Origin of the sequence: Haliea sp., assembly GCF_040221975.1 — a bacterium.
In the GTDB taxonomy this organism is placed as follows: domain Bacteria; phylum Pseudomonadota; class Gammaproteobacteria; order Pseudomonadales; family Halieaceae; genus Haliea.
This window is the reverse complement of record NZ_JAVJWR010000033.1, coordinates 459,728-517,398: the sequence shown is the minus strand read 5'-3', so window position 1 is coordinate 517,398 and position 57,671 is coordinate 459,728. Positions and strand designations below refer to the sequence as shown.

General features: G+C 61.3%; 51 protein-coding genes and 1 tRNA gene (2 of these 52 running past the window's edge). 33 read left to right on the top strand and 19 right to left on the bottom strand.

The features are described 5' to 3' along the window. The 4 genes from RLO07_RS17380 to RLO07_RS17365 all read right to left on the bottom strand — a co-directional run. Positions 1–153 carry the 5' end (the start) of a 3-hydroxyacyl-CoA dehydrogenase NAD-binding domain-containing protein gene (locus tag RLO07_RS17380; protein ID WP_462293401.1) on the bottom strand. 1,947 nt of this gene lie to the left of the window's left edge, so only the first 153 of its 2,100 coding nucleotides appear in the window; its start codon is at positions 151–153; its stop codon lies beyond the left edge, outside the window. 84 nt (positions 154–237) lie between these two features. Further along, entirely contained in the window at positions 238–2,715 is a 2,478-nt protein-coding gene (locus RLO07_RS17375) for a penicillin acylase family protein (RefSeq protein WP_462293400.1), read from the bottom strand. 204 nt (positions 2,716–2,919) lie between these two features. After that, the gene (locus RLO07_RS17370) at positions 2,920–4,521 is read right to left on the bottom strand and encodes a sodium:solute symporter family transporter (RefSeq protein WP_462293399.1); all 1,602 of its coding nucleotides are present in this window, start codon (positions 4,519–4,521) and stop codon (positions 2,920–2,922) included. A 1-nt stretch (position 4,522) separates the two neighbouring features. After that, entirely contained in the window at positions 4,523–4,783 is a 261-nt protein-coding gene (locus RLO07_RS17365) for a hypothetical protein (RefSeq protein ID WP_462293398.1), read from the bottom strand. Positions 4,784–5,161: 378 nt separating this feature from the next. Between RLO07_RS17365 and RLO07_RS17360 the strand changes: the two genes are divergently transcribed. Then, entirely contained in the window at positions 5,162–7,441 is a 2,280-nt protein-coding gene (locus tag RLO07_RS17360; protein WP_462293397.1) for a TonB-dependent receptor, read from the top strand. Between the two features lie 146 nt (positions 7,442–7,587). Here the strand turns inward: RLO07_RS17360 and iaaH are convergent, their stop codons facing one another. After that, positions 7,588–9,045: an indoleacetamide hydrolase gene (gene iaaH / locus RLO07_RS17355; protein WP_462293396.1), complete on the bottom strand. Its 1,458-nt coding sequence runs from the start codon at positions 9,043–9,045 to the stop codon at positions 7,588–7,590. Between the two features lie 249 nt (positions 9,046–9,294). Here iaaH and paaZ point away from each other — a divergent pair, with 249 nt between their 5' ends. From paaZ to paaE, 9 genes are read left to right on the top strand one after another with little or no spacing between them, the layout of a single operon-like run. Further along, positions 9,295–11,337 carry a phenylacetic acid degradation bifunctional protein PaaZ gene (gene paaZ, locus RLO07_RS17350; RefSeq protein WP_462293395.1) on the top strand — a complete coding sequence of 681 codons (2,043 nt, stop codon included), beginning with the start codon at positions 9,295–9,297 and terminating at the stop codon, positions 11,335–11,337. A 15-nt stretch (positions 11,338–11,352) separates the two neighbouring features. Continuing rightward, the gene (gene paaG / locus RLO07_RS17345; protein WP_462293394.1) at positions 11,353–12,144 is read left to right on the top strand and encodes a 2-(1,2-epoxy-1,2-dihydrophenyl)acetyl-CoA isomerase PaaG; all 792 of its coding nucleotides are present in this window, start codon (positions 11,353–11,355) and stop codon (positions 12,142–12,144) included. After that, the gene (paaI, locus tag RLO07_RS17340; protein WP_462293393.1) at positions 12,144–12,590 is read left to right on the top strand and encodes a hydroxyphenylacetyl-CoA thioesterase PaaI; all 447 of its coding nucleotides are present in this window, start codon (positions 12,144–12,146) and stop codon (positions 12,588–12,590) included. Before paaG ends, paaI begins: the two co-directional genes overlap by 1 nt. Then, the gene (gene pcaF, locus RLO07_RS17335; RefSeq protein ID WP_462293392.1) at positions 12,590–13,792 is read left to right on the top strand and encodes a 3-oxoadipyl-CoA thiolase; all 1,203 of its coding nucleotides are present in this window, start codon (positions 12,590–12,592) and stop codon (positions 13,790–13,792) included. The genes paaI and pcaF overlap by 1 nt, the downstream gene beginning before the upstream one ends. Positions 13,793–13,816: 24 nt before the next feature. Beyond that, positions 13,817–14,785, top strand: a complete 969-nt coding sequence (gene paaA, locus RLO07_RS17330; RefSeq protein ID WP_462293391.1) for a 1,2-phenylacetyl-CoA epoxidase subunit PaaA — start codon at positions 13,817–13,819, stop codon at positions 14,783–14,785. Between the two features lie 11 nt (positions 14,786–14,796). Further along, a complete protein-coding gene (gene paaB / locus RLO07_RS17325; RefSeq protein ID WP_304705345.1) occupies positions 14,797–15,081 on the top strand; it encodes a 1,2-phenylacetyl-CoA epoxidase subunit PaaB in 285 nt (94 codons plus the stop codon). A gap of 9 nt (positions 15,082–15,090) precedes the next feature. Beyond that, on the top strand, positions 15,091–15,858 hold the full coding sequence (paaC, locus tag RLO07_RS17320) for a 1,2-phenylacetyl-CoA epoxidase subunit PaaC (RefSeq protein ID WP_462293390.1): 768 nt from the start codon (positions 15,091–15,093) through the stop codon (positions 15,856–15,858). A 7-nt stretch (positions 15,859–15,865) separates the two neighbouring features. Then, positions 15,866–16,402, top strand: a complete 537-nt coding sequence (paaD, locus tag RLO07_RS17315) for a 1,2-phenylacetyl-CoA epoxidase subunit PaaD (protein WP_462293389.1) — start codon at positions 15,866–15,868, stop codon at positions 16,400–16,402. Between the two features lie 9 nt (positions 16,403–16,411). Next, entirely contained in the window at positions 16,412–17,503 is a 1,092-nt protein-coding gene (gene paaE / locus RLO07_RS17310) for a 1,2-phenylacetyl-CoA epoxidase subunit PaaE (protein WP_462293388.1), read from the top strand. 4 nt (positions 17,504–17,507) lie between these two features. Here paaE and RLO07_RS17305 read toward each other — a convergent pair whose 3' ends face one another. Then, the gene (locus tag RLO07_RS17305; protein ID WP_462293387.1) at positions 17,508–19,472 is read right to left on the bottom strand and encodes a pyrroloquinoline quinone-dependent dehydrogenase; all 1,965 of its coding nucleotides are present in this window, start codon (positions 19,470–19,472) and stop codon (positions 17,508–17,510) included. A 157-nt stretch (positions 19,473–19,629) separates the two neighbouring features. Here RLO07_RS17305 and RLO07_RS17300 point away from each other — a divergent pair, with 157 nt between their 5' ends. Beyond that, positions 19,630–21,408 carry an N-acyl-D-amino-acid deacylase family protein gene (locus RLO07_RS17300; protein WP_462293386.1) on the top strand — a complete coding sequence of 593 codons (1,779 nt, stop codon included), beginning with the start codon at positions 19,630–19,632 and terminating at the stop codon, positions 21,406–21,408. Beyond that, positions 21,405–21,824 (top strand): SRPBCC family protein, encoded by a 420-nt coding sequence (locus RLO07_RS17295; protein ID WP_462293385.1) that lies wholly within the window; start codon positions 21,405–21,407, stop codon positions 21,822–21,824. Before RLO07_RS17300 ends, RLO07_RS17295 begins: the two co-directional genes overlap by 4 nt. A gap of 24 nt (positions 21,825–21,848) precedes the next feature. On the opposite strand, the gene RLO07_RS17290 is transcribed toward RLO07_RS17295, so the two are convergent. The 9 genes from RLO07_RS17290 to RLO07_RS17250 all read right to left on the bottom strand — a co-directional run bounded on the left by RLO07_RS17290 (position 21,849) and on the right by RLO07_RS17250 (position 35,719). Then, a complete protein-coding gene (locus RLO07_RS17290) occupies positions 21,849–23,216 on the bottom strand; it encodes a phosphotransferase (RefSeq protein WP_462293384.1) in 1,368 nt (455 codons plus the stop codon). Positions 23,217–23,221: 5 nt separating this feature from the next. Next, positions 23,222–25,123, bottom strand: a complete 1,902-nt coding sequence (locus RLO07_RS17285; protein WP_462293383.1) for a DUF3604 domain-containing protein — start codon at positions 25,121–25,123, stop codon at positions 23,222–23,224. A gap of 36 nt (positions 25,124–25,159) precedes the next feature. Beyond that, a complete protein-coding gene (locus tag RLO07_RS17280) occupies positions 25,160–26,005 on the bottom strand; it encodes an oxidoreductase (RefSeq protein WP_462293382.1) in 846 nt (281 codons plus the stop codon). A gap of 1 nt (position 26,006) precedes the next feature. After that, complete coding sequence (locus RLO07_RS17275) at positions 26,007–27,254, bottom strand: hypothetical protein (protein WP_462293381.1); 1,248 nt, start codon at positions 27,252–27,254, stop codon at positions 26,007–26,009. 23 nt (positions 27,255–27,277) lie between these two features. Continuing rightward, positions 27,278–29,671: a TonB-dependent receptor gene (locus tag RLO07_RS17270; protein WP_462293380.1), complete on the bottom strand. Its 2,394-nt coding sequence runs from the start codon at positions 29,669–29,671 to the stop codon at positions 27,278–27,280. Between the two features lie 160 nt (positions 29,672–29,831). Continuing rightward, entirely contained in the window at positions 29,832–32,153 is a 2,322-nt protein-coding gene (locus tag RLO07_RS17265; protein ID WP_462293379.1) for an arylsulfatase, read from the bottom strand. A gap of 144 nt (positions 32,154–32,297) precedes the next feature. Beyond that, positions 32,298–33,287, bottom strand: a complete 990-nt coding sequence (locus tag RLO07_RS17260; RefSeq protein ID WP_462293378.1) for a MarR family transcriptional regulator — start codon at positions 33,285–33,287, stop codon at positions 32,298–32,300. Positions 33,288–33,347: 60 nt separating this feature from the next. Next, positions 33,348–34,649 carry a spinster family MFS transporter gene (locus RLO07_RS17255; RefSeq protein WP_462293377.1) on the bottom strand — a complete coding sequence of 434 codons (1,302 nt, stop codon included), beginning with the start codon at positions 34,647–34,649 and terminating at the stop codon, positions 33,348–33,350. A 56-nt stretch (positions 34,650–34,705) separates the two neighbouring features. Then, on the bottom strand, positions 34,706–35,719 hold the full coding sequence (locus RLO07_RS17250; RefSeq protein WP_462293376.1) for an LLM class F420-dependent oxidoreductase: 1,014 nt from the start codon (positions 35,717–35,719) through the stop codon (positions 34,706–34,708). Positions 35,720–35,901: 182 nt separating this feature from the next. On the opposite strand from RLO07_RS17250, the gene moaC reads away from it, so the two are divergent. The 8 genes from moaC to RLO07_RS17210 are packed head-to-tail and all read left to right on the top strand — an operon-like array spanning position 35,902 to position 41,392. Then, positions 35,902–36,390: a cyclic pyranopterin monophosphate synthase MoaC gene (moaC, locus tag RLO07_RS17245; protein WP_462293375.1), complete on the top strand. Its 489-nt coding sequence runs from the start codon at positions 35,902–35,904 to the stop codon at positions 36,388–36,390. Beyond that, on the top strand, positions 36,390–36,641 hold the full coding sequence (gene moaD / locus RLO07_RS17240) for a molybdopterin converting factor subunit 1 (protein ID WP_462293374.1): 252 nt from the start codon (positions 36,390–36,392) through the stop codon (positions 36,639–36,641). Before moaC ends, moaD begins: the two co-directional genes overlap by 1 nt. Before the next feature lie 3 nt (positions 36,642–36,644). Then, the gene (locus RLO07_RS17235; protein ID WP_462293373.1) at positions 36,645–37,124 is read left to right on the top strand and encodes a molybdenum cofactor biosynthesis protein MoaE; all 480 of its coding nucleotides are present in this window, start codon (positions 36,645–36,647) and stop codon (positions 37,122–37,124) included. Between the two features lie 41 nt (positions 37,125–37,165). Then, positions 37,166–37,645 (top strand): flavin reductase family protein, encoded by a 480-nt coding sequence (locus tag RLO07_RS17230; RefSeq protein WP_462293372.1) that lies wholly within the window; start codon positions 37,166–37,168, stop codon positions 37,643–37,645. Between the two features lie 27 nt (positions 37,646–37,672). Further along, a complete protein-coding gene (locus RLO07_RS17225) occupies positions 37,673–38,218 on the top strand; it encodes an NUDIX hydrolase (RefSeq protein ID WP_462293506.1) in 546 nt (181 codons plus the stop codon). Between the two features lie 46 nt (positions 38,219–38,264). Beyond that, positions 38,265–38,741 (top strand): thioredoxin-dependent thiol peroxidase, encoded by a 477-nt coding sequence (bcp, locus tag RLO07_RS17220; RefSeq protein WP_462293371.1) that lies wholly within the window; start codon positions 38,265–38,267, stop codon positions 38,739–38,741. A gap of 6 nt (positions 38,742–38,747) precedes the next feature. Next, a complete protein-coding gene (locus RLO07_RS17215) occupies positions 38,748–39,224 on the top strand; it encodes a (2Fe-2S)-binding protein (RefSeq protein WP_462293370.1) in 477 nt (158 codons plus the stop codon). Next, positions 39,221–41,392, top strand: a complete 2,172-nt coding sequence (locus RLO07_RS17210) for a xanthine dehydrogenase family protein molybdopterin-binding subunit (protein ID WP_462293369.1) — start codon at positions 39,221–39,223, stop codon at positions 41,390–41,392. The genes RLO07_RS17215 and RLO07_RS17210 overlap by 4 nt, the downstream gene beginning before the upstream one ends. Positions 41,393–41,423: 31 nt before the next feature. Here the strand turns inward: RLO07_RS17210 and RLO07_RS17205 are convergent. After that, positions 41,424–41,500, bottom strand: a tRNA-Arg gene (locus tag RLO07_RS17205). 43 nt (positions 41,501–41,543) lie between these two features. Continuing rightward, positions 41,544–42,110: a hypothetical protein gene (locus RLO07_RS17200; RefSeq protein ID WP_462293368.1), complete on the bottom strand. Its 567-nt coding sequence runs from the start codon at positions 42,108–42,110 to the stop codon at positions 41,544–41,546. A gap of 147 nt (positions 42,111–42,257) precedes the next feature. On the opposite strand from RLO07_RS17200, the gene RLO07_RS17195 reads away from it, so the two are divergent. The 5 genes from RLO07_RS17195 to RLO07_RS17175 all read left to right on the top strand — a co-directional run bounded on the left by RLO07_RS17195 (position 42,258) and on the right by RLO07_RS17175 (position 46,512). Then, on the top strand, positions 42,258–43,484 hold the full coding sequence (locus RLO07_RS17195) for a cytochrome P450 (protein WP_462293367.1): 1,227 nt from the start codon (positions 42,258–42,260) through the stop codon (positions 43,482–43,484). Positions 43,485–43,626: 142 nt separating this feature from the next. Then, positions 43,627–44,499, top strand: coding sequence for an amidohydrolase family protein (locus RLO07_RS17190; protein ID WP_462293366.1), 873 nt, complete (start codon positions 43,627–43,629; stop codon positions 44,497–44,499). 14 nt (positions 44,500–44,513) lie between these two features. Further along, a complete protein-coding gene (locus RLO07_RS17185) occupies positions 44,514–45,278 on the top strand; it encodes a glutathione S-transferase family protein (RefSeq protein WP_462293365.1) in 765 nt (254 codons plus the stop codon). A gap of 69 nt (positions 45,279–45,347) precedes the next feature. After that, positions 45,348–45,797 (top strand): nuclear transport factor 2 family protein, encoded by a 450-nt coding sequence (locus RLO07_RS17180; protein WP_462293364.1) that lies wholly within the window; start codon positions 45,348–45,350, stop codon positions 45,795–45,797. A gap of 10 nt (positions 45,798–45,807) precedes the next feature. Beyond that, positions 45,808–46,512, top strand: a complete 705-nt coding sequence (locus tag RLO07_RS17175) for a glutathione S-transferase family protein (protein WP_462293363.1) — start codon at positions 45,808–45,810, stop codon at positions 46,510–46,512. Positions 46,513–46,565: 53 nt separating this feature from the next. On the opposite strand, the gene RLO07_RS17170 is transcribed toward RLO07_RS17175, so the two are convergent. Beyond that, positions 46,566–48,272: a class I adenylate-forming enzyme family protein gene (locus RLO07_RS17170; RefSeq protein WP_462293362.1), complete on the bottom strand. Its 1,707-nt coding sequence runs from the start codon at positions 48,270–48,272 to the stop codon at positions 46,566–46,568. A 184-nt stretch (positions 48,273–48,456) separates the two neighbouring features. Between RLO07_RS17170 and RLO07_RS17165 the strand changes: the two genes are divergently transcribed. From RLO07_RS17165 to thrH, 8 genes are all read left to right on the top strand, one after another. Further along, positions 48,457–49,239 (top strand): exodeoxyribonuclease III, encoded by a 783-nt coding sequence (locus RLO07_RS17165; RefSeq protein ID WP_462293361.1) that lies wholly within the window; start codon positions 48,457–48,459, stop codon positions 49,237–49,239. A gap of 112 nt (positions 49,240–49,351) precedes the next feature. Further along, complete coding sequence (gene yajC, locus RLO07_RS17160; RefSeq protein WP_462293360.1) at positions 49,352–49,687, top strand: preprotein translocase subunit YajC; 336 nt, start codon at positions 49,352–49,354, stop codon at positions 49,685–49,687. Beyond that, on the top strand, positions 49,687–50,703 hold the full coding sequence (locus RLO07_RS17155) for a 1-aminocyclopropane-1-carboxylate deaminase/D-cysteine desulfhydrase (protein ID WP_462293359.1): 1,017 nt from the start codon (positions 49,687–49,689) through the stop codon (positions 50,701–50,703). The genes yajC and RLO07_RS17155 overlap by 1 nt, the downstream gene beginning before the upstream one ends. Before the next feature lie 17 nt (positions 50,704–50,720). Next, positions 50,721–52,049: an alanine/glycine:cation symporter family protein gene (locus RLO07_RS17150; protein WP_462293358.1), complete on the top strand. Its 1,329-nt coding sequence runs from the start codon at positions 50,721–50,723 to the stop codon at positions 52,047–52,049. Next, the gene (locus RLO07_RS17145) at positions 52,049–53,668 is read left to right on the top strand and encodes a BCCT family transporter (protein WP_462293357.1); all 1,620 of its coding nucleotides are present in this window, start codon (positions 52,049–52,051) and stop codon (positions 53,666–53,668) included. Before RLO07_RS17150 ends, RLO07_RS17145 begins: the two co-directional genes overlap by 1 nt. 66 nt (positions 53,669–53,734) lie before the next feature. Then, positions 53,735–54,634 (top strand): 5'-nucleotidase, encoded by a 900-nt coding sequence (locus tag RLO07_RS17140; protein WP_462293356.1) that lies wholly within the window; start codon positions 53,735–53,737, stop codon positions 54,632–54,634. A gap of 119 nt (positions 54,635–54,753) precedes the next feature. After that, positions 54,754–55,728 (top strand): HTH-type transcriptional regulator CysB, encoded by a 975-nt coding sequence (gene cysB, locus RLO07_RS17135; protein ID WP_462293355.1) that lies wholly within the window; start codon positions 54,754–54,756, stop codon positions 55,726–55,728. Positions 55,729–55,811: 83 nt separating this feature from the next. Next, the gene (gene thrH / locus RLO07_RS17130; protein WP_462293354.1) at positions 55,812–56,429 is read left to right on the top strand and encodes a bifunctional phosphoserine phosphatase/homoserine phosphotransferase ThrH; all 618 of its coding nucleotides are present in this window, start codon (positions 55,812–55,814) and stop codon (positions 56,427–56,429) included. A gap of 107 nt (positions 56,430–56,536) precedes the next feature. Here thrH and pabB read toward each other — a convergent pair whose 3' ends face one another. Beyond that, positions 56,537–57,671, bottom strand: the 3' portion of a protein-coding gene (gene pabB / locus RLO07_RS17125; RefSeq protein WP_462293353.1) for an aminodeoxychorismate synthase component I. Its footprint extends 230 nt past the window's final position; 1,135 of the gene's 1,365 nt are visible here — the last part of the coding sequence; its start codon lies off the right edge, out of view — the gene reads right to left on this strand; its stop codon occupies positions 56,537–56,539.

Genomic DNA, 57,671 nt, shown 5'->3' with positions numbered 1-57,671 from the left:
CAGCAGCAGTTGACTGTCGTCGGTGCGGGCCTGCTCCAGTGATTGCATGATGCCCGCGCGCACCTTGTGTGACAATGCATTCACCGGCGGGTTATCGATGCGGATGATGCCCAGGCTGCGACTAAGCTCGTACTTTACTGCGGTATCGTTCATGTGTTCTCCCACGAATTCAATGTACTGTTGCAACAGATGGGTTGATCCTAAACTCCAGCTTTTCGCACTTCGAATGACTGGGGGCTACTTCAGTTGCAGTTGGATGCGGGACCGGGCCGCCTGTTCGATATCACTGCGGTTCAACCAGGTGCGTTTCTTGTCGAGCTTCCCAAAAAGCTCCAGCTGATCGTCATAATGTGGAGAGCGGGTTCCATCCGCTGCAATGAAGCCGGATTGGCCGGGGCCCGCCACCTCGTAACCGATGACTCCATCCGCTGAGAAAACGGTCATGTTGTTTTCCGTGCCACGATTCATCGCAAGATGATTGAGCATTGTTTCATCCTCGCCTGCCTGAGGTATCTGGAGGAAGTTCTTGTAGGAATAAATGGTATGGGAAACTGGGTGATGCCAGCTTGCCATATCGGTACCTTGATCTTCGCTCAGCTGTGCAAGTGTACGCGCCATTGCCTCACGCATCAGATCATCCGGATCACGTCCCTGCAAAAGGTCAAAGTCAAGAACTTCTCCCTTGTCATGCTTTGCCAGCATCCGATGGATTACTTTCCCGGCCACCGAGAGATTATGGCTGGACGACCCTTCTCCGGGTTGTGGATGACCGGTACTGATGAACCAGGATACAAATTCTTCAGGGAGGTAGTCCTTCAGTATCAACTCGATCAACTGATATTGCCAGTGACGGAAAATGGCTGTCGCAGGGTGATCATAATACCCATTCCTGTCGTCATCGAGATCCAGATAATTCCAGCTGGCCAGAATGTCTCGAGCTTGTCTCATGGGCGATTGTTCGGTGGTCTCGAGCGCCCGAATCAGGCGTGGCACATAGAAACGTGCATTGGGATCTTCGAAGGATACCTCCATCATCAGATCCCACGCCTCTTCCGCTGTCATTTTTTCTCGAGCTTCCAGGCGCGAAGATAGGGAAGAGATCCGGTCAGCCTCGTGCCAGGCATACCACCACATATCCGGATTGGGAACCCCTTCGGCCGGGCGCTGGTTCCAGTTGGCGATGTAGCCTGTAGATGGGTTGAAAATCTGTGGATTGGTGTCAAAAGGCATGAATCCCTGCCAGTCATACTCACCTGTTCCCGGTACAGGAGTGCGCCCATCATGACCGGCTGCCCGTTGCGGATAGCGGCCACCCATCACGTAGCCGATATTTCCTTTAGCGTCGGCATAGTACCAGTTCACGTTGATGGCGGATGGTTGTACACGATCCAGCCATTGCTGGTGGTTGCGGGCTTTGCCAAGCTTGTTCCAGGCCATCAGGGTATTGATTTCCTCGCCCTCCCAGCCACGGGTCTTGGCATAGGCAACATGTTCTTCAGGACGGTAGTCCACAATGGCGCCATAGTGTGAACGATAGATCACAAGATCGTGGCTATCTGCTCCTTTGACATGGATGGTTTCCAGCTTGCGCTGCAAGGGGTGGTATCTCCCCTGATGCAGGTACTCGGCTGGATTGTCCGGATTGAGCTGCAGCTGGAAAATGTCAACATTGTCGGTCGCGGCCCAGGTGCTTCCCCAGGTGATATGTTCATTGTAACCAAACTGAACCATCGGGTAACCGAACGGGCTGTTTCCCACGGCATTGAATCCCGCGCCGTGCAGACCAACCGAGTAGGTATAGGCGGGTTGGTAGAAGCCGAACTGAGGCCCGTTGACCAGGATTGCTTGCGCATCGCGACTCTTCGCGGCACCCAGCAAGAACACGTTGCTGAACGGGTGCTCCTGTACATTCGGCAGCTGTAATGTACCTTCCAGTCCCGCCAACAGCTTCGCTGAGCTTTTGCTGATGGGGCTCTTGTCAGTGCTCAGTTTGGAAAAGGCGTCACTGCGCAGGCGTGTATCCCACGCACCTTTGGGTATGGTGGTAGGAGCATCGGCATCATAGAAGTTGACCAAGGTGTTAAACAGGGACAGCCCAGCTTCCTTGCCATGTCGCTCTGTGAGTTGCTCGAGTAGCTGCTGGTTTTGCAGTTCAGTGTTGTAATCGCCGAAGCGATTGATCATGGAGCCGATAAATACCATGGCAACATCGAACGAGCTCCAGGGCTGGGGAGTGATTTGATAATCAATAAACTGCTTTGGCATCCGCTGGCCTGGATCGTTCTTTATGCACTGTAGCCAGTGATTGATACCGTCGGCATAGCCCTTGAGAATATCCAGATCCTCCTGCGGCAGTCTAGCCATTTGCATCCGAATGTTGTCGGGGGAATAGTGCTGACGGATACCTATATCAAAGTCCAGGTAGGCTTCGCCCAACACCTCCGCGACCCGTCCCTGAGTGCTGCGCCGGGTCATCTCCAGTTGGAATAGACGGTCCTGAGCGATGGCATATCCATAGCCGAAAAACAGTGAATAGGTTGTATCGGCAAAAATATGGGGAACTCCATAGGTGTCGCGAATAATCTCGACTATTTGACCGGAATCCGCATGTGCCGAATTCATGCTGGCGATCTGACCTGTCAGCAAGGCGCCAATCAATGGCAGCGATACTGTCAATACAGCTTTTCCGGGATTGAAGCGGTATTTTTTCAGCATGGCATTCCTCTCGTTTCGGGGTTCTGGCCAGGTTGAGTGAGTGACGAGGCATCAGCAACCGCATTGAACCGATAAAGTTGTGCGCACGAGGCTTCAGGGGCAAATAAAGACTACCTTCATGACCTGGAAAGCACCATAAAGCGATTCAAGCGAGATGCATCAAACATGCCTCCGCCTGAGCGGTGTGGTAGTCAGGTGTCGCCATCAGTGTGGTGCGACCTGCACAGGCTGGTCTCGTTCACCAAACTCTGAACGCACCAGTAGATCGTGGAACTTCTGTCGATCTATTTTCCCTCTTTCAGAGGCATCCAGGTAAGACACCACGGCCATGGTGACGACCGCAAGTGGCAGGGTGAACAATGCCGGATAATCGTATGGAAACAATGCTTCTTTGAAGCCCAGTACTGATACCCATACCTGGGGACCCACCACAATCAGCGATACTGAAGAAAATAAGCCGACCAACGCACCTGCAATTGCCCCCCGGGTTGTAAGTTGAGACCAGTAGAGCGACAGAAACAGGATCGGAAAATTCACCGAAGCGGCAACTACCATGGGCATGGTGGCGATGAACGCGACATTTTCATTTTGGAAAAGAATGCCCAGAACAATTGCTATGACGCCGATCACAATCGTAGTAAACCGGGTTAGCATCAGCTCTCTGCGCGGTTCAGGCGCGCCTTTGCAGATCACCTGTGCATAGAGATCATGGGAAATGGCCGCGGCCCCCGAGACTGTCAGGCCAGCTACCACGGCGAGAATTGTGGCAAATGTCACAGCCGACATGAAGCCGGTTAACAACTTGCCACCCACCGCAGTGGAAAGGTGAATCGCTGCCATATTACTGCCGCCGATCAAGCCACCTTCTTCGGTGAAAAATTCCGGGTCCCCATACAGATAAGCGACTGCGCCAAAACCTATGATCACCAGCGCCAGATAAAAGTAGCCCATGAACAACGATGCGTAAAATGCCGACTTTTTCGCCTCATGCATGTCTGGCACAGTAAACAGGCGCATCAGAATATGAGGTAAGCCAAGGGTGCCAAACAGCATGGAGACGAGAATCGTCGTGACCTGTACTGGGTCGTCGAACAATACCCCCGGCGCCAGAATTCCTTCGCCCCGGGGATGGTTGCTCACCGCCGTCGCCAGCAGCGTTTCAAAACTGAAACCGCTCATGGCCATGACTAGAACCGCAGTTATGGTTACACCTGTCATTAGTAGTATAGCTTTGATAATCTGTACCCATGTGGTAGCCAACATGCCGCCAAAAGTGACATATGCCAACACCAAGCCACTGATCACGACAACCGCGACTTCGTACGGCAGGCCAAAAAGCAGCTCAATCAGCTTTCCTGCGCCCACCATTTGGGCGATCAGATAAAGAACAACCACGACGATGGTTGCGCTGGCAGCAACCACGCGGATTCTGGTCCGATCAAGACGCTGTGACACGACATCGACAAACGTGAAGCTACCAAGGTTCCGCACACGGCGTGCCAGTAGAAACAGCAGCAGCGGCCAGGCGGCAAAAGCACCCAGGGCCAGAACCAGGCCATCAAAGCCACCCAGGAACACCAGTCCGGTAATACCCAGGAACGAGGCAGCCGACATGAAGTCGCCGGCGATGGCGGTTCCATTCTGTAGCCCCGTCAACTGGCCACCTGCCGTATAGAAGTCGGAACTACTCTTGGTGCGACGGGATGCCCAGTAACTAACCAGCAAGGTAGCCCCGACAAATACCAGGAACATGCTGATGGCCAGGGGGTCCAGCGGTTGCAGGGCAATGCTTCCAGAAGGAATCATTCTAAAGGTTCTCGCCAGAGCGGGTGGTCGCCCGGTTCAGCAACAGGAAAAGAAGTTCCAGCAGGATAAACAACACGATAAGGCAGCAGAACATCAGTAGAGACCCGGTGATATGTGATCCCCCCAAGCGCTGGGCCAACATGCTGCCAAAACCAGTCCAGTTCAAAATGAACGCGAAATAGAGCAAAAGTGTTACGAAAGTGAATAGCATCCGGCGCCGTGTACGGGCCTTGATTACTGCCAGTTTCTGATCGTGATTCATCGAACATCCCTTGATTATTATCATCTGGCTGTAATCTTTGAGCTTATAACTATATCAATTCAGCCCGAGCGCCTGTCAATAACTTTAAACCTGAAATGTCTGCGCAGTGCTGTTGCCGACATTGCAGCGACGAATGCCGTTTGTGAATGGGTGTGTCGGCGTGTCGCCCCTGAGCAAGGTGGCGAGCGTCAAATATACCCAAGTCCCATTTTATATCTACCCCCTCTGCACTAAACATTACTTATTATTTCCAGAGGTATTGATTTCTGTATCATATTAAGCCTTAATTATTGTGTGGGAATTGTGGTTGTCGAGTACAGTTGCTCATCCCAACGGGAAATCGACCTGTCATTTTAATAATTTAAAGGAAAAGGTGTCATGCAGAAATCGATCCTCTCCAGGGCCATATGCGGCCTTGCACTGTCTGGTATTGCCGGTAGCATCACTACGGCCACTGCCGGCGTACTTGAAGAAGTCACGGTTACCGCCCAGCACCGGGAACAGGATATCCAGGACGTCCCTATCTCGATAACAGCCATGGGGTCAGAGCAACTGAAAAAGGCCGACATCTTTGATGCCAATGGCATCGCCAAGAATGTACCGGGCATGGCTTACGCCGAGTTTTCTCCGGGCCAGGCCATCATCTCGGTACGTGGCATCAGTTCAGTGGACGATGGTGCGGGCCTTGACAATTCAACCGCTATCTTCCTAGACGGTGTCTATATCGGGCGACTCGCCGCCGTGAACTTCGACATGTTCGATATGGAACGCATCGAGGTGCTGAGGGGTCCACAGGGAACGCTGTTTGGCCGCAACTCCATCGGTGGTGCAATCAATGTCGTTTCCAGCAAGCCCACAGATGAACTGAGTGCCAAATTGGGAGTTACTGTGGGTAACGAAGGAATCCAACGCTACCAGGGCTACCTCAGCGGCGGATTGACGGATAGTCTCGCCGGTAAAATCGTCTTGAACCACAGGCAGCACGATGGTTTTGGAAGAAACGTGTTGCTTGGTAACGAAACTCAGGATCAGGATCAGACCTCTGTTCGCGCTCAATTGCTGTTATCGCTGGCGTCGTCGGAATGGCTGCTTTCAGCAGATGCCATGCAGGACGAACGGAAGGATATGGGGCGCACCCCAATTGCCAATGGCAATTTCGATTATCTCAGCGTGTTGGACCAGCTGGGCGGGGGCGTTCACAAGTCGGCGGCACCGATAGAGGGCTTCTCGGACAGGGAAGCAAGCGGAATCAGCCTGCAGGGTGACATCGGAATCGGAAACGGCACCCTCACCACGATTACGGCTTTTCGCACCGCGGAAGCGGACTGGGAGATGCCTTCGATCGGGGCGCCTGCGGGAGGTGGTTTTGATTTTGGTGACCCAGACGATCCTTTCGATGACGTCTTTGGAGTTGATGTCAATGATGACATCGTTGAGGACATAGAAACGTTTTCCCAGGAGTTGCGCTGGACCTCAAGTCTCTCCGATACTTTCGACTACACGATAGGCGGTTACTTCTTCCTTGAAGATACCGATCGGGTGGAGGAGTTCAAGCTGGACCGCAACAGTGTTGCCACAGGCCAGACGACGGTCGGGAACGAATACACCCGGACGGAAAATGAAACCACGAGTTATGCTGTTTACGGGCAGGCAAACTGGCGCTTTGCCGAGCGCTGGAACCTGACTTTTGGCGGCCGCTATACGCTTGATGACAAGGATTATGCGGCGACTGCGGTCAACTGCGACCTGGTAGCCGATGGCAGTACAGAGGGCACGCCATTCGAGGGCTTCCCCGCATGTCAGGGAGTGGCTGGCAGCCTGAACATTATTGCGGAGGCATTTCGGGTAGAAACCGATAACGACTGGAGCGATTTTTCACCGATGCTGTCGCTGCAGTACTTCCCCAATGATGATCTCATGGCATTTGCCACCATCTCCAAGGGCTTTAAAAGTGGAGGTTTCGCCGGCTCTCAGGGCATAGAGGCCGACGCCACTCAGCCGGTAGAGCCGGAAGAGGCGCTCAACTATGAGCTCGGTTTCAAAGGCGAGTTTCTCGACCGGTCATTGCGCCTGAATGCCACCGGTTTCTACACCGATTACGAAGATTTGCAGATCGTCCGCTTTGGTCCTTCTTCAGTCAACCCGGATTTCGGCACCTTCCAGACAACCAACATTGGCACTGCAGAAATTCTTGGCCTGGAGTTGGAGTGGACCTGGTTTGTGACGGAAAAACTGCGCTTTTCCGGAAACTACGCTTACCTGGATACCGAAGTCAAAGATCTCGTATTGACACTGACCAGCGGCCCCTTCGATGCCTCCGGCTCCGAACTGCGCCAGGCACCCGAAACATCTTACAACCTCGTTGCAGAATACGTTCAACCTGTGCAATCGGGTGAGCTGGAGTTTCGACTGGCATTTTCCCACACGGACGAACAGATCAATGACTATATCGACCAGCGAACCCGCATTGATCAGCAGGATCTGCTCGACGCTCGAATTGCCTGGATTTCCAACGATGCTGAGTGGGAGGTGGCCCTGTGGGGTCAGAACCTGACCGATGAGGAATATGTTTCTCACTCTTATGTTATCGGGCCTGGAGTGATCGGTGTCTGGGGAGCTCCGCGTACCTATGGCGTCAGCGTCAACTGGAATCTCTGACAGGCTTTCCCTGAGCAACCCGCCAGCGACAGCCGTTTAGCAGTCGTTGGTGGGGTTTATTCCCGCTGGAACAGGCGAGAAGGGATCCCCATGCAGTTTGGTCACGCAATGATCCAGGTGTGCGTGCACCCGCATCCCCCCGGCAACTACATGTTGGCCAGAAACCGTTCCAGAGCCAGCCCGATAGCCAGCAGGCGTTCATCGCTGCGCTCGGGGCCATCGAGTTCGATGCCCAGCGGCAGTCCCTGTTCAGAGGTTCCCGCCGGAAGCGTCAACCCGGGAATGCCCGCATTACTGGCGGGGTCGGTATTGCGAATATAGGTGGGGAAGGTGGGAACCTGTGTCCCGTTCAAGGTCACTGATTCCATGCTTCCGGCTATCGGCCTCGCAGGCAAGGGGACGGTGGGAAACAGTATGGCATCTACTCCCGTTTGCAGAAAGTAGTCACGATATACCTGTTGCAGAGCGGGTCGATAAATGTCCCGGGCGGCACGATAGGTGGCTTCCGAAATCGTCCCGGACACCACCATATCCATGACGGCCTGTACGTCGGGACTGCGGATTTCCGCCACCAGTTCAGAGAGCGACAGCTCTGGCAGATTTTCGGCCAGATAGTCCACCAATAGCTTCTTGGTCTCGTGGATAACCAGCGGGAAACCGATTTTTTCATTGAGGTCGGCCAGCATTGGCAGTGGTTCTTCAACAAGCGTGACACCGGCATCGGCAAGTGCCTGCAGGATCCGGGCCATACGCCGCGCAACAGCAGGGTCGAGATCGGTGTAGAAGTAGTCGCGCGGCACACCGATGCGCAAGGTGTCAATGGTTACGGGTGACCGGGTGTAGGATTTTTCTGCCAATACCTGATCGAGGACGATGATATCCTCCACTGATTTCGCCATGGGTCCGACTGTATCCCGTGTCCGGGAAATCATGACGAGCCCGGCATTGGGGTAGCGTCCCGTTGTCGGCCTGAACCCGACAATACCATTGAGAGCCGCGGGAATACGGCTGGAGCCCCCGGTATCGGTACCTAGCCCGGCCGCAGCAAGATCAAGGGCTACGGCCACGGCGGTTCCACCGCTGGAACCGCCTGCAAAATATTTCGGGTCGACAGCATTGCCGACCGCACCATAGGCCCGATTGTCGCTGGTTATTCCATAGGCCAGCTCATGCATGTTCGTCTTGCCGAGAATAATCGCGCCCGCGGCACGTAGTCGCGCTACCACATCGGCGTCCTGTTCCGGCACAAATGCCCGCAACGCCTCCGTCCCGGCGGTATTCGGCATGCCTGCGACATGAATATTGTCTTTTACCACCAGAGGGATGCCATGCAATGGTCCGCGCAATCGACCCTGTGTACGCTCCCGGTCCCTTTCTCTGGCCTCTTGCAAGACTGCCTGCTGAGGCAGATTGATGAAAATATTATGCTCCCGGTAGCGCTCATGCAGGGTGAAGCTGCGCATCACCAGCTCTTCACTGGACAGGGTTCCGGCTCGTAATGCTCCAAGTTGCCTGGCGATATCCCCCCCATAAGCCGGGAGGGTGTGACTCGTCATCGCCAAGGGCAAAATGAGGGATGCCAAAAACTGAAGTGGTCTACGCATGGGGAAAGCTCCACCGGAGTAATTATTGTTTGCCATGGGCCGTGGGTGCGGATGCCTTTGGCGCCACATTATGGCAAACAAGGCTGGGTTGTGCAGTAGTTTGCGACAGGATTCGAAGCGAGCGATAGTGGCTCCAAAGTATTACATAAAGCTTTACAGAAGGTAATCATTGTGTATCATAATTGGCGGCCTCGGGCGCTGGCCCGGGGCGGGTAAATCCCACAACGCATAATACAGGAGACGCGCTTCATGAAGTTGCAAAGTTATGTCAGCGGCCAGTGGCAGGAAGGCACGGGTAGCGGTGTTACCGTGTGCGACGCGGTTACCGGTGAACCGGTCTGCGACGTCAGCAGCGAGGGCGTGGACTTTGCGGCAATGGTGCGCCACGGTCGCGACGTCGGCGGGCCCGCCCTGCGCGCGATGACTTTCCATGAGCGCGCAGCAGCCCTCAAGGCCATGGCAAAGCACCTGATGGAGCGCAAGGAAGATTTCTACGCCCTGTCGGCGCGTACCGGCGCGACCCGCGCCGACGGCTGGGTCGACATCGAGGGCGGCATTGGCACGGTCTTCACCTATGCCAGCCTGGTCAGCCGGGAAATGCCCAACGATGTCATCATGGCGGAAGGTGATGTCGAGCGCCTGTCAAAGGGCGGCAGCTTTCTCGGTCGCCATGTCCTCACCTCCAAGCCCGGCGTGTCGGTACACATCAATGCCTTCAATTTTCCCTGCTGGGGCATGCTGGAGAAGATTGCACCCAGCCTCGCCGCCGGGGTGCCGGTAATCGTCAAGCCGGCGACGCCAACGGCCTATCTCACCGAGGCCATGGTACGGGAAATGATTGCGGGCGGCTTCTTCCCCGAAGGTTCGATCCAGCTCATCTGTGGTTCTGTCGGGGATCTGCTGCAGCATCTGTCCGAGCAGGATGTGGTCACCTTCACCGGCTCCGCGAGCACCGGGGGCAAGCTGCGTACCCACCCCAACCTGGTGGCCAATTCGGTGCCCTTCACCATGGAGGCCGACTCACTGAATTGCGCCATCCTCGGTGCCACGGTTGGGGTTGACGATCCGGAATTCGAATTGTTCATCAAGGAAGTGGTGCGGGAGATGACGGTCAAGGCGGGGCAGAAGTGCACCGCCATCCGCCGTATCATCGTGCCCGCCGCGCAACTGGACGCCGTTGCCGGGGCGCTGCAGGCGCGGCTGGAAAAGACCACAGTCGGCGATCCCGGCGCCGAAGGCGTGCGCATGGGGCCGCTGGTGGGCCGCGATCAGGCCCGGGATGTGCGCGCCAGCGTCGAGCAGCTGGCGCGCGAATGCGAAGTGATCTATGGGGGCGGGGAAACATTTCCGCTCACCGGTACCGACAACAGCAGCGGCGCGTTCTTTCCGCCTACCCTGTTGCGCTGTGACGATCCGCATGGCAAGACGCTGGTCCATGAAGTGGAGGCTTTTGGCCCGGTCAGCACGCTCATCCCTTACCGGGACATCGACGATGCGATTGCCATCACCCGTCTCGGCAAGGGCAGTCTGGTTGGCTCCCTGTTCACCTTCGACGATGCCGAGGCACGGCAGGTGATACTGGGTACAGCGCCATGGCACGGTCGCATGTTGATCATCAATCGCGATTGCGCCGGTGAGTCAACCGGCCACGGCTCGCCGCTGGCGCCGCTGGTACACGGTGGTCCCGGGCGCGCCGGTGGTGGCGAAGAGCTCGGCGGCTTGCGTGCCGTCAAACACTACATGCAACGCACCGCGCTGCAGGGCTCACCGACCACGTTGATGGCCATTACCTCCGAGTACCATGCCGGGGCCCGATCCTACTCCGATGACGTGCATCCCTTCAAAAAGTATTTCGAGGACCTGCAGGTGGGTGAGTCGCTGCTGACGCACCGGCGCACGGTGACGGAAGCGGACATTGTCAACTTCGGCTGCATCAGCGGCGACCATTTCTACGCCCACTTTGACGAAATTGCCGCCAAGGACTCCTTCTTTGGCAAGCGCGTCGCCCACGGCTATTTCGTGATATCCGCCGCGGCGGGGATGTTTGTGCATCCCGCTCCCGGTCCGGTCATTGCCAACTACGGTCTCGAGAATCTGCGCTTTGTTGAACCGGTGGCGCCGGGCGACACCATCCGTACCCGGCTGACGGTGAAGAAGAAAATCAAGAAGGCCCAGCGCGGTGATGAAAAACCCAATGGTGTTGTAGTGTGGGCCATCGAGGTGACCAACCAGGCCGACGAGCCAGTGGCCATCTACGACATCCTGACGTTGGTAGAACGCCGCGAAGACTGAGGAGGGCAGCTGCTCATGGCCTGGGAACATATCGAGTTCACTATTGACAAGGGCGTGGCACGGCTGGTGTTGAACCGGCCCGCAGCGCTCAACAGCTTTACCGCGGCGATGCACGCGGAGGTGCGGGAAGTACTGACCCGTGCCGCCGGGGATCCCCAGGTGCGGGCGGTATTGCTGACCGGCGCTGGCCGCGGCTTCTGCGCCGGCCAGGATCTCAACGACCGCGCCGTGTCCGCGGGCGATGCGCCGCCGGACCTGGGTGACTCGGTGGAAAAGTACTACAATCCGCTGATCCGCCTGCTCGCCGGCATGGAGAAGCCGGTGATCTGTGCCGTAAACGGGGTGGCGGCCGGAGCTGGCGCCAATATCGCCCTGGCCTGCGACATCGTCATTGCGGGGCAGTCTGCCAGTTTCATCGAGTCCTTCGCCAAATTGGGCCTGATTCCGGACTCAGGCGGTACCTGGACCCTGCCCCGCCTGGTCGGCATGGCCCGGGCCAAGGGGCTCGCCATGCTGGGGCCCAAGGTATCCGCGGAGCAGGCCCTGGCCTGGGGCATGATCTGGCAGGTGGTCGAGGATGATGAATTGCAGGCGACCGCACTGGCACTGGCTGAGACCATGGCCACCCAGCCCACACGCGGGTTCGCCTTTACCAAGCAGGCGTTCGCGGCCTCGGCAGCCAACACGCTTGACCAGCAGCTCGAACTGGAAAAGGAATTGATGCGGGCCGCGGGCCAGACCGCGGATTACCGTGAAGGTGTCGCCGCGTTCCTGGAAAAACGTCCGCCACAGTATCGGGGTGAATAGTGAGTAGCCCGGAACAACTGGCCCGTGACTGTGGTGAGGCCCTCTGGGTGGGTGACCACGCCTGCAGGGCGCTGGGGGTGACCCTGGTGGCGATTGCACCGGGCACCGCTACCATGACCATGCGCGTGCGGGCCGACATGGTCAACGGTCACGATCTCTGCCACGGCGGCCTTATCTTTACCCTGGCGGACAGCTGCTTTGCCTATGCCTGCAACAGCGAAAACTTCAACACCGTAGCCGCGGGTGCTCGCATCGAATTCCTGGCCCCGGCCCGGCTGGGCGAGGAACTGACCGCAAGTGCGAGCCAGGTGCAGCAGGGCAGGCGCAGTGGCGTCTACGATGTTACCGTGACCAACCAGGCGCAACAGACCATTGCCTTGTTTCGGGGTAACTCCCACCGCATTGGCGGTCACCTTGTCGAGACTGGAACCGGAGAAATTGACTAATGCAAGACGCTTTTATCTGTGATGCCCTGCGCACTCCCATAGGCCGCTACGCTGGTGCCCTGGCGGCTGTGCGTGCCGATGACCTGGGTGCTATTCCCCTGCGCGCATTGATGGCGCGCAACCCGGGAGTGGACTGGGCGCAGGTCGACGACGTCTGGTTTGGTTGCGCCAATCAGGCCGGCGAAGACAACCGCAACGTGGCGCGGATGAGCGCTTTGCTGGCCGGCCTGCCGGTGACGGTACCCGGGGTCACTGTAAACCGGCTCTGTGGTTCCGGCATGGATGCCATCGGCAGCGCTGCCCGGGCCATCAAGTGTGGAGAGGCCCAGTTGGCCATTGCCGGCGGTGTCGAATCCATGTCCCGGGCACCTTTTGTCATGGGCAAGGCGACCGCTGCCTACGGCCGCGACCCACAGATGTATGACACCACCATAGGCTGGCGTTTCGTCAATCGCCTCATGCAGAAACAATACGGCATCGATTCCATGCCCGAGACCGCCGAAAACGTTGCCGAGCAATTCGCTATCGAGCGTGCGGCCCAGGATGCTTTTGCCCTGCGCAGCCAGCAGCGCACCGCTGCGGCCCAGACGGCGGGGGTCTTCGATACCGAGATCACTCCGGTCAGCATTCCCCAGCGCAAGGGTGATCCTGTACAGGTGACTCAGGACGAGCATCCGCGCGACACCACGCTGGACGCGCTGGCCAAACTCCCGACACCGTTCCGCGAAGGCGGTACCGTGACCGCAGGTAATGCCTCAGGGGTCAACGATGGTGCCTGTGCGCTGCTTATCGCCTCTGCGGAGGCGGCGCGCAGCCATGGTCTGGAGCCGCGCGCGCGGGTGGTGGCCATGGCCAGCAGCGGCCTGGAGCCCCGGATCATGGGTTACGGCCCGGTGGAGGCTTCGCGCAAGGTACTGCGGCTGGCGGGCCTCGAGCTCGCCGCCATGGATGTAATCGAGCTCAACGAGGCCTTTGCGGCACAGGGGCTCGCGGTTCTGCGCGGCCTGGGGCTCGCGGACGACGCGCCCCATGTCAATCCGAATGGTGGGGCCATCGCCCTGGGGCACCCCCTGGGTATGAGTGGCGCGCGCCTGGTAACTACCGCGATGTACGAACTGCATCGTCGTGGTGGTCGCTATGCGCTGTGCACCATGTGCATCGGGGTTGGCCAGGGTATCGCAATGGTAATCGAACGAGTTTGACGGCAGGTTTACAGGAGAGCGGTTATGACAGCAGAGCATACAGAGCAGAATCCGATGTCAGTGGAAGAGCGCTTTCAGGCGCGCATTGACGCCGAGGAGAAAATTGAGCCGAAGGACTGGATGCCGGAGAAATACCGCCAGAATCTGATTCGCCAGATATCCCAGCACGCACACTCGGAAGTCATTGGCATGCAGCCCGAGGGCAACTGGATCACGCGGGCGCCGAGCCTGCATCGCAAGTGCATCTTGCTGGCCAAGGTTCAGGACGAGGGCGGTCACGGCCTCTACCTGTACAGTGCAGCGGAGACCCTGGGCGCCAGTCGGGAAGAAATGATTGACGCCCTGCACACCGGGCGCGCCAAGTACGCTTCCATCTTCAATTATCCGGCCCTGACCTGGGCCGATATCGGTGCCATTGGCTGGCTGGTGGATGGTGCGGCCATTGTCAACCAGGTGTCCCTGCAGCGTACGTCCTATGGACCCTATGCCCGCGGCATGGTGCGGATCTGCAAGGAGGAAAGTTTCCACCAGCGCCAGGGCTACCACATCATGATGACCCTGGCCCGTGGCACTGAAGAGCAGAAAGCCATGGCACAGGATTCGCTGAACCGGTTCTGGTGGCCCTCGTTGATGATGTTCGGGCCCCACGATGCCGAGTCCGCACACTCTGCGCAGTCCATGAAATGGAAAATCAAGCGTCAGAGCAACGATGAGCTGCGGCAGAAGTTTGTCGACCAGACGGTAAAGCAGGCCGAGGTCATCGGCCTCACCATGCCCGACCCGGAGCTGAAATGGAACGAGGAGCGGGGCCACTACGATTTCGGTGAAATCGACTGGGAGGAGTTCAATCGCGTGATCAGCGGCGACGGCCCCTGCAACCGACAGCGTCTCGCCCACCATGTCAGGGCCCACGAAGAGGGCCAGTGGGTGCGCGACGCGATCACCGCCTACGAGGCCAAAAAACGTCAACGCTCGGATCGCCAGGCGGCATAGGAGACACAATAATGTCAGAGCACATGAAACTGTATGAAGTCTTTATCCGGTCCCGTCGCGGGCTTGATCACAAGCACGTTGGCAGCCTGCACGCGGAAGATCCCGCCCAGGCACTGGAATATGCCCGCGACGTCTATACTCGACGCAGCGAGGGCGTCAGCATCTGGGTGGTCAACTCCTCGGATATCGTTGCCTCCCAGGAAGGCGATTGCGAGAGCTTCTACGATCCCCTGGACGACAAACCCTATCGTCATGCAACGCACTACCAGTTGCCCGACGAAGTCAACAACATGTGAGGTGGTGACATGACTGCTGCCAATACGCAAGACGCCGTCCTGCAATATGCGGTGCGGCTGGGCGATGACGCCCTGGTGCTGGGCCACCGCCTGTCGGAGTGGTGCAGCAATGCGCCGTTCCTGGAAGAGGATCTGGCGCTGACCAACGTTGCGCTGGACTATATCGGTCGTGCGCGCATGTTCTACAGCTATGCCGCCGAACTCAGCGGAGACGGCCGCAGCGAGGACAGTTTTGCCTACCTGCGTGACTGCCGCGAATTCACCAACCTGCTGCTGCACGAGCTGCCCCGGGGTGACTTCGCCTTCACCATGGCGCGACAGTACCTGGTCGACGAGTACGCCCTGGCTTTCATGCAGGCGCTGCTGGAATCAGCGGACCAGCAGCTGGCGGACATTGCCGCCAAGGCCGTAAAAGAGTGTAAATACCATTTGCGCCGCAGTCGCGACTGGATGCTGCGCCTCGGTGATGGCACGGAGGAAAGCCAGCGTCGCCTGCAGACCGCGGTGGACGATCTCTGGGGCTACACCGATGAACTGTTCGAGCTCGACGCCCTGGAGACCTCTCTGGTCGCGGCAGGTATTGCCGTCGACAGCCCTGCGCTCAGGCCCGCCTGGGACGCCGCGGTGCGTGACACCCTCGCGGAGGCCTCCATCGATCTGCCGGCGGGAGACTGGTCGGTTCGCGGCGGGCGCCAGGGGATCCATACGGAATCCCTGGGCCATCTGCTCAGCGAGCTGCAGTTCATGCAGCGCGCCTACCCCGGCCTGGAATGGTGAGGCTGAGATGGTGACGGCTGCGGACCGCATACCCGTATTACCGGCCGAGGAGCATGAACGCCGGCAACGGCGCTCGCGCTCGACGCTGCCAGCGCTCTGGGACCTGCTGGACGAGGTCAAGGACCCGGAAATCCCCGTCATCAGCCTGTGGGAACTCGGGGTGCTGCAGGATATTGAACAGCGTGGCGAGACGGTGGTGGTCACCATTACCCCGACCTACTCCGGCTGTCCCGCCATGACGGTAATGGAGGAGGACATCGTTGCCGCATTGCAGGCCGCTGGCCACGACCAGGTGGTGGTGGAAACCCGGCTGTCCCCCGCCTGGTCCACCAGCTGGATGACTGCCGCTGCCCAGGAGAAGCTGCGGGACTGGGGTATCGCCCCGCCGGGCTGCGGCAGCGCCGAGGTGGCCGGGTCCATCAGCTGCCCGCGCTGCGGCTCGGAAGATGTGCGCAAACTCAGCGAATTCGGCTCCACGGCCTGCAAAGCGCTATACCAGTGCAACAGTTGCGCCGAACCTTTTGACTACTTCAAGCCCATTTAGGAACAGCCCATGGCAGACATGCAATTTTTCCCCCTGGAAGTCGCCAGTGTCGAACCCGAGACCGATCTCGCCATCAAGGTGAGCTTTGCGGTACCCGAGGAACTGCGCGAGCGTTTTCGGTTCCAGCCCGGCCAGTACCTGACCCTGCAGCAGAGCCTCGACGGCGTCCCGGTGCGGCGCTCCTACTCGATCTGTGCCGGCATCCACGATGACGCGCCACAGGTGGCGATCAAGCGCGTGGAAGGCGGCCTGTTTTCCAATTACGCCAACGACACCCTGCAGGCCGGAGACACGCTCGAGGTGATGCCGCCCCAGGGCAACTTCTTCGTGCCACTGGACGCCGGACGCGCACGCAATTACCTGTTCATTGCCTCCGGTAGTGGCATCACCCCGGTCATCTCCAATATTCGTTCCATCCTGGCGGAGGAGCCCGAGAGTCGGGTGACTCTGCTGTACGGCAACCAGCGCGCCAACACCATCATGTTCCGGGAGACACTGAGCTTTCTCAAGAACCGGTATCTCGACCGCCTGCAGTGGGTGAATATTCTCAGCCGGGAGGACCAGGGCGCGGACATCCTCAACGGCCGCCTGGACAATCGCAAGGGTGGGGAACTGAATCGGCGCCTGATCGACCTGAAGCGCTATGACGAATACTTCATCTGCGGCCCCGAGTCGATGATTTCAGAAGTTTCCCGCGGCTTGCGCAGTGTCGGCGTGAGTGAGGAAAATATTCACTATGAGCTTTTTGCCTCGTCGGCGGAGGATGCCGAGGCTGTCATCGCCAAGCATCACGCCCGGGCGCGCGACTACGCCGGCAAGGCCAGTGACGTCACCATCGTCATGGACGGCCGATCCAGCCAGTTCAGCCTGGCCACTGACGGCGAGAATGTGCTCGATGCCGGCATCAACCAGGGCCTGGATCTGCCGTTTTCCTGCAAGGGTGGTGTCTGCTCGACCTGCAAGGCAAAACTGGTGGAAGGTGAAGTCGACATGGATATCACCCATGGCCTGGAGCCCGGCGAGATCGAGCAGGGTTTCATCCTGACCTGCCAGGCGCACCCGATCAGCGACCGCATCGTGGTGGACTTCGACCAGAAGTAGCGCGCTACCGCGACGGCAGTCGAAACGCCACCAGGGCGTCACCCATCTTCGAGCCCAGCATGCGATTGCCGCCGGCCGCAATCACGACGTACTGGGTGCCATCGGCGACCGTGTAGGTCATGGGAGTGGCGTGACCGCCTGCGGGCAGCCGGGCTTTCCACAGTTCCGTACCGGTCTCGGTGGCAAAGGCGCGCAGATAGCTGTCGGTGGCAGCACCGATAAAGGTCAGGCCGCTGGCGGTGACCAGGGAGCCGCCGCTGTTGGGTACCCCCAGGTCCAGCCACAGGGGGAACGGCGCCAGGTCGCGGGTGCTGCCCAGGGGGACCTCCCACGCTTTCTTGCCGCTGGTCATGTCGATTGCCGTCAGGACGCCCCAGGGTGGCCGGTTGCAGGGCGCGCCCAGCGGCGACAGGAACGGGCGCCGCTTCACCGCATAGGGTGTGTCCAGTTGCAACTCCACGCGCTCGGCAAAGTCCGGCGATTCGACCACCTCCCGGGGTACCAGCTCTATGATCGCGGGTACCCGGCTGGTATTGGCCAGCAGCAGCTTGCGCACCGGGTCCCAGCTGACGCTGCCCCAGTTGCTGCCACCCATGAAGCCAGGGTACACCAGGGTCGGCTGGGTGCTGATCGGGGTGTACAGACCCTCGTAATTCAACTCCCGGAACTGTTTGATGCAGGCTCGCTTGTCAAACCAGGCAAAGCCGAACATGTCCTCCTCCGTCAGTTCGGTCGGGTGCAGGGGCTCGGGCAGCTGCGGCCAGGGCTGGGTCGGGGACACGGCCCCGGGCGCTGGTCCGCCCTGGGGTGCGGCGCGCTCCTCAACGGGAAACAGGGGCTCGCCGGTTTCGCGGTTGAGCACGAACAGGAAGCCCATCTTGGTAGCCTGCACCAGTGCGGGAATCGGACCGTCCGGTCCAGGGAAGTCGAACAGTACCGGCTGTGACGGCACATCGTAGTCCCAGATATCATTGTGCACAGTCTGGTAGTGCCACACCCGTTCACCGGTATTGCTGTCCAGCGCCACCACCGAACTGCCAAAGGCGTCGAGTCCGTCCCGCCCACCGCCATAATAGTCACCCGCCGGGTTGCCGGTGGGGATGAAGACCAGTCCTCTTTCTGCGTCTGCAGAGAGCGGCGCCCAGGCGTTGGGGCTGCCCGGTGTATAGGCTTCGGCCAGGCGTTTTTCCGGCAGCACCGCTTCCCAGTCCCAAAGCAGGGCGCCTGTGCGCACGTCGAAAGCGCGAATCACGCCGCTGGGGACCCCGCCACGGCGCAGGTCGGCCACGTGGGCGCCGGTGACGATCCGGTCATTGACCAGCAACGGCGGTGAGGTCATCGCGTATTCCGCGGGCCCTACGTCGCCCAGCGCCGCTTTCAAGTCCACTTCGCCATCGACACCGAACTCCTCGCAGGGCTTGCCGGTACCGGCATCCAGGGCCAGCAGGCGCCCGTCCAGGGTGCCGGCGACAACGCGGGCCGCACAGGCCTGGCCGGGGTCTGCGTCTGCATCGGCATGGTAGGCGACGCCGCGGCAGGTGACGCTGTACAGGCCACGCAGTTCGGGGTCGGCAGTGTAATGCCAGCGCTCGGCGCCAGTGGCCGGGTCCAGGGCGATGATGCGGTTGCGCGGCGAGCAGAGGTACAACGTGTCCTGGGCGAGGATGGGTGTTACCTGCATGGCAGGACTGTTGAAGCTGTCCGGGAAGGTCTCGGGGGCCAGGTCGCCGCTGTTGTAGGTCCAGGCAATTTCCAGTTGGTCGACGTTGGCAGGCGTGATCTGCTGCTGTGCCGAGAAGCGGGTACCGCCGGTATCACCGCCATAGTGCGGCCAGCCGCCGTGGCTTTCCAGCAGGGTTGCGGGCAGCGTCGGCGTAGGTGTGGCGGGCGTGTCATTGCCACAGGCGCTGAGCAGGGTGGCGCAGGTCAGGGCCAGGAGGCGGGCGCCTGGGGGTGGCAGCGGGTGCATGTTCGGATGGTCCTCCGTGGCAAGGCTAACTGGCTGGACCAGTGGCTGATTCCGCAGCCTCTGAGGTGATTCCCGGAGCGGGAAACTTTCCAGCGGGGATTGATTGCTCTAGTCTGGTGAGTACAAGAATGATAAGCAAATTCCGGAGGATAGCCCTTTGTACGATCTGCTGATTTGTAACGGGAAAATTGTTGACGGTACTGGTCGACCGGTCTATGCGGGCAATGTGGCCATCGTTGATGGCCGTATTGCTGCTGTCGGCGAGGTGTCCGGGGACGCCCGCCGCGTGATTGATGCCGAGGGCCTGCTGGTAGCGCCAGGCTGGGTCGATACCCATTCGCACATGGACGGCCAGGCCACCTGGGACCCGTATTGCAGCCCGGCTTCCAACCACGGCATTACCACCCTGGTGATGGGCAACTGCGGTGTCGGCTTCGCGCCCTGCAAAGCGGATGATGCCGAGCGCCGGCGCATGATCGAGGTGATGGAGGATGTGGAAGATATCCCCGGCGCCGCCCTGGCGGAGGGTATTACCTGGGAGTGGGAGAGTTTTCCCGAATATCTGGATGCGCTGGATCGCATGCCCCGAGCCATCGATGTCGGCGCCCAGGTGCCACACTGCGCGGTGCGCACCTACGTGATGGGCGAGCGGGGTGTGAACAACGAGCCCGCCACCGAGGAAGACATCGCGCAGATGGCAGCGATCGTCCGCGATGGTCTTGTTGCCGGAGCGGTGGGCTTTACCACCTCACGCACCCAGCTGCACACCACGCGTAACGGCGAAGTGATGCCCGGTACCTATGCCGACGCCGGTGAACTGCTGGGCATAGGCAAGGTGATCGGCGAGACCGGCCAGGGCATCTACGGGCTGGTGTCGGATTTCAGCAACTGGGAGGAGGAGATGGCGTGGATGAAGCGCCTCTCCATCGACAACAACTGCCAGGTGAATTTTGTCCTGTTCTACCGTACCGAGGCCGACTGGCCGCGGGTGCTCAAGCAGCTGCAGTTTGTGCAGGACGCCCGCGCCGAGGGCGCGCGCCTGATTCCCCATGTCGGTGCGCGCCCGGTCAATATCCTCATGGGCTGGGAGGGCACGGTCAATCCCTTCATGTTCCACCAGGCCTGGGCGCCCCTGGCCGGGCTGGATCCGGAGGCGCGCCTGCAGCAGCTGCGCGATCCGGCGGTGCGTCGGGCCATCGTGACGGAGTCACCGCCGCACCTGGGCCACGACATCATGGACAAGATCGCCACCGGTTTCGACAACCTCTACGTGCTGGGCGATCACCCCGACTATGAGCCCACCCTGGAGGACAGCATTGCCTTCCGGGCGCAGCAGGCCGGCGTTACCCCCGCCGAGTTTGCCTACGACGCGCTGCTGGAAAACGACGGCAAGCGCATGCTGTACTGTCCGTTGTTCGGCTACGACAACCGCAACCTGGACCGACAGATGCAGATGCTGGCGGACGAGAACGCGGTGATCAGCCTGGCGGATACCGGCGCCCACTGCGGTGTTCTGTCCGACGCCAGTATTCCCACCTGGCTGCTCAGTTACCTGGTGCGGGACCGCAAGCGCGGCGCCTGTTTCGGGCTTGAGGAGGCCGTCAGCATGCATACCCGGGATACCGCGCGCTGCATGGGCTTCGCCGACCGTGGCACCCTGGAGCCGGGCATGAAGGCCGATATCAATATCATCGACCTGGAGCACCTGGCGATCGAGACTCCCAGGGTGATTTACGATTTGCCGGCCGGGGGCCGCCGGGTGTTCCAGGGTGCCAGCGGCTACCGCTACACGATCGTTTCCGGAGAGGTCATCATGGCAGATGGCGTCCCCACCGGGGCGCTGCCGGGGCGACTGATCCGCGCCGGGCAGGAAGCGAGTCGCGCCAAAGCAGATAACCTGAAAACCAACCATCCAAGCGAGGAAACTGTCCGATGATCAAGGTCAACATTGAAAAGGAGCTGGACGCTCCCGTGAGCAAGGTTTGGGAATTGCTGGAAAATTTTGGCAACCTGGACTGGTATCCCGGCTGGGAGAGGATCGAGGTTATCGGCAGCGGCATTGGCATGACCCGGCGCATCCACATGACCGGCATGGACCCGATCGACGAGATTCTGGAAACCATGGACCCTGCAAGCCGGTCGTTCAGCTACACCATTCCGAAGATGCCGATGCCGGTCAGCGAATACCGCGCCTCGGTTGAACTCAAGTCACTGGACAACGGCGACAGGACCCTGGCCCACTGGCGCTGTGAGGCCAAGCCCGAGGGTATTCCGGAAGCCGATGGCCAGGCCATGCTGGAGGGTATTTACGCCGATATGCTGGCCAAGCTCGAGGCCGCTGCCAAAAGCTGAGCAGGTACCGGGGCGCAGCGCGGCTCAGTCCAGTGCCGACCAGTTGCGCTCCGGGTACAGGGACGCCGCTGGCTGATACAGCCATTCGTCCCGCCAGGCCTTGCGCGCCAGGTATTGCAGCAGTGGTTCATCGGCAATGCGCCGTTCCTTCATGGCATCCAGTAGCCGGGTCTTTGCGCGGGCGTAGTCAGTGGGCTGCTGCCCGAGCAGTCGGGCAATGTCCGCCGCATTGGCGGCGCGGATGGCCTCGCCAAAGCGGTGCTCCCGCTCTGCGCAATCGACCAGCACCCGGGCGTCATCCAGCCGCGAGCGTGCGAACGGGGTTTGCACATCCGGCAATACATCCCGCTGCAGGCTGGTGGCGGCCGCGCGCAGCAGCGTCGATGAGGGGCCGCTTTCAGTGTCCGGGAATTGCGGCCGTTCCAGCGCGATCCCCATCGCATCAGCCAACGCCTCGCAGGTGGAGCGATCGCCGACGTAGCGATAGCACAGGTACCAGGCCATCGATTCGCGCAGGCCGGGCTGGGCGCAGGCGGCATGAATCGGAATCATGCCGCGCACGTTTTGCTGGATCCGGTAATACCGGGCCGAGGCGCGAGTATAGGGGATCCCGGATTCCGTCTCGTAGCGACGGAACAGGCCCTGCAGGCCGCCGCTGGGGTTCCAGAACTCGCGCACGCAGATGTTACCCAGATCCTCCATGGGATCGCCCCAGTGGCCCCATTCCCAGTCCACCACCGCGGTGACGCGATCGTCCTCGAACATGAAATTGACCGGCCCGGTATCGCCCTGGACGAGTGAGACCCGGGCCACTGATTGCGGCACGAAACGGCGCAGCCAGTCCACGCCGTAGCTGAGCAGCGGGTCCTCATAATCTGCAAGAAAGCCGGCAAACTGCTGTAATTGCGCGTCGAGATCGCCGAGCGCAGCCTCGGCCGCATTGCCGGGGCGGGGTCCCAGCAAGTCGTCCAGGGCAAGATCGTCGGGGTCAAGGCGGTGGAGTCGCGCGATAATGTCGATGAAATCCTCCATGACCTTGCGCTGCTGCGCCTCGTCGGCGACACCGGGCAGATCGGCGCTGCCCGGTACCCGGCTGAAGAGGGCGGCATGGTGCGCCTCGTTCCAGCCCAGCAAGGCGGGAACCGGAATGGCGGTCTGCATCAGCGCCCGGCAGACCCCCGCTTCGCGCCGCAGGGATACATTGCTGCCGGCGACTGGCTGTCGATCAAGGCGCAGAAAACCTTCGAGGACGCTTCCGTCCGCCGCTGTTACGTCCACCACCCACGCTTCGCGCCGTGCCACATGGCGCTCCAGCCGGCTGAGCTGTCCCTTGCCGAGGGTTTCAAGCCAGTTCAGGAGACCCGCTGGCAAGTCGTGGTTGCTAATGGACACGGTATTCACTCCGGTTCGAGCGGGGTTTTTCCAGGTGCGGGCCGATACCAGATCGGTGAGGTATAGGCGCGTTCCTGGTGTACCAGCGCGGTATCAGGTGGTATGTCGGCATCCATCCTCACCTGGTCGTGCAGCGTCCAGCGCGGGGTCGGAATCTCAAGTACCCGGGCGTAGTACACGGCCGGCTGCGTGGGATCAAAGTCGGGATCAGTCCAGACCGTCGCCAGTTCCGCATCGCCAATGCTGTTGCTGTAGCTGGCGCTGGATCGATCGACGGTGTCGCCGACCGCCTCGAGTTTGCCCGCCTCATTCCTGTTGCGCTCACCGGACCAGGCCACATCGTATACCCTTTCCCGGAGCTCGCCCCAGCGATCCACCCAGCCCTTGACCACCTGGATCCGGTCGAGATTGGCGCCGTCCGGCTCCTTGAGCGCGGAGAGCATGAATACAGGTGCCTTGCCGTCGGCGCCGGGCGGCAGCTCGCCGCCCATGGGTACGCCTTTCCGGTAACCGCGCAGGGCAGGGTGGGGGCCGGCGAGATCGTCCGCCGAGTAGTCCCAGCCGCCGAAGAAACGTACCCGGATGCGCGGCCCTGTGGTGGCATAGGCCTCGCGTCGGCGCATGGCGTCGAACAGGGCTTCCCGCGTGTTTTCCGTCGCCCAGACCGCGGCATAGCCCGATGCCAGCTGCATGGCACTGTTCATCTCCGCTTCCGGGATGCCCCAGAGTTTGCTGGCGCGATCCGGTGACGGTTCATGGGTCACCATCTTGCCCCAGTAATTGTCTTCCTCGACCGCAGCCAGCGCCGTGTGGGAGTCACTGCTGCCGATCATCCCGAACTGGAAGGGATTGATGCCCAACTGCTGCTCCAGTTTCAGCCCCAGCTGCAGGGCCGGGCGCGCGTACTGGTAGTGCTGCATGCTCTCCTGCTGGGCCTCGCTCATGTCGATATTGAACTGGTCCCAGGTGCCGTAGTCCGCGAATTCGTCGGTGGGTGAGAGCAGCGGGTGGGCCTCGCTGTCGCCCTTGATCTGGGTCACTTCAATCAGCGGCTCCCAGCGGATGCGTTCGCGGGCATAGTCGGCGTTTATCGCTGCGCCGCTGGAGTCGGTCGGTGCGAACATCAGTCCGCCGCTCAGGTTGCTGTTGTGGGGGATGGCCAGGGCCTGGCCGCCAGTGTTCATTTCATAGTCCGACAAATAACGCCAGAGGGCCTCTGGATCATCGCTGTCGAAGGCGGAAAAAGGCGTAACCTGGTTGGCGCGGTCGGCACCATCGCGCAGCACCACCACCCGGTGCAGGTTGTCCCCGCCGGGCATTGCCGACCACTCGAAACCGACAAAAGCAGTAAACACGCCGGGCGTGTTGGCCTCGTCGGCAATGCGGTTGTTTTCCTCCCAGGGGGAGGGCAGTGACTCGGGCAGCGTGACCAGGGGTTCGCCCGCGGCGTAGGAGGCGCCGATGTCCAGCATCATGCGCCCGAAGCCGATCGCATCACCGGCCGCGAGTACCTTGAGCCAGTTGCGTGCGGTCTCGTTCTCGAGAATGGCCGGCTCGCCGGCACGGATCAGGGGCATGATGCCCAAATACTCCGCGTGGTCCGACACCACCAGGAAATCCAGCGGCCGGTTGATTTTCGCCTGCATGCCGTTGTTGGCGGTTACCGTTTCGCCGCGGGCGAATCGGTAGGCGTGCTCCGGCCCCAGGTCCCTGGCACCAAACAGGTTGGCATCCAGAGAGACGGAGGTGTGCAGGTGGGTGTCGCCCCAGAATACCTGGTTGGGATAGTCCTGATCCTGCCAGGGAGAATAGCTGGCCTTGTCGGCGGGTGTCTCTGCAGCCGCGCCTGTGGTGGCGAGCGCGGTCGCGGCAACAAGGGCACCCAGGCGCTGTCTGATCGATTGCATCGTGACTCCTCTTGTTGTTATCGGTCAGCCTGGGGCTCAAGCGACGGGGTAGTCGGCCGCGGTGCTGAGTGTTTCCAGTCGATCCAGCCCGGCGTTCACCTGCGCCAGCTTGTCGCGGTAGGTGGCCAGTGCCCCGGCGCCCAGTACCAGCTGCGCCGGTGGTTCGGGCATAGTGTACAGATCGACAAAAATGCGCGCTGCCCGCACCGGGTCACCCGGCTGCTTGCCATCAATGGCGGCAATCATGTCCAGACGCTCGTGTACCTGCCGGTAGTCGTCGATGACTGTGCCCGAGCGCTGCATGGACCGGCCGGACCAGTCGGTACGGAAGGCGCCGGGTTGCACCGAGGTCACCCGGATGCCCAGAGGAGCCACTTCTTTCTGCAGGGCCTCCATCAAGCCTTCGAGCGCGTACTTGGAGGCGCTGTAATAGCCTGTGCCAGGATTCGCCATGATGCCGGCCTGGGAGGAATTGTTGATGATGTGGCCACTGCCCTGCCGCCGCATAACCGGCAGCACCGCACGGGTCAACGCCAGGGCGCCAAAAAAATTGACATCGAACAGGTCCCGTACCGCATCTTCCTCGCCTTCTTCGATGGCTGCCACATAGCCGTAGCCTGCATTGTTGACCAGTGCATCGATGCGGCCAAACCGGGCAAGCGTGGCGGCGACACAGGCTGCAATATCCTCCGCAGACCCGACATCGAGTTGCAGCGCAATTGCCTGCTCGGGAAAGCGCTCGCAGATATCCGCGACCGAGGCCGGGTTGCGTGCGGTCACCGCGACCAGGGCGCCTTCCTCCAGCGCGGCAAGCGCGATCTCCCGGCCAAAACCGGTGGAGCAGCCAGAGATCAGCCAGACAGAACTTTCTAAAGCAGGCATGTTATTCCTCCAGACGCCAGGCGTAACTCTGCGCCCTGGCGGTCAGCTGCTGGTAGCGTTCCGCGGGTGTCAGCCAATGATGGTCTCCGCTCAGTTCCTGTTGCAACTGCTCGTGGGCTACCAGGCGCTGGCGCACGCCAAGGTCTGGGCCGGGGATGCCGCCGGCAAACTCTGCCCAGCGCAGGGTGAGGATACCCTCGTCGAGATCGGAAGGATCCAGCCAGTTGTGCACACCCGGGTCCCGCAGGCTGAGGACAAAGGTGTAGGTCCCGTCCGGATTGGCGCGGGACTGGTGCCGGTTCAGGCAGCCAGTACGATCGGTGATCTGGTTGGTGGTGCCCCAGATGTTGGTGATGGGCGCGATGAAGTAGTCGGCGCCACCGAGATTGACGTCCAGCACCATGGCGGTATCTGCATCAGGCAGGCGGAAATAGCCCATGATGTAGATCTGGTTGCGCAGGGCGCCGTCGCTGTCGCGGTCAATGGTGAACTCGAAGGCATTGACCGGCCCGTCCATCGCCTGCCGGTTCCAGCGCGCGGTGGATTCCGCCCAGCGCTGCATGTAGGTCTTGATCCGGTCCAGATTCTCCGCTTCGCTGAAAGGCTGACGCGACGGCGCGGGCTCCAGCACTTCAATCGACAGCTCGTTGGCCCGATCCGAGCCCCAATTGGCAATCACGTCGCGAATATAGAATTCGTGGCTGCCGGGGGGCGTTTGCACATGGTTGCGACGCCCATCCGCGGCGCTCGCATCCACAGTGATCTCGAAGCGCCCCTCGGCATCGACTGCCAGATCCTTGCCATCGAGCAGGCCGAGGGTTTGCATTTCCGGCCCCCATAGGGTGAAGTAGTTTTCCACCAGGCGTTGCTCTGCGACCCTGCCCCGGATCAGATAACGATATTCATGGTGCACGGGTATCACCCGGTAGATCGAGTCGGGGTTGTCGATACCCCAGCGGCTGCCGGGAATGTCACGGCCCGCGAGGTGATGGGGTAGCCGGCTGATGGTAATGACCTTCGGATACAGCGGGTCCTGGTTGAGAGCCCAGACAGTGGCGCCGAACATCACTTCCTCGAAGGCCCAGTCGAAGCAGCTGCGCATGGTCGCACCGGGAGCTGCGTGCTCGAGCCAGAACTCGCGCACCCGCTGGCGGGCGGCGACAACCTCCGGGTGTTGATAGTAGCTCAGCGCCAGCAATTCATGCTGGCGCTGTTCTTCGGTGTTGATGGGGTTGTTGCTTACCCGCATGTCTGCACTCCGTGGTTGTGTAGTTAAAACTCGTAGACGACATCCAGCCCGTACATGCGCGGCAGAATGAACGAGTCGGTGGCGAAGCCAAGTGCTCCGAAATCAATCCCCCATTCGCGGTAGCCCTTGTCCGCCAGGTTCTTGCCCCAGGCGGAAACGCGCAGCGAACCGGCTCCGACCTCAATATTTGTCAGGCTGGCGCGGGCATTGATCAGCGTCTGCTTGCCAGCCGAGTCGTACAGGTTGTTGATGGGATGAAAGTAGCGTTCACTGTTGTAGGACGCATTCGCCTGCACTACCAGCTGACCGAAAGAGAAAGGCTCGAAGGTATATTCGGCGATCAGGCTGGCGTTGTGCCGCGGCGTATGAATTGTTTCTGCAATGTCGGAAATGTCGACGTTTTCCGTGCCACTCCCGACACCGGTAACCGGGTTGCTGGGCGTGGTTTCGAACTCCTTGATATCATTGTCTATGAAGCCGTAACTGGCCTTGAGCAGCAGCCCGGTGACGGGAATCAGGGTCGCCTCAATCTCCACTCCCAGAGCCTCTGTCTTGCCGGCATTGGCAATGATGGAAGAGGCGCCGCCAGAGCCCGCCTCGAACTGGGTGACCTGCTTGTCCTCATAGACATAGTGGAACAGGGCTGCGTTGAGGCGCAGCTTTTGCTGCCACAGGTCGGACTTCACCCCCAATTCGTAGGAGGTTACGTTCTCCTCATCAAAAGGCGTGGCGAAGGCGCTGGAGCTTGCGGCACGGGCGTTGAAGCCGCCCGAGCGGAAGCCGCGGGAGAGGGTGAAATAGGTATTCAGGGTGTCACTCGGCGCGTAGCGGACGGTGACCGCCGGGGTTACATTGGACCATGAGTCATCGCCAATGACCTCCTCTATGCCCTCATTGCGCTGAATGTTCGAATTGCGCAGAAAGGAGGTCTTGTTGTCGCGGGTATAACGGAGTCCCACCGTGACATCCACCTGTTCGTTGACCGCGTAGGTCAGCTGGCTGTAGGCCGCTACCGAGTCGTTGTCCGAGCCGTAGACAAATACTGGCGTTCCGAGCAAGGTATCCTTGCCAAAACAGGCCAGTGGGTTGGCGAAGGTCGGGTCCTGGCAGAGGAAGGACTGGGTTCCCTGATCCAGTCCACCGTAGGCGAAAATGGCGGGCAAAACGAAGGACTGCGGGTTGTCCTCGTAGGTTTCTTCCTCGAAGTAGTAGAGCCCCAGAGTGTACTGCAGGCGGTCACTCAGGGCCGTGCCCAGCATCTGGAATTCCTGAGTGAACTGGTCCTGTCTGCTGTCGCGGCTGGCGATGAACAGGGGGACGAAGTCTCCTGCTGGAATGACGCCGCCCCTCCCGTCCAGCACATTGACCCCGTCGGAAGGAAAGCTGCCGTATTCGTTTTCGGTTGTTCCCGAATCCCAGTCGCGATGGGCGGTGATGGATTTCAGGGTAAAGCTGTCACTGGCCCATTCCACTGTGAGTGCGTGGCCCTTGATGGTGGACCAGTTGGCCGCTGAGTCCGAGAACGGCATGGGCAGGCTATCCTGGCGCCGGGGCGACGCCACCGCCGCGGCCTGGGCATAGATCGGGCCGCCGAGGCCCGCCTGGAAAGGCCTGATATGGACCAGCTGGACAATGGCCCCGTTGCTGTCGCGGTCCGAGTAGTCGAACACGTAGTCCGCGGTCAGAGTATCGTTGGGCTGCCACCGTAGCGCGAACCGCGCCGCTTCGGACTTTTGGGTCTCCCCCAGTTTGTTGTCTGCCTCGGAGTTGTCGAGCCAGCCTTCCCGGCTCCAATGGGTGTATGAGACGGTTGCGGCAAAGTCCCCGTGCTTGCCCGTGTCCAGCGAAGTCTCGCTGCGGAGGTAGTCGTAATTGCCCGCGGAAAGCTTCTGCCTGAAACCGAATTCTTCGCCGGGTTTGCGGGTTATGAGGTTTATTGCGCCACCAATGGCGTTGCGGCCGTACAGGGTTCCCTGGGGGCCGCGCAAGACTTCTATGCGCTCGAGGTTGACCGTGTCGAAAGAGGCCCCGGAAATGCGTGCGATGTAGACGCCGTCGGCGTATAGACCCACGGTGGGTTCGGTCAACAGCGAAGGATCGGTAGAGGACATGCCGCGCATGCTGTAGCCATAGTTGTCGGAGCTGCCCGGCGGTTTGCGGATTTCCAGGTTGGGCGTGTACAGGGCGACATCGCCGGGCTCCCCGACGCCTATCTGTTGCAACGCCCCTATGTCGAAGGCCGAGACTGCTATCGGGGTCTCCTGCAGACTCTCCTGGCGCTTTTGTGCGGTAACAACGACTTCCTCCAGCATCTGGGTACGTGCAGTCGCGTCTTGTTGGGCCAGGCTCGGGGCCGCAGCGAGGCAGCAGCTGGCCAGGGTCAGGGAATGCTTGAGCTTGTTATATCTCTTATTCATCGCATCAGTCTCCGGTCGATCAGGTCAAACAGGAATCGTCGTGAGACATCCCGGCAATCACCAAAGCGGACATCGCACACACCTGTAAATAGTAAACCAGGTACCGTATATTGCAAGTGCAGCGAGCAGACCGCCAAGGATGGTTCAGATGTTCAGCCCGTTATCGCAGCTCGATCTCAACGCGACCGATTCGCGCGCCTGTGAGCGGGAAGCCAACGGCAGCGTCCGGGGGATAGTTTCCCGCCGGCGAGCCAGTGTCTACGCCTATATCGAAGGTCTCGTCAATGGAATAGAATCCGGGTGGCGTGGCGGGTGTCCGCTGCTGGCCCAGGATCCCGTCAGCCAGCTTCAGGGTAAATTGCCCGCCCCGGCCGTAACCGCCTCCGTCATAGTCGAACACGAGCGTCAGCTGGTGCTCACCCGGTGGCAACGGTTCTTGCCCGGCGATGCTGAACTTCGCGACTTCGAATACCCGGTACTCGAACACCGGCCGACTGTCTGCGTCCAGGTAAAGCGACCAGCCGCTGCCGGTGGCGCCCAGGGTGGCAATCACACCCTCTGCAAACTCGTTGCCTTCCGCGGAAACAACTACTTGGGCCCGGAGGATCCAGGAACGATTGGCCATGCCCGGCGCACCACTTTCGGGAATTGCGATCGCGCCCTCGTAGAAAGTAAAGTGCTCGCGATTGCCCCGCAGGCTGGGCAGGGGCGCGTTACCGCGAACCGCCAGTGCGTTGCGAAGCGGCAGGATTCCGACGCGTTTTGCTTCATTGTGGAACTGCTCTTGCAGCGTGCGTAACTTGTCGGGATGTGCCTGTGCGAGATCCCTGCTTTGGCTGAAATCCTGTTCCAGATGGTAGAGCTCCCAGACATCGTCTTCGAAGGGCGTGGGAGACACCGGCAAGCCGACCTCCCAGGGCAGCATGCTGTGGCGCGCCGACGCCAGCCAGCCTTGGTGATAGATCGATCGATGGCCGTGGACTTCGAAATACTGGGTCTGCTTGTGCTCCGGCGCTTCGGGGTCGGCAAAGCTCGGCAGAAGGCTGGCACCATCCATGGGAATTTGCCGGACGCCATTGACCATCTCAGGCAGAGACAGGCCCGCAGCGTCGAGAACGGTGGGAGCAATATCATTGACATGCGAGAACTGGCTGCGCAGCCCGCCCTGGTCGTGTATACGCTGTGGCCAACTGACAACCATCGGCGTCCGGGTTCCGCCCAGATGGGAGGCAACCTGCTTGACCCAGGGGAAAGGGGTATTGGTCGCCCAGGCCCAACCCGCCGGGTACAGGGCAAAACTGTTGGGCCCGCCGATGTCGTCGAGTTGCCTGAGCTGTCGCGCGATCGGTTCCTGCATGCCTTGCAGCGCGCCCAGATAATTGGTGCTCCCCTCGTTGCCGGCGGCACCCTCGCCGCCGTTGTCGCCGACCAGGTAGATGAACAGGGTATTGTCAAACAGGTTGAGGGCTTGCAGGGCATCCACTATCCGGCCCACCTGGGTATCGGTGTGACTCAGGAAACCGGAGAAGACTTCCATCATGCGGGAGGCGACGATCTGTTCCTCACTGCCAAGGTCATCCCAGGCTTTTATGCCCTCGTGCCGCGCCGTCAGGCGAGCATCGGCGGGAATGACCCCGAGTGCTTTCTGGCGTCGAAAAGTCTCCTCCCGCAGCCTGTCCCACCCCTGAGTGAACTGGCCACGATAGCGGCTGATCCAGGGTTCAGGTACCTGCAGCGGCGCGTGTGTGGCGCCGGGCGCGAAATAGAGGAAAAACGGCCTTTCGGGTGCCAGGGAGTTTTGCAACTTCATCCAGCGCACGGCCTGTTCCGCCAGATCCTCGGTCAGGTGGTAGCTTTCTCCCGACGGGCGACGCACCGCGGTAGTGCCTTCATACAGCGTGGGCTCAAACTGATCGGTCTCGCCGCCGAGGAAGCCATAGAACTTTTCGAAGCCCTGGCCTACGGGCCAACGCTCGAATGGCCCGATTGGCGAAGCTTCCCAGTCTGGTACCAGATGCCATTTGCCGAACAAGGCCGTGCTGTAGCCGTTATTGCGCAAGATTTCGGCAATGGTTGCGGTTTCGGGTTGCAATACACCCTGGTAGCCGGGATAGGCATTGGAAGAGTTGATCACTGCGCCGACGTTGGCGACATGGGAGTCGCGGCCGGTGAGCAGGGAGGCTCGCGTGGGTGAGCACAGCGCTGTTGTATGAAAACGGTTGTAACGGAGACCAGAGCGGGCAAGTCGCTCAAGTGTGGGAGTGTGGGCGGGGCCACCAAAGGTACTTGCGGCCCCAAAACCGGCGTCGTCCAGCAGTATTACCACGATGTTTGGTGCGTCTGCCGGTGCTTGCTGGACGGCAACCACCGGAGCCGGATCTGCCGCCATGCTGGTGCCTGTGGTGGACGCAAGAAGGCTTGCCAGCAGCAGACATAAGGCACTTTGGCGCTTGCGACCGAGGCCGGGAGTGGTCACGTTCATTGTTATTGTCTCCGCCTTGCTGAACTGTCGGCCCGCGATCGAACCATTGGCATGCAGCTGAAATTAATAGTAAGCAAGGTATCGGATATTGCAAGTCGTGTGTTCTGTGGTGGCTTGTTTCCATGCAGATGGCCGTCGTATGCCTCAAAGCCTTGCCGGGCTGGACAGCGGGACGCTGAGATCGAGAGCATGGGCGGCATGCGCGAGGCTTTCCTGCAAGTCCTGAAGCGTACGCCGACCGACAATACTGCGGTAGTCTGTTTCAATATTGGCGAAAGCGGCCAGCAAGGCGGCAATGAAGGCGTGGCCTTGAACGCTGAAAGCGACCTGACGCACCCGCTTGTCCCGAGGGTCTACCGTGACAGTGACATACCCCAGGCGTTGCAGTGAGGTGACCTGTTTTCCCGTTGCCTGCAGTGAAATACCCGCTGATTCAGATAGTTGCGACAGGGTCATGCCGGTCAGACTCAAGTGGCTGACCACGGCGAGATGGTCGATGCGAACGCCGGTGTGTCCCGTCGTCTCCATGATATGGGCACATCGGCGGTGGTAATCATCCCCCAGCAGCTGTAGATAACGGCCGATGTTGTGGGAGACATAAGTCTTTCTGTTGTTGCGAGGCTTCTCCGGACGTACGGAGTGCAGGGCCTGCTGGCCACTGATAGCAATCTCAATATCGAGCGCTGTCAGGAATTCGTAGAGCCTCAGCTCAAGGGCTTGCAATGCCTCGGCGCCCACAATCCTGGAATACACCCGGTAGATGCCTTCAATGATTGCGCTTGACTGCTGCAGCAACTGCAGACCTTCTGGGGTATAGCTGATCAGTCGCGCCCGCGCATCCTTGGGGTCGCGTCGCTGCTGGATAAGCCCCATGGCCTCCACATTCGCAACCAGTTTGGCCATGGCTCTGTGAGTGATGCCAGCGCGAGCAGCGAGAACGGTAAGCCGGGTGCCACTGAGTTCGAGATTGCGCAAGACCGACCCATGGACGGGCCTGATGTCGGTATAGCCGTGCCGGTGGTAGGCAGCCAGCATCCTGCCGGAAAAATCATCGGCGAGTGCCACCAGCCTGTGGCCGAGATTGTCTCGACGGGCCTGGTCCAGGGCTGCCTGTGAAACGGCTGCCCTGGTCACGATGGATGGCTCCTATAGGCTTTCGTCCGCCATGCAGTTTTCTGCGCCCGTGGCGCAGGTTCACACCACCGCCAGGCCATCGCGGTCACTCTTGCGTTTGGCCAGGTCAGCCGGCAGCTTGCGCGCTCCGACATAGAACAGCGCAATTGCCACCAGCCCGGTCATGGATGCCAGCACCATCGCGTAGCGCAGGCTCTGGTCGCCAAAGCGCGGTGCCAGCAGGTCACTGGTCAGACCGGTCAGAAAGGGGCCGAGGCCGAGGCCGATCATGTTCAGGACAAAGAACAGGATGGCGGAGGTCAGGGCGCGCATGGACGGCGGTACCAGGGCGTGAGACATGGCGATACTCGGGCCGAGGTACAGCGCGGTAAGAATGTTGGTGAAGATCAGAATGATCAGCAGGTGCGTAGTGTTGTCTGTCAGCAGCACATACAAATAGGGGCCGAAAGCGATGAGGCCACCGTACATGGGAACCCAGAGGTACCAGCGCGCATCGCGGGCACCAAAACGATCGCCGAGATAGCCTCCGAGGTAGGTGCCCGCGGCGCCGCCAATGCCGGATACCAGCGCCAGCACCACCCCGACCTGGGCAATGCTGAGGCCGTGGTTGCGGATCAGGAAGGAAGGAAAAAAGTTGCCGACTCCGTAGCCGACAAAAGCCATCAGTGAACAGCCAAAAGCGATATACCAGAACGATGGCAGCTGCTTCAGCACCGACATGGTTTCGGCGAAGCTTGGCCTGTGTGCGGTCTCTGCCGCCGTGTCCCAGCGCCCCCGTATGGGTTCCTGTACCGTGAATCGGAGTACCACGGCAAAGAGCACGCCGGGGATGCCCACCACCAGGAACGCCATGCGCCAGCCAAAGGCTTCGGCAATCATGCCGCCGAAGGCGAAGCCAAACAGGATGCCGACGTAGATACCCATGGAGTAGAACGACAGGGCACGTCCGCGCTGCTCCGGGGGAAAATAGTCGCTGATCATGGAGTGCGCGGGCGGGCTGCCACCCGCCTCGCCGAGGCCGACACCGATGCGCGCCGCCAGCAGCTGGCCGTAATTCTGCACAAAGCCCGAGAGCGCGGTCATGCCGCTCCACACTGCCAGCGCCAGGGAGACGATATTGCGGCGGTTGCCGCGATCAGCCCAGTAGGCGATAGGAATACCTGCACAGACATAGATCAGGGCAAAACTGAAGCCACTCAGCAACCCCAACTGGGCGTCCGACAGTCCCATGTCGGCCTTGATCGGTTCCTGCAGGATCACCAGAATCTGCCGGTCGATGAAGTTGAAGGCGTAGACAATGGTCAACATGACCAGGACAAAACGCTTGTAACCGGCCGAGTAATCCTGTGCCGTCTGGCTCACGCTGGCTCTTCCCTGTGTTTTTATGTCCCGCCAATATACCCGCTGTTCGATTCAGGTCAAAGAACGAGCTCCGCCATGTCCCGCAGCAGTGTGCTGTCGCCGTTGATCAGCAGGCTGGTGACCGGCGAATTTTCCCAGTCGCGGATTTTTTCCCGGATACGGTCCCTGGGGCCACAGAGGGAAATCTCGTCGGCAAACTGGTCCGGCACCAGGGCGATGGCCTCGTCGCGTTTGCCGGCAAAGAACAGCTCCTGGATCTGCTCGGCCTCATCGGCGAAGCCCATCCGCGCCATCAGTTCCTTGTGGAAGTTGCGCGCCTTCGAGCCCATGCCGCCGATATAGAACCCCAGCATGGCCTTGACCGGATACAACGCCTCTTCCAGGTTGTCATTGATGTTGCACAGTACCAGGGCGGGAATCTCGAAGCCGGGTTTGGCGTTGCGCAGCTGGTCGGCGTAGACCTCCTGCCGGTAGGGGGAGTAGTAGAGGGGCAGCCAGCCATCGGCGATTTCCGCGGTCTGCTCGACGTTTTTCGGGCCCTCGGCGCCTATGAAGATCGGCAGGTCGGCCCGCAGCGGATGGACGATGGATTTCAGCGGTTTACCCATGCCCCAGGCGCCGGGACCGTGATAGGGCAGGGGATAGAACTCGCTGTCGCTGGTCACCGGTGCCTGCCGCGCCAGCACCTGGCGGATAATGTCGACGTAGTCGCGGGTTCGGGTCACCGGCTTGCTGTAGGGCGCGCCGTACCAGCCCTCCACCACCTGCGGCCCGGAGACTCCCAGCCCCAGGATCATGCGCCCACCGGACAGGTGATCCAGTGCCAGGGCGGCCATCGCGCAGGCGGCAGGGGTGCGGGCGGAAAGTTGGGCCACGGCGGTGCCCAGGCGGATGCGTGTGGTCTGGCTGCCGATCCAGGCCAGCGGAGTGAAGCAGTCGTTGCCCCAGGACTCCGCGACCCACACCGAGTCAAAGTCCAGCCGCTCCGCTTCCTGGGCCAGTGCCACCAGGTTCGGCGGTGGCTGCGCGCCCCAGTAGCCGAGTTGCAGTCCCAGAGAAAGTTTGCTCATGCCTTGTGTCCTTTGAGTAGATATTATGGTGCACTTTGCGCCTACTCTAACCGATTCAGGGGATGCGGCAAGGCGCCAAAGCGGCCACGCTGGCTGGCACAAGCGCTCAGCGCAGGTGTTAATCCGGCAGCTGATTGGATACACTCTCGCGGCTGTAACCGGCGACAGGGGAATGACAGGCAATGGCTGAACTGACACATCTGGACGCCTCGGGCACCGCCCGCATGGTGGATGTGGGGGGCAAGCCCGAAACGCAGCGCGAGGCAGTGGCGACAGCACGGGTATGCATGCAGCCCGAGACCATGCGTCTGCTGCAAGCGGGGGCGCATGCCAAGGGTGATGTGCTGACCGTGGCCCGTATCGCCGGCATCCAGGCCGCCAAGAAGTGCTCGGAACTGATCCCCCTGTGCCATCCCCTGATGCTGAGCAGTGTCGACGTGGATTTTGCACTCGACGCCGACACCAGCACGGTGCACATCTCCGCACGCTGCCGACTGGAAGGCAGGACCGGGGTGGAAATGGAGGCCCTGACGGCAGCGTCGGTCGCGGCCCTGACGATCTACGACATGTGCAAGGCCGTCGACCGCGGCATGGTGATCAGCGACATCGGCCTGGCGGAGAAACGCGGCGGCAAGTCGGGAGACTGGCAGCGCGAGGGTGGCGCGGCCTGATGCTGCGGATTCTGTTTTTTGCGCGGGTGCGTGAGGAGCTCGATTGCGGCAGCATTGAGCTGCCCTGGTCAAGAGCCTGTGACAGTGTGGAGGCACTGCTGGCGACACTGCAGCAGCGTGGGCCGCAGTGGCAATCCGCCCTCGGGCAGCCCAACCTGGTGGTCGCGGTGAACCAGCAGGTTGCGGAGCCGGCAACCGCCCTGCAGTCGGGCGATGAGGTGGCGTTTTTTCCACCCGTGACCGGCGGTTGAGCGATGGCTCCGGGGACGCTGCGGGCGCAGATACAGGAACAGGTCTTCGATCCCGGGGCGTTGCAACAGTCGCTGGTGAGTGTCCACAGCGGGGCCGTGGTGACTTTTACGGGCCATGTTCGCGGCGGCGAGGGCGAAGCGGCCGTGACTTGTCTTGAGCTGGAACACTACCCGGGCATGACCGAACGCAGCCTGTTGGCGATTCTGGAGGATGCGGCGGCGCGCTGGCCTCTGCTGGCTGCCGCGATTGTACATCGGGTGGGGCGCCTGTCGCCGGGTGAGCCGATTGTCTGGGTCGGCGTCAGTGCCGTGCACCGGTCCGAGGCCTTTGTTGCCTGCGACTTTGTTATGGATTTTCTCAAAACCAGGGCGCCGTTCTGGAAAAAGGAGCATGGGCCGATGGGTGCGGCCTGGGTCGAAGCCCGCGACAGTGATGCTGAGCGCGCTGCTCGCTGGCAGCCGTCCGCGGGTGGTGGCCGGTGAACCGATTTCGTTCGACAACAGTATTACAAGGGGATTAAGGCATGGAACTGGATGGACGTGAGCTGCGCAATGCCCTGGGTCGCTTTGCGACCGGCGTGTGCCTGATTACCACGGTAACGGAGGAAGGGGAGCCCCTGGCGCTGACAGCGAATTCGTTCAGCTCCGTGTCGCTGGATCCGCCGCTGGTGCTGTGGAGCCTGCAGAGCAACTCGGATGTCTTTGCAGTTTATTCCGGGGCCAAAAACTTTGCGATCAATGTGCTCGCGGGCAATCAGCAGGAACTGTCCTCGCGCTACGCGCGCAAGGGCGATCACCTGCTGGATCCCGAGCATTTTACTCCGGGCGAGCATGGCGGAGCACCCATTATCAACGACGCGCTGGTCAGCTTCGAGTGTAGCCTGGACACCGTCCACCCGGGCGGTGACCACGTGATTATCGTGGCCCGTGTCGACGCCATGCACGTTCGCCCCGAGGGCGAGCCGCTGCTTTTCTACAGCGGCGCCTACCGCGCGCTGGCTTGACGAGGTCGAAGTCGAACAGTGGATGTGATCAATTTCTGTACCAGTTGTGGCGCCGAGGTCAACCTGCGCATCCCGGAGGGGGATGACCGCCAGCGCTTTGTCTGTGTTTCCTGTGAGGCTATCCACTACATCAATCCCCGAGTGATTGTAGGTTGCCTGCCGGTCTACGAAGGTAAAGTGTTGTTGTGCAAGCGCGCGATTGAGCCCCGCCGCGATTATTGGACTCTGCCCGCGGGTTTTATGGAAAATGGCGAGACCACGGTACAGGGCGCGGCCCGTGAAACCTGGGAGGAAGCCAGGGCGCGGGTCAGTGACCTCGAGTTGTATCGCATCTTTGACGTTCCCCATATCAGTCAGGTCTACATGTTCTACCGCTGCGCACTGGTGGAGGGTGCCTATGGCGTGGGCCCGGAAAGCACCGAGACTGGCTTGTTTCGCGAGGATGAGATTCCCTGGGACGAAATTGCGTTTCCGGTCATCCGCGAAACCCTGAAAGAGTACTTTGCCGATGTCGTCACCGGTCAGTTCCCGGTACGGGTATCGGCGATAGAGCGCAGGCGACCCCGGGGGTAGCGAGCCCGGACGATCAGCACAGATACAGGCACAAGGAGAACAGGCAATGGCATTTCCCAAGATTGGTAATCTGGCACCGGCGTTTTCCCTGCCAGACCAGGACGGCAAGACCGTCACCCTGAAGCAGTTCCGTGACAAGAAGAACGTGGTGTTGTACTTCTATCCGAAGGCCATGACTCCGGGTTGCACGGTGCAGGCCTGTGGTATTCGCGACAGTCAGAAAGCGCTGGCGAAGGCGGACACGGTGGTGCTGGGCGTAAGTCCGGATCCGGTGGCACGCCTGGGCAAGTTTATCGACAAGCAGGACCTCAACTTTACCTTGCTGTCGGATGAGGATCATGCTGTTGCAGAAAAGTATGGCGCCTGGGGCCTGAAGAAATTCATGGGCCGGGAGTTCATGGGCATCCTCCGCACCAGCTTCATCATTGGCAAGGATGGGCGTCTCAAACATGTGATGGACAAGGTCGCCACCAAGACTCACCATGAAGACATTCTGCAACTGATCAAGGAGCTGAAACTCTAGTAATTTATGATTGCATTTATTCTCAACGGCAGCGATGTCAGCCTCGATACCGATCCGCAGACGCCATTGCTGTGGGCTCTGCGCGACAATCTGCGCCTCACCGGCACCAAGTTTGGCTGTGGCATGGGCCTCTGTGGTGCCTGCACTGTACACCTGGACGGGGAGGCGGTGCGCAGTTGCTCCCTGCCGCTGTCAGCGGTGGCGGGCAAGTCGGTAACAACCATCGAGGGGCTGGGCGGCAGGCATCCACTGCAACGGGCGTGGGTCGAGCATAACGTCCCCCAGTGCGGCTATTGCCAGAGTGGGCAGATCATGTCGGCGGCGGCACTGCTGACCAGCAATCCGGCCCCGGACGAGGCAGCCATCCGCCAGGCCATGGCGGGTAACCTGTGCCGTTGCGGCACCTACCACAAGGTGCAGCGGGCCATCCTCAGCGTTGCGGCAGTCGCGCACTGGGAGCCGGTGGTGGAGGACGATTCGTGAAGCAGACCCGGCGTCAGTTCATTCGCAATGTTTCGCTGGCCGGGGGAGGGCTCGCGCTGGGGTTCCAGCTCACGGGCTGCTCGGACAAACCGCTACAGCTTGGCAGTGAGGCCGACTTCCGCCCCAACGCCTTCCTGCGCATTGATCCTGATGGCGCCGTGACACTGCAGATCCCCAAAGCGGAAATGGGCCAGGGTGTCGTCACCGGCATGGTGACCCTGGTGGCCGAGGAACTGGAAGTGGATCCAGCCACGGTCCGCTATGAGATGGCGCCGGTGCACAGCGCCTTCGCCGACCCCGAGATGCGCCTGCAGATCACCGGCGGCAGCGCCTCCATCCGGGTGTACTACGACATTCTCCGGCAGGTCGGTGCCAGTGGCCGGGAAACGCTGGTTGCCGCGGCCATGAACCAGACCGGGCTGGCACGGGATGCACTGCAGGTGAACAATGGCAGTGTTCGCAGTACTGACGGCCGTGTGGTCCTGTCCTACGGTGAGCTGGTGGCGACGGCACGGACACTGCCCGCGGTCACCGCGGTGCCCCTGAAAGCTGCAGCGGATTTTCGCCTCATCGGTCATTATGAGCAGCGCGTGGATGCCGAAGCCAAAAGCAATGGTACGGCGCAGTTTGGTATTGATGTCGCTCCCGAGGGTTGCCTGACTGCAGTATTGTTGCGTTGCCCCTGGTTCGATGGCGCCGTGGAATCCTTCGACGCCGCCGAGGCTCGCGGCATGCCCGGCGTGGTGGCGGTATTCGCCACCGAGCACGGGGTGGCCGTAGTGGCCGAGGGCTACTGGCCGGCGCGGCAGGCTGCCGCCAAAGTCGATGTTCGCTTCACGCCGCCCGCGGAAGGTTTGCGGGACAGCGCCGCCATTGCCAGTGCCATGGCCGCGGCGCTGGACGGCGACGATTTCGCCAGCGTGCGCGATGATTCCGGTGTCGGCTCCGGGGAAGGCGAGCTGGTACAGGCGCGCTATGAGGTGCCCTTTCTGGCGCACGCGCCGATGGAGCCTCTCAACGCTACCTGTCGGCTGACCGCGGGCGGCTGCGAGGTCTGGGTTGGAACCCAGGCGCCGGATGTGGCCCGGGATGCGGCGTCCAGGATACTGGGTGTACCGCGTGAGGCTGTGGTCATCCACAACCAGTTCCTGGGCGGTGGTTTTGGCCGCCGTGCAGCCGCTGACAATGTCGCCGAAGTGGTGGCGATTGCGCGTGAGCTGGAGCGTCCGGTAAAACTGGTGTGGAGCCGGGAGGACGACATCCGCCACGACTGGTATCGCCCGGCGATGGCCGGCCAGATACAGGCGCGGGTGGGCCCGGACGGCGAGGTGAGCGCCTGGCGCCATCGCATCGTGGGACCGAGTATCAATCAGCAGGTTATCCCGGTGTTTGCCGGTACCATGCTGCCCCAGTGGGTGCCCGGCGGGGCGCGCAAGTTGGCGGGCAAGGCGGTTGCGCGCAAGGACTTCTCTTCGGTTGAAGGCGCGAAGGAGCTGCCCTACACTTTTGCCGGCATCAGCGTCCAGTATCACAATCTGCCGGTATCAGTGCCGCTGGGATACTGGCGTTCCGTGGGCCACAGTCACACGGCCTTTGTGGTGGAAAGTTTCGTCGACGAACTGGCCCATGCCGCGGGGCTCTGTCCGCTGGCCTTCCGACGCCGTTACCTGGCGCAGGAAGCGCCTGAGCGCAGGGTGCTGGACGCGGTGGCGGAGGCGTCCAACTGGGGCCGCGCCGCGCCGGGTCGTTTCCAGGGGCTTGCAGTGCACGCCTCCTTCAACTCGGTGGTTGCGGAAGTGGTGGAAATCTCGCTCGCGGACGGCAAGCCAAAGCTGGAGCATGTGTACTGTGCGGTGGATTGTGGCCAGGTGATCAACCCCGATATAGTCCGCGACCAGATGATCGGCGGTATCGTATTCGCCCTCAGTGCCGCGCTGTATGGCGAGATCACGATCAGGGACGGCGCCGTCGAGCAGGGCAATTATCACGATTATCCAGTGCTGCGACAGAACGAGGTGCCGCCAATGACTGTAGTGCTGCTCGACAGCGCGGCACCGCCCACAGGCGTTGGCGAACCCGGTACACCGCCGGCGGCGCCGGCGCTTGCCAATGCCCTCTTTGCCGCCACCGGTGTGCGCCACCGCCGCTTGCCCTTGCAACTATCGTGACTGCAGGCTCCTGGCTCAGAGGATGGATAGGTGGCGCGCCCGGAGAGATTCGAACTCCCGACCAACTGGTTCGAAGCCAGTTACTCTATCCAGCTGAGCTACGGGCGCGCAGAGTGCCCAGTATACATGAGATGGTGGGCACCGCTCATCATCAGTCATCACCCACGGTACTCTGGTCGGTGAAGTACTCTTCATCGCTGAGATTGTTGACAAAGGCGTCCTGGATAAAACGTGCATCCGATGACGCCCAGCGGACCTTTGCATTGGCAATACCGTAACTGTCCTGGTGTGAGCAGGGATCGTTTTCTACCTGCAGGAAGCGGTCATCCTGCCAGGAATAATCCGCCTGTAGAGTGATTTCGCCCGCGTCCCCCAGGGCAATGTAGTAGCGCATGACCGTATTGAAACTCCATTCCGGCGCCGTAGGCCGATGCGTTGCGGTATTGGCCAGGTACATGGCGATCAGGGAGCGGCCTCCCGTGAACAGCAGTGCGGTGATAAACGCAGCGGGCAGGGCGTCCCGCCAGGGCAGCAGTACGTCGGGCAGGATCTTGGACATCGCCGCGAACAGGAGCGTGACCACGAACAGCGACAGTACCCGGGCCTCGAGAAAGACCCACATGCCACTCCTGAAAGGTCGTGGTGCCACGTCCCAGATCTGATTCAGTGACTCCTGCATCTGGGCGAAGACCGTGGTGGCACCGACCACGGTGACCATGATCCCGATCAACGCCGGCCAGATGCCGCTCTGGTCGACCCGGCACTGCCCCCTGTCTGCCAGAGCAACTTGACGGCGCCCGCAAGGCCCCTCAAACTAACAGTCATTAGTTCCCGCTACGAGCCGGTGACGGCTCAGGAGAGCAGCATGGCCACTTGTCCCCATATCGACCTCAACAACCCCGATACTTTCCACGGCGGCCTGCCGCGGGAGGCCTTCCGCTACCTGCGGCGGGAGGAGCCAGTTTATTGGCACGAAGCCGACGCGAACACCCCCGGCTATTGGGCGGTGACACGGCAGGCGGAGCTGGATTATGTGTCAAAGAACCCGCAGCTGTTCTCCTCCGCCGAGCGCACCTGCATGCTGCAGAACCCCTCCCCAGAAGAAATCGAAATGATGCGGATGCTGATGATCAACATGGATCCGCCCAGGCACCTGAAATTCCGCCGCCTGGTGCGCACTGCTTTCACCCCGAAGAAAGTGGACAGCTACGAGCCGCGCTTCCGGGAGATTGCCCGTGACATCCTTGACCGAGCGGTGGCGAGCGGACGCTGCGATTTCGTCACCGACATCGCGGCAGAGTTGCCGTTGATCGCCATCTGCGAATTGATGGGTGTGCCGCTGGAACGGCGCCAGTGCCTGTTCGAGCTGACCAACATCATGCTGGGAATGGACGACCCGGACCTGACGACCTCCCAGGAAGATGGCATGAACGCGATGATGGAGATGTTCATGCTGGGCCTGGAGCTGGCGGCCCAGCACCGCGAAAAGCCATCGTCGGGTATCGTCGGTACCCTGCTGGACGGCACGGTCGAAGATGAACCACTGACAGAGGATGAGTTCTGCAATTTTTTCCTGATGTTGATCGTGGCGGGCAACGAGACCACCCGCACCGTGACCAGCCAGGGCATGCGCATGCTGCTGGAACATCCGCAGCAGTTCCAGAAGCTGGTGGACAACCCGGCGCTGGTACCCGACGCGATTGAGGAGTTCCTGCGCTTCAACCCGGCGGTCATCGCCTTCCGGCGCACCGCCATGGAAGACACCGAACTCAACGGGGTACAGATTCGCAAGGGCGACCTGGTGCAGCTGTTCTATGGCGCCGCCAGTGCCGACGAGTCGGTATTCGTGGACGGCGACAACTTCGATATTCTGCGCAACCAGCGGGAGGATGTGCGCAACGGCCATCGTGCCTTCGGTGTCGGCCAGCATTTTTGCCTCGGCTCGCACCTGGCGCGGCTGGAACTGACGGCGATCTTTGACGAGATTGTGCGCCGTATCCGCAACCCGCGCTTCGATGGCGACATCCAGTGGCTGCGCTCGAACTTCATCAACGGCATCAAGCACATGCCTATCGCCTTCGACGTGGTGTAGATGCTCCGGCCGGCGGCGATTGGCGCCGGTTCATGCTATTGTGCCCCGGGCTGAATTCTCGGCCGGCTGCGGCCGGCAGCCTTGGTGTCGCCCACCCGTGCAAGCACAATAAGCGCTCTGTAACCGCGAGGAGAGTCCCGCAATGCCCATGCCGAAAGATATTGGCGTCATCGACCTGATGCTGGCCGTGCCCGGCGACGACAACAGCCACTTTTACGAGTGGATCAAGCCGATGCTCATGGACAAGCAGAGCCATGAGATGTTCAAGATGCCCGCCCAGTACATGTTCAAGGACATCCCCAGGATCGATGGCCAGGATGACTACGTCGCCTACACCATCGCGCAGATGGACAAGCACAACATCGAGCGGGCGATGATTGGCATTGGTCCCTACGCAGAGCAGCACAAGGAGGCCCTGCGCCGTTTCCCGGACCGCTTCTTTGCCTGCTACGAGGCCAACCCCAACAACGGCATGGATGAAGTGCGCACCATTGTGGCGCTGAAGGAAGAATTCGATATCAAGGCGGTGACCGCATCCCCGGCGATGATTTGCCCGCCGGTGCCGGTGAATGACAAGAAGTGGTACCCGATCTACGCCAAGCTGGTAGAGCTGGATATCCCGTTCTGTCCGTGCATGGGTATTCCCGGTCCGCGCCTGCCGTTCGGGCCGCAGAAGGTGGAACTGCTGGACGAGGTACTGTGGTTCTTCCCGGAACTCAACGTCGTTACCCGCCACGGCTGCGAGCCCTGGACCGATGTCGCCTGGAAACTGATGCTCAAGTACCCCAACCTGCACTACATGACCAGTGCCTTTGCACCCAAGCACTACCCGAAGGATATTGTGCACTTCGCCAACACCCGCGGTTCGGACCAGGTCATGTATGCGGGCTATTTCCCGATGGGCTTGTCTCTGGATCGCATCTTCAGCGAGATGCCGGATGTCCCCTTTCGCGATGAGGTGTGGCCGAAATTCCTGCGTGAAAATGCCCTGCGGGTGTTCAAGCTGGATACCTGAGGAGAGCTGCCGAGATGGACTATGTCGAGGTTGAAGACGCGGTCAACGCCCCGGGCCTGCGCCTGGTATTGAGCGCAGGTGTGCCCGGGCCCTGGGGCGAGACCGCCAAGTCCCTGTTCGATTTCAAGGGGCTCAAGTACCTGGCGGTGCGCCAGGAGGGCGGCGGTGAAAATGCCGCGCTGCAGGCCTGGACCGGGCAGACCTCGGCGCCGGTAGCGGTGTACGACAACCTGCCTCCGGTTTGTCACTGGCTGGACCTGCTGCACCTGGCGGAGCGGCTGGCTCCCGAGCCGGCCCTGCTGCCCGGGGATCTCGCGCTGCGGTCCGAGGTGCTGGGCCTGTCGGCACTGATTGCGGGCGTGGACGGTTTTGGCTGGCAGCGACGTCTGCAGCTGTTTACCCCGGGCATGAGTCTGGCGGAACCGCCGGCGAGCATTGTCAGGATGGCAACCAAGTACGCCTGGAGCGCCGACGCCGCAGCGGCGGCGGGTGCGAAACTGGCCGCGATCGCCGGGCTGCTGGACCAGCGCCTCGCGGCACAGGAAGCTGCCGGGCGGGAGTGGTTTGTGGGGGAGGAGGTCAGCGCCGTGGATTTCTACTGGGCAAACTTCGCGGGCATGGTCAAACCGTTGCCGCCGGAGGTCAATCCCATGCCCGAATTCCTGCGCGGCATGTATGAATCGGGCGCCGGGGAGACGGCGCAATGGTTGACCCCGCGCTTGCTGTCACACCGGGACCGCATGTACCAGCAGTACCTGACGCTGCCACTGGATTTCTGACCTTTTTGGGTGAGCGCCCGGCTGTCCGTGCCTTGCCAGACCCGATAAACCATAACAAGGGGAACCGCCATGCTGTCACAACAGGAACTTTCCGATCGACTGGAGCTGCAGGATCTGGTGTTTTTCTATTCCCACCTGATCGATACCAAGTCCTTCGACACCCTGCGCGAGGTATTTACCGAGGATGCCCACATCGACTACTCCGCCTTCGGCGGCTCGGTGGGGAATCTGGAGGAGACCATTGCCTACCTGAAACAGGCGGTGGCCGACGAGATTTTTCCCAATTCCCAGCACCTGAACGCCAATCTGCAGTTCACGGTGAACGGCGACAGTGCGACGGGCCGGGTGATGTGTTTCAATCCGATGGAGATGAAGCTGCCCGACGGCGGCCTCCAGGTATTCCTGATCGGGCTGTGGTATGTCGATGAATATCGCCGGACCCCCGCAGGCTGGCGCATAAGCCGTCGTGTGGAAGAGAAGAGCTGGGTATTCAACGCCCCGGATTTCATGAATCTTTGAAGGCACTGTCATGATTGACCTGTATACCGCGCCGACCCCGAACGGCTACAAGGCCTCGATCGCGCTGGAGGAAATGGAGATTCCCTACGAGGTCCATACCATTGACCTCGGTGCGGGGCAGCAGAAAGAGCCGGAGTTCCTGCGGATCTGCCCCAATGGTCGCATCCCCGCCATCACCGACCGCGATGAGGACAACTTTGCGGTGTTCGAATCCGGGGCGATCATGATCTACCTGGCGGAGAAGAGCGGCAGGTTCCTGCCCACGGATATCCGCGGACGCTCGCAGGTGCTGCAGTGGCTGATGTTCCAGATGGGCGGGATCGGCCCGATGATGGGCCAGGCCAACGTGTTCTATCGCTATTTCCCGGAGAAGATCCAGCCCGCTATCGACCGTTACCAGGCCGAGGGCCGGCGCCTGTTCGAGGTGCTGGACAAGCGTCTCGGGGAGAGCGAGTTCCTGGCCGGGGACTACAGCATTGCCGATATGGCGAACTGGGCCTGGGTCAGAACCCACCGCTGGTCGGGCGTTCCCATCGAGGGCCTGGACAATCTGTCGCGCTGGATGGGGGCGATTTCCGACCGGCCCCGGGCCCGCGCCGGCGTCAAGGTGCCGGTGGATATTGCCGAGCTGATGGATGCGAAGAAAACCGAAGATGCCGAGGCGTTTTCACGTCGGGCCCGCTCCATGGTTACCGGTGCGGGCTCCGGCGACTGACAGGCACCAACCCCGCTGCAGCTGAAGGGGGTCTGCCGGTTGTTGCGGCGTCCTCAGGTGTGCGGCCACTGCTGCAGGTGTCGCGAGCGGATCTCCTGCTTCAGCAGTTTGCCGGTGGCATTGCGGGCCAGCGGTTCAGCGGTCAGTAACCACTGGGTGGGAACCTTGAAGCCGGCGAGGTGTTCTTTCAGGTAGGCGGTCAGATCCTCCGGGCGCAAACCCGGTTCGCCGTGCACGGTGGCAGCGAGCTCTTCTCCCAGCTCCGGGTGCGGCAAACCATAGACAGAGGCCTCGCGCACCTGCGGATGGGCGGTAAGGACGCCTTCCACTTCGATCGGGTAGATGTTTTCCCCGCTGCGGATCACCATGTCCTTGATCCGGTCCACGACATGGACGAAGCCATACTCATCCACGTAGCCGATATCCCCGGTGCGCACCCAGCCGTCGACAAAGGTTTCCGCCGTGGCCGCGGGCAGGTTCCAGTATTCCCGGGCATTGGTGGGGCTGCGTATCATCAATTCGCCGGCCTGGCCGGGCGGCAGGGTATTGCCATCGGCATCAACCGCGCGCAGGTCGACGATGGGCGACAGGGTGCCGGCCGCGGTGGGGCAGACCCGGTAGGCCTCGCCGGTGCAACTGCTGCCGGTGGCGTTGGTTTCGGTCATGCCATAGCCGGTGCCGGGATAGGCGTGGGGTATCTTGTCGTAGATCAGGTCCTTCAGGTGTGGTGGGCAGGCGGTGCCGCCTGCGCCCAGTGAATACAGGCTGCTGGTATCGGTGCGCTCGAATTCGGGCGACTCCAGCATGGCGATGGTCATGGCCGGCACGCCGGTGAACACGGTAATGTGTTCGCGCTCGATGACCTTGAGGGCGTCAACCGGATCCCACTTGTACAGGATGCTGGTCTTGCGCCCGCCGCGCAGGTTGAGCAGAAACACGGCATAGCAGCCGGAAACGTGAAACAGGGGCACCGACAGCAGGGTCGAAGGCTCGAAACCCGAGGACATCATCTTGCCGACGATCTCCGGGTTCGCCATGGCCGACATGTAGGCCATTAGCTCGAAGTTGTACAGGGCCTGGGCGATGGCGAAGTGGGTGGACGCGGCGCCCTTGGGCTTGCCGGTGGTGCCCGAGGTGTACATGATCATCACCAGGTCATCGGGGCTGATGTCCACCTGTGGGCACTCCGCGGGCCCGCGCTGGGTGGCTTCCCAGGTGTCGGCACCACGGGTATCGGTACCGGCACTGCGGGCGACGATGGCTTTGCAGCCCAGATCCTGCAGCCGGGGCCTTGTCAGCGCCAGCCGTTCCGGGTCGCAGACCACGAGTTTGGCGCTGGCGTCGCCCAGGGCATAGCTCAGCTCTTCCCCCCGACCCCAGCTGTTCAGGGGGACCACCACCGCACCCACCGAGACGGCACCGACAAAGGCAAACATCCATTCCGGGTAGTTGCGCATGGCGATGGCGATGCGGTCACCCGGCTGGATGCCAGCCTCGTGGACAAGGTAGTGGGCGAAGCGGTCGGCCGCGGCAAAAAATTCGTCGAAACTGTAGCGTTCATCCTCGTAGGTGACGGCGGTTCTGTCGGCGTGCGTGCGGCCGGCCGCCAGTGCAGTGGCCAGGTCGGCCGGCGCGTTGCGGTAGCAGCGCATTTCGACCCCGTTGACGACCCGGGTCTCCAGCTCGAAAGGCGCACCGGGAGCGGTCAGTTGCTCACAGGCGGTTTGCAGGCGGGTGCTGATTGCGGCGACATCATTCATGGCGATCTGGGGTCTCCCGGTTGTCGTCGGTGTCGAAGATGAGTGCAGAGCTTGGAATCTGTTGGTCCCGAATGATACACAAGCCCGGCCTTGGGGGGCAGCGGCAGCGTTCTCGAGCGGGCGAATTGAAGCGGGCTGGTCCATTCCGTTACACTGCCGCGTTTCCTGCTGACCGGGGCAAGTCGTGGCGACCATCATTACCTGCAATACCAACGGCATTCGCGCCGCTGCCCGCAAGGGTTTCTTCGACTGGCTGGCGCGGCAGGAGGCGGATGTGGTCTGTATCCAGGAGACCAAGGCCCAGGAAGAGCAGCTAGCGGACCCGGTCTTCAACCCGGAAGGCTATTACTGTTACTACAACGATGCGCGCAAAAAGGGCTATAGCGGCACCGCGCTGTATTCCCGGGTCAAGCCACGGATGGTCGTGACCAGCCTGGGCTGGGAGTCGGCAGATACCGAGGGCCGGTATTTGCAGGCGGACTACGATGGTATCAGCGTCATCTCCCTGTACCTGCCCTCCGGTACCAGCAGCGAGGCGGCGCTGGCAAAGAAGTTCGACTTCATGGAGCAGTTCTACCAGCACCTGCGCGCCCTGCGCCGCAAGCGCCGCGAGTTCATCATCTGCGCCGACTGGAACATCTGCCACAAGCCCATCGACCTGAAGAACTGGAGGGCCAACCAGAAGAATTCCGGTTTCCTGCCGGAGGAGCGGGCCTGGCTGGACCAGGTCTACGACGAGCTGGGCTACATCGACTCCTTTCGTCTGGTCAATCAGGAACCGGACCAGTACACCTGGTGGTCCAATCGTGGCCAGTCCTGGGACAAGAACGTGGGCTGGCGCCTGGACTACCAGCTGATCACGCCGGGGCTCGCGTTCTCTGTAAAGAGAGCGGATATCTACAAGGCCCAGCGCTTTTCCGACCACGCGCCGCAGATCATGGAGTACGATTTCGAACTGCGCGCCTGAGCCTGCGGCGTCCTCATTCACATTGCAGGGGCAGTGGATTCGCTGTACATTTGCGCCTGCTCTCGACCTTCCACAACTGCCTTTCCCTCTGATGCGTCAACAAGGAGTTTCCATGAGTTTGTTCATTGCCAGCGCACACGCCCAAGCTGGAGGCGCCGCCTCCGGTGGCGGTGAAATATTTCAGATTGTCTTCCTGGTCGGCCTTTTCGCACTGTTCTACTTCATCGCGATCCGCCCTCAGCGCAAGCGCCAGAAAGAACACGCGCAAATGGTCTCGGCGCTGAGCAAGGGCGACGAAGTGGTGACCAGTTCCGGCATCCTCGGTCGCATCACCAGCCTGGATGACAACTACATGGTGCTGAACGTCGCCAACAATGTGGACATGAAGTTCCAGCGCATTCATGTCCATGCCGTATTGCCGAAGGGAACCCTCAAGTCCATTGGCTGATGCCAGCGCCTGAGTTCCCGCCGCGGGTAGAACTGGCCCGCAGGCCCACTCCGCTGCAATACCTGGCCCGCGCCAGCGAGCGCTGGGGGCAGGGCCACCGGCTCTGGGTCAAGCGCGACGACCTCAGCGGTTGCCTGCTCAGTGGCAACAAGGTCCGCAAGCTCGAGTTCATCGTCGCCCATGCCCTGGCGGAAGGGTACGACACACTCATTACCTGCGGAGGCGTGCAGAGCAATCACTGCCGCGCCACCGCGTTCGCCGGTGCCCAGCTGGGACTCTCGGTACACCTGCTGCTGCGCGGGGACGAACCCGCCGTAAGTGAGGGCAACTTCCTGCTGGACCAGCTGGCGGGTGCAACCATCAACTGCTACCCCAAACGCCAATATGTCAGCGAGTTGCCGGACCTGTTCGCTGCTTGGCAGACGCACTATGCCGGCCTCGGTCGCAAGGCACTGGCGATTCCCACCGGGGGCAGCGATGGACTCGGCGTCTGGGGCTATATCGCCGCCTGTGAAGAGCTGGCCGCAGACCTGGCCACCGCGGGCATTGACCGTGCCCATCTGGTGACCGCGACGGGCTCCGGTGGCACCCAGGCAGGGCTGGCTCTCGGCGTCAGTCTGTACGATTTGTCGCTCACCGTATGGGGGGTGAATGTCTGTGATGACGAGCAGTACTTCCTGGACAAGGTGGCCGCCGACACCGCGGACTGGCAGGCCCGCTTCCCCGCAGCGCCCACCGTTACCACGGAAACCCGAGTGCTGGATGGTTACGTCGGCGCCGGTTATGGCGTGGCCGATTCCGAGGTGTTCGCGCTGATCGCGGAACTGGCAGCGCTAGAGGGTCTTTTGCTGGACCCGGTCTATACCGGCAAGGCATTTCAGGGCATGCTCGCGGAGCTTGAGGCGGGGCGTTTCCGCGACTGCCGCGATATTGTGTTTCTGCACACAGGGGGTGTCTTCGGGGTCTTCCCGCAGGCACAACAGTTTGAGTTCGCCGGCGCCGGGGGGCGCGGCTGAATCCAGGGGCGGGCGTAATGACCGACGTGATCACGACCATCAACAGCTGGGCCTGGGGGCCGGTGATGCTGGTGCTGTTGCTGGGGACGGGCCTGTATCTGAGTATCGGGCTGCGGTTCCTGACCTTGCGCAACATCCCGCGGGCGTTTGGGCTTCTCATCGGGGGCAGGAAAGGGCACGGCAAGGGCGATATTTCGCCGTTCAGCGCCCTGATGACCTCCCTGTCGGCAACCATCGGTACGGGCAATATTGCCGGAGTGGCGACCGCCCTGGTGCTGGGCGGGCCCGGTGCCCTGTTCTGGATGTGGATCACGGCCCTGGTGGGCATGGCGACCAAGTACGCCGAAGCTGTCTGTGCGGTGCGTTTCCGGGAACAGGATGCAGAGGGCAATTACAGCGGCGGCCCCATGTACTACATCCGCAACGGCCTGCACAAGCGCTGGCACTGGCTGGCCTGGGCCTTCGCGATATTCGGTACCCTCGCCGGGTTTGGCATCGCCAATACCGTGCAGTCCAATTCCGTATCCCAGGTGCTGCAGGACTCCTTTGCCGTGCCGCCACTGGCTACCGGTCTGGTGCTGATGGTCCTGGTGGCCGCGGTGATCCTGGGGGGGGTGCGGCGCATCGCCCGGGTCGCCAGCTGGCTGGTCCCCTTCATGGCCCTGAGCTATATGCTCATGGGACTGACTGTCCTCATCATCCACATCAGTGCCGTGCCGGCCGCTGTTGCTGTCATTGTTGAGTCGGCCTTTAGCGGTTCCGCTGCCACCGGTGGTTTTGCCGGCGCCACCGTCTGGGCGGCGATTCGCTTTGGCGTTGCCCGAGGGGTGTTCTCCAACGAGGCGGGCCTCGGCAGCGCTCCCATTGCCCATGCGGCGGCGCGCACCAACCAGCCGGTGCAGCAGGGGATGATTGCTATGCTCGGCACGTTTATCGACACTCTGGTGGTGTGTACCATGACGGGGCTGGTGATCGTGATCATGGATGTCTTGCCCTCTGGCGTCAGCGGCGCCAGCTTGACCTCCATGGCCTTTGCCGGCGGCATGCCCGGCGGGCAGTACGTGGTCAGCCTGGGCCTGTGCCTGTTCGCTTTTACCACCATGATTGGCTGGTCTTTTTATGGCGAACGTTGCGCGGTATTCCTGTTTGGGGTTCGGGCCAGCCTGCCGTTCCGCCTGCTGTGGGTGGCCGCGATCCCGGTCGGCACCATGATCGAACTGGAACTGGTGTGGCTGATTGCCGATACGCTAAACGCGTTCATGGCCATTCCGAACCTGATCGCGCTACTGCTGCTCGGGCCGCTGGTGTTCCGTATCAGCAGGGACTATTTCAAAGCGGAGTCGTGATGACTCATCGTCCGGGCTGGGTTTTCTACCTGTCGCTGCTGCTGTTGCTGGCCTTTGTCGCCCTGGGTGTGGCCGCGCCCGAGTTGCTGGCCAATCGCGCGGAACTGGCCCTGCACTTCACCACTGAGCACTTTGGCTGGCTGTACCTGTTCGCAACTACCGGGTTCCTGGTGTTCTGCCTGTCCGTCGCACTGTCCGACTATGGTCACATCCGCCTCGGTGCAGACGGGGAGGTGCCGGAGTTTCCCTATCCGGCCTGGTTGGGCATGATTTTCTCCGCCGGCATGGGCGTTGGCCTGGTGTTCTGGGGCGTGGCCGAGCCGATGACCCATTACAATGCTCCACCCCTGGGGCAGGTCCCGGCCGGCACTCCCGAGGCCGCCAGTCTCGGCATGCGTTATTCCCTGTTCCACTGGGGTTTCCACCAGTGGGCCAACTTTGCGGTAGTAGGTCTGGCGATTGCCTACGTACGATTCCGCCAGCAGCGCCCGGGCCTGATCAGCGAGGCATTCAGGGCCAGCCTCGGCGATCGGGTGGATGGAGGCGTGGGGCATGCCATCAACATCCTGGCGGTGGTGTCGACGGTTTTCGGGGTGGCGACCACGTTGGGGTTGGGGGTGATTCAAATCAACAGTGGCCTGGTATCCGTGGCGGGTGTCGCCTTCACCACCAGCTCCCAGCTCGCGATTCTGGGCGGGGTCGCAGTGATATTCCTGCTCTGCGCTCTCACTCCGCTGGAGAGTGGGGTGCGCTACATCAGCGATGCCAACATGCTGTTGGCAGCGGGTTTGTTGCTGTTCGTGTTTTTTGCCGGCCCCACGGATTTCATCACGGCCGCCCTCACCAACGCGATCGGCGATTACTTCGGCAACGTTATCGGCATGAGCCTTCTGATGACGCCCTACACCGGGGAAGACTGGGTCGAGCGCTGGACGATCTTCTACTGGGCCTGGGGCCTGTCCTGGGCGCCGTTCGTGGGCAGTTTTATCGCCCGTATCTCGCGTGGGCGCACGATCCGGGAGTTCGTTCTCGGTGTGATCGGCATGCCGGTACTCTTGAGCGCAGTCTGGTTTGCCACCTTTGGTGGCACAGCGCTGTTCCAGGAACTGTTCGGGGAGCCCGGCATTGCCGCAGCGGTCAACGAGGAGATCAGCTCCGGCCTGTTTCTGATGCTGCAGAGACTGCCCGGGGCGGACGTGCTGGCGGTGCTGTTGCTGGTGCTGACCGTACTCTTCGTCATCACTTCGGCGAACTCCGCCACCTTCGTTCTCGGCATGTTTACCGGCAAGGGTGTCCTGACCCCGGCGCGCTGGCTGCGTGTCACATGGGGAGTTGTGCAAGGGCTGTTGGCGGGTGTGCTGCTGTTGAGTGGCGGCCTCGGAGCCCTGCAAACCATGTCCATTGTGGCGGCTTTTCCGTTCATGGTACTGATGATCTTCATGGCCGTGTCCCTGCTCAAGTCACTGCGCAACGAACGCCGGCAGGCAGAGTTGCACGAGGCATTGTTGCGAGGACGTATCCAGCGCCTGCTGGAACAACATGAAGCCGAATTGACCGCAGCGGACCCTCTGGAGCAGTTGCCTCCGGACAGTGACATGAAATCACCGCTGCGGGAATAATGCGGGCCCGTTCTGGGGCAGCTGTTGCAGCTATGCGGGCCATTGCGGACAAGGTAAACTCGGCCCATGGCTGAAGACATTTCCAACAAGCTGGTAATCGCGATTTCCTCCCGGGCATTGTTTGACCTGGACGAGAGCCATCGCGTGTTTCAGCAGGATGGCCTGCAGGCCTACTCCGAATACCAGATCGCCCATGAAGAGGAGCCGCTGCAGCCGGGGGAGGCGTTCCCGGTGGTACAAAAACTGCTGCGCCTGAACACCCTGCTTGGTGACAGCGCGCAGGTGGAGGTGGTGTTGCTGTCCCGCAACAGTGCCGACACAGGCCTGCGGGTATTCAACTCGATCCAGCATTTTGAGCTGCCGATCACCCGGGCCGCCTTCTGTGGCGGGGAGAGTCCCTGGCGCTACATCAACGCTTTCGGCTGTCAGCTGTTCCTGTCCAATGAAGCAGAGGATGTTCGCTACGCCCTCAACTGCGGCGTCGCCGCGGCGACCCTGGTCTCCAACAAGGGTGGCAACAGCGGCTCGGACCAGCTCCGTTTTGCCTTTGATGGCGACGCGGTAGTGTTCTCCGATGAGGCCGAGCGGGTGTACAAGAGCGAAGGCCTGGAGGCGTTCGCCGCCAGCGAGCAGGCAGCGGCACGGACTCCCTTGAGTGGTGGCCCCTTCAAGCCTTTCCTGGCTGCCCTGCACCGGCTGCAGCAGGCTTTTCCTGCCACTGAGGCACCGATCCGTACGGCGCTGGTTACCGCCCGCTCGGCGCCGGCCCACGAACGGGTCATCCGCACGCTGCGTGCCTGGAACATTCGGATTGACGAATCGATTTTCCTGGGCGGACTCAACAAGACCGAGTTTTTGCGCGCCTACCAGGCAGATGTTTTCTTCGATGACCAGGAGACTCACTGCCAATTGGCCAGCCCCCATATCGCCACCGGGCATGTGCCTCACGGAGTGGCCAATAATTGAGCCGTTTGTCGGTTCGTTATTCCATTGCTGTTGGCAAATGGCACCTTTAACTACTATTCTTCATAAGCGATGTGTGCCCATCATGAGAGCGGGCCGCGCTCAGGGGAGTATGCCAGGCGATGAAACTGCAGCAATTACGCTATATCTGGGAAGTGGCTCACCACGAACTCAACGTGTCGGCGACTGCCCAGAGCCTCTTTACCTCACAACCTGGCATCAGCAAGCAGATTCGCTTGCTGGAAGATGAACTGGGAGTTGAAATCTTTGCCCGCAGCGGCAAGCACCTGACCCACGTTACACCTGCCGGGGAAGCCATTCTCAAGACAGCGGGGGAGGTGCTGCGCAAGGTCGAGAGCATCAAGCAGGTCGCCCAGGAATATTCCAACGAAAAGAAGGGCAGTCTCTCGATTGCTACCACTCACACCCAGGCCCGGTACGCCCTGCCCGCGACCATTCGCTCCTTTATCGAGCGCTACCCCGATGTGTCCCTGCACATGCACCAGGGCACGCCGATGCAGATCTCCGAGCTGGCCGCCGACGGCACCGTTGATTTCGCCATCGCCACCGAGGCGCTGGAGCTGTTCAGCGACCTGATCATGATGCCCTGTTACCGCTGGAACCGCTGCGTGCTGGTGCCCCGTGACCACCCTCTGACCCAGCTGTCCGAGCTGACCCTGGAGGATGTGGCCGAGCACCCGATCGTAACCTATGTGTTTGGTTTTACCGGTCGCTCCAGACTGGACGAGGCCTTCGTCGCCCGCGGTCTGGTGCCCCGGGTGGTGTTCACCGCGGCCGATGCGGATGTCATCAAGACCTATGTCCGCCTCGGCCTGGGCATCGGTATTGTCGCCGCCATGGCCTACGATGAGCGTGCCGATGCCGACCTGGTCGCGCTGGATGCGACCAAACTGTTTGCCAGCAGCGTGACCAAGATCGGCTGCCGTCGCGGCACTTTTCTTCGCGGTTACATGTATGACTTTATTGAGGATTTTGCCCCGCACCTGACCCGGGAGGTAGTGCAGGAGGCCTTCTCCCACCCCAGCAAGACCGAACTCGATGAGCTCTTTTCTCACATCGAACTCCCTGTCTACTGAATTTTTTGCCGCACAGCGCTTGTGGCGGCTGTCGCCCTTGGGTAGATTGTGCCGCTTTCTGATTCGAGCAGGGAGAACGACACGTGGAACTGGCTTGCCTGGACCTTGAAGGGGTATTGATACCGGAAATCTGGATTGCCTTTGCCGAGCGCACCGGAATCCCCGAATTGCGCGCGACCACCCGGGACATTCCCGATTACGACGTGTTGATGAAACAGCGTCTGCGTATCCTCGACCAGCACGGACTCAGGATCGACGACATCCAGGAAGTGATCGCCACCCTCGAACCCCTGCCCGGCGCCGCCGATTTTCTCGACTGGCTGCGGGAACGCTTCCAGGTCATCATCCTCTCCGACACCTTCTACGAATTTTCCGCACCGCTGATGCGCCAGCTCGGCTGGCCGACCCTGTTCTGCCACCGGCTGGAGGTGGACGACAGCGGCCGCGTGGTCGACTACAAACTGCGCCAGAAAGATCCCAAGCGCGCCTCCGTACAGGCCCTGCACAGTCTCCACTACCGCATCATTGCCGCCGGCGATTCCTACAACGACACCACGATGCTGGGCGAGGCCGAGGTCGGCATCCTGTTCCACGCGCCGCAGAACGTCATCGACGAGTTTCCGCAGTTCCAGGCGGTGCATGACTTCCCGGCGCTGAAACAGGCGTTCGTGGATGTCAGCAACAGGCCGCTCACAGTCTGACCTGACTTGCCGACTTGCCGGCGCGTAGATTCTGGCGCTCCGAACACGCGCTGCCCATGCTGCGGCCTCCCGGGACACGCCGCCCTACACCAACGCCCAAATCGCAACTACCTGAACCGCTGCTCCAGAGTGCTGAGGAATCGGCCCACCTTGTCGTAGGTCTCCTGGTACTCCTGGTCCGCCTCCGAATCCGCCACAATCCCGCCACCGCCCCAGCAGCGCAGGCTGCCGTTGTCGGCCACCAGGCTGCGGATGGCGATGTTGCTGTCCATGTGGCCGTCGGCACTGATGTACAGCAGGGAGCCGCAGTAGGCCTCGCGGCCGTGGGGTTCGAGTTCGGAGATGATCTGCATGGCGCGGCGCTTGGGGGCGCCGGTGATGGAGCCGCCGGGGAAGCTGTCGCGCAGCAGGTCCAGGGGGCCGCGGTCGGGTGCCAGTTCGCCGCGGATTGTACTGACCAGGTGGTGCACCGTCGGATAGGTTTCCAGGGAGAACAGCTGGTCGACGTGAATGCTGCCGGGCACGCAACTGTGGCCCAGGTCGTTGCGCAGGAGGTCGACGATCATCAGGTTCTCGGCGCGATCCTTGGGGCTGTTGCGCAGCTCGCGGGCGCTGCGCAGGTCGCGAGCGGGGTCCGCGAAGCGGGGGCGGGTGCCCTTGATGGGACGGGTTTCCACCTGCTGTCCCTGCAGGGACAGGAATCGTTCCGGGGACAGGCACAGCAGTGCCTGCTGGTCGGCCAGCTGCAGGTAACCGGAAAATGGCGCGGCGGCGACCTCGCGCAGGATCTGGTAGGCGGTGAAGGGATCGCCGCTGTACGGAGCCTCGAAGCGCTGCGCCAGGTTGACCTGGTAGCAGTCTCCGGCCTGGATGTAGTCCTGAATGCGGGCAAAGGCTGCCCGGTAGTGATCCCGGTTGATGCTCGGCGTGAAGCTGCCGAGCAGCTTGAAGTTGTTGCCGGGCACAGGTTCCTGCGCGGATTGGAGACGCAGCCGCAAAGCCCGGCGGGTAGCCGGGCTGACCCAGGGCAGGGACACCAGCACGGACCGCCGCAGCAGATGGTCCTGTATCAGGCACCAGTCGTAGGCTCCGATCTGGGCTGCCGGGGTTGTAACCGCACTGGCTTGCGAGTGCGCGACGGCGTGCAGGGCGTTGCCGGGCTCGTAGCCCAGGTAGCCCAGCAGGCCGCCGCAGAACGGCAGGCGCTGTACCGCGGGAGCGATGCCGACATAGTGTTCCCGA

Bases quoted from the DNA above. Each gene is read 5' to 3' on its own strand.
- RLO07_RS17270 (WP_462293380.1), bottom strand. From the start codon at position 29,671: ATGAATAAGAGATATAACAAGCTCAAGCATTCCCTGACCCTGGCCAGC.
- RLO07_RS17265 (WP_462293379.1), bottom strand. From the start codon at position 32,153: ATGAACGTGACCACTCCCGGCCTCGGTCGCAAGCGCCAAAGTGCCTTA.
- RLO07_RS17190 (WP_462293366.1), top strand. From the start codon at position 43,627: ATGCCCATGCCGAAAGATATTGGCGTCATCGACCTGATGCTGGCCGTG.
- RLO07_RS17230 (WP_462293372.1), top strand. From the start codon at position 37,166: ATGGAACTGGATGGACGTGAGCTGCGCAATGCCCTGGGTCGCTTTGCG.
- RLO07_RS17285 (WP_462293383.1), bottom strand. From the start codon at position 25,123: ATGCAATCGATCAGACAGCGCCTGGGTGCCCTTGTTGCCGCGACCGCG.
- RLO07_RS17155 (WP_462293359.1), top strand. From the start codon at position 49,687: ATGCCAGCGCCTGAGTTCCCGCCGCGGGTAGAACTGGCCCGCAGGCCC.
- iaaH (WP_462293396.1), bottom strand. From the start codon at position 9,045: ATGCGTAGACCACTTCAGTTTTTGGCATCCCTCATTTTGCCCTTGGCG.
- RLO07_RS17275 (WP_462293381.1), bottom strand. From the start codon at position 27,254: ATGCGGGTAAGCAACAACCCCATCAACACCGAAGAACAGCGCCAGCAT.
- RLO07_RS17140 (WP_462293356.1), top strand. From the start codon at position 53,735: ATGGCTGAAGACATTTCCAACAAGCTGGTAATCGCGATTTCCTCCCGG.
- yajC (WP_462293360.1), top strand. From the start codon at position 49,352: ATGAGTTTGTTCATTGCCAGCGCACACGCCCAAGCTGGAGGCGCCGCC.
- RLO07_RS17150 (WP_462293358.1), top strand. From the start codon at position 50,721: ATGACCGACGTGATCACGACCATCAACAGCTGGGCCTGGGGGCCGGTG.
- paaG (WP_462293394.1), top strand. From the start codon at position 11,353: ATGGCCTGGGAACATATCGAGTTCACTATTGACAAGGGCGTGGCACGG.
- paaB (WP_304705345.1), top strand. From the start codon at position 14,797: ATGTCAGAGCACATGAAACTGTATGAAGTCTTTATCCGGTCCCGTCGC.
- RLO07_RS17200 (WP_462293368.1), bottom strand. From the start codon at position 42,110: ATGGTCACCGTGGTCGGTGCCACCACGGTCTTCGCCCAGATGCAGGAG.
- RLO07_RS17280 (WP_462293382.1), bottom strand. From the start codon at position 26,005: ATGCCTGCTTTAGAAAGTTCTGTCTGGCTGATCTCTGGCTGCTCCACC.
- RLO07_RS17175 (WP_462293363.1), top strand. From the start codon at position 45,808: ATGATTGACCTGTATACCGCGCCGACCCCGAACGGCTACAAGGCCTCG.
- RLO07_RS17250 (WP_462293376.1), bottom strand. From the start codon at position 35,719: ATGAGCAAACTTTCTCTGGGACTGCAACTCGGCTACTGGGGCGCGCAG.
- RLO07_RS17235 (WP_462293373.1), top strand. From the start codon at position 36,645: ATGGCTCCGGGGACGCTGCGGGCGCAGATACAGGAACAGGTCTTCGAT.
- paaD (WP_462293389.1), top strand. From the start codon at position 15,866: ATGGTGACGGCTGCGGACCGCATACCCGTATTACCGGCCGAGGAGCAT.
- RLO07_RS17170 (WP_462293362.1), bottom strand. From the start codon at position 48,272: ATGAATGATGTCGCCGCAATCAGCACCCGCCTGCAAACCGCCTGTGAG.
- moaD (WP_462293374.1), top strand. From the start codon at position 36,390: ATGCTGCGGATTCTGTTTTTTGCGCGGGTGCGTGAGGAGCTCGATTGC.
- cysB (WP_462293355.1), top strand. From the start codon at position 54,754: ATGAAACTGCAGCAATTACGCTATATCTGGGAAGTGGCTCACCACGAA.
- pcaF (WP_462293392.1), top strand. From the start codon at position 12,590: ATGCAAGACGCTTTTATCTGTGATGCCCTGCGCACTCCCATAGGCCGC.
- RLO07_RS17370 (WP_462293399.1), bottom strand. From the start codon at position 4,521: ATGATTCCTTCTGGAAGCATTGCCCTGCAACCGCTGGACCCCCTGGCC.
- RLO07_RS17195 (WP_462293367.1), top strand. From the start codon at position 42,258: ATGGCCACTTGTCCCCATATCGACCTCAACAACCCCGATACTTTCCAC.
- RLO07_RS17375 (WP_462293400.1), bottom strand. From the start codon at position 2,715: ATGCTGAAAAAATACCGCTTCAATCCCGGAAAAGCTGTATTGACAGTA.
- RLO07_RS17185 (WP_462293365.1), top strand. From the start codon at position 44,514: ATGGACTATGTCGAGGTTGAAGACGCGGTCAACGCCCCGGGCCTGCGC.
- RLO07_RS17145 (WP_462293357.1), top strand. From the start codon at position 52,049: ATGACTCATCGTCCGGGCTGGGTTTTCTACCTGTCGCTGCTGCTGTTG.
- RLO07_RS17365 (WP_462293398.1), bottom strand. From the start codon at position 4,783: ATGAATCACGATCAGAAACTGGCAGTAATCAAGGCCCGTACACGGCGC.
- RLO07_RS17295 (WP_462293385.1), top strand. From the start codon at position 21,405: ATGATCAAGGTCAACATTGAAAAGGAGCTGGACGCTCCCGTGAGCAAG.
- RLO07_RS17305 (WP_462293387.1), bottom strand. From the start codon at position 19,472: ATGCACCCGCTGCCACCCCCAGGCGCCCGCCTCCTGGCCCTGACCTGC.
- RLO07_RS17180 (WP_462293364.1), top strand. From the start codon at position 45,348: ATGCTGTCACAACAGGAACTTTCCGATCGACTGGAGCTGCAGGATCTG.
- moaC (WP_462293375.1), top strand. From the start codon at position 35,902: ATGGCTGAACTGACACATCTGGACGCCTCGGGCACCGCCCGCATGGTG.
- RLO07_RS17215 (WP_462293370.1), top strand. From the start codon at position 38,748: ATGATTGCATTTATTCTCAACGGCAGCGATGTCAGCCTCGATACCGAT.
- paaA (WP_462293391.1), top strand. From the start codon at position 13,817: ATGACAGCAGAGCATACAGAGCAGAATCCGATGTCAGTGGAAGAGCGC.
- paaZ (WP_462293395.1), top strand. From the start codon at position 9,295: ATGAAGTTGCAAAGTTATGTCAGCGGCCAGTGGCAGGAAGGCACGGGT.
- RLO07_RS17360 (WP_462293397.1), top strand. From the start codon at position 5,162: ATGCAGAAATCGATCCTCTCCAGGGCCATATGCGGCCTTGCACTGTCT.
- bcp (WP_462293371.1), top strand. From the start codon at position 38,265: ATGGCATTTCCCAAGATTGGTAATCTGGCACCGGCGTTTTCCCTGCCA.
- paaE (WP_462293388.1), top strand. From the start codon at position 16,412: ATGGCAGACATGCAATTTTTCCCCCTGGAAGTCGCCAGTGTCGAACCC.
- paaC (WP_462293390.1), top strand. From the start codon at position 15,091: ATGACTGCTGCCAATACGCAAGACGCCGTCCTGCAATATGCGGTGCGG.